We start from the raw sequence: 49,891 nt of genomic DNA, 5'->3' as shown, positions 1-49,891 counted from the left end.
TCAAAATCAGAATACAAAAAAGAGGTCCAATTCGAAAGTGAATTGAACCTCTGAAAATCCCTTCATCAACACCGGTTGACAAAGAGCCCTTTTTATATTGCCTCTGTTTAAATGACGCACTATTTGTATTAATCTACCAAACAGTCTCACCAGCATCAGTTGGCGCTAAGTTCAAACCAATGCTAAGCAACCTGCTAAGTAACTTTAAGCTGACATTTCTTTTGAAACCGATAATCATCTTAGCCAATAGGTCGCAGCAACTGGACTGCGACCGGCAAGGCGGCCAAATCAAAGACTATTTCAAAAGAAATTCCAACCCAGCGGCGAGCAACCCACCGATGAGCGGACCAAACATTGGGACCCAAGCGTAATTCCACTCAGTCGCCCCCCGATTAGGCACGGGTAAGATGGAGTAAGCCAACCGTGGTCCCCAGTCCCGGGCGGGGTTGATGGCGAACCCAGTGGTCGTCCCTAGTCCCATCCCAATAACCATGATCAGGGCGCCAACAATAAACGGTTTCAGCCCTTGGGTGAAGTCCCCCAGGTTCAGGAGAATAAAGATAAACGCCCAAGTGGCCACAATTTCAGAAATGAAGTTGAACAACGGATTCTTGATGGCTGGCCGGGTCGCAAAGATACCGACCTGATTACCAGACGCCTCATCCGGTGTTGCTTTAAAGTGGGGATAGAATTGAAGGATAACCAAGGCAGCACCCAGAAAGGCCCCTAAGAACTGACCTAATAAATAAGGTAATACATCGGCCCACGGGAAGAACCCAAATACGGCGAAACCAATCGTAACGGCCGGGTTCAAATGACCTTGCGAACCCAACATGCCGGCCACGTATACACCCATGGTCACGGCCATTCCCCAGGCAATCGTTACAAAGGTCCAGTCGCTCCCCTTCGCGTACGTCTTGTTGAGGTTGATACTAGCACCAGTCCCAGCACCTAACAAAATCAGAATCAGGGTACCGAAGAACTCGCCAATAAAACCACTCATAAAATACACCTACCTCATAATATTATGTAACCTAGACTAACGATTGAAAGCTGGTTTGATGTTTGACGCCTCCGGTTGTCAGGGGCGGTGGCCTGCTGCGGGGAACGCCTACGACCTAAAACCGGTCCTCCGGCTTGACTTGAAACCTCAGAAAACCACTGAGTTTCCAAGCTCATCCCGTGCTTAGTCAGCCTTTGACATCAGTCAGTCAAGCAAACAACTCAAACTTAACTTTCAACCCTTAATCTTAAATCAGCGCCATTAACAGTCTACCATAGCTGACTCTTACTGGCGCGATTATTTGTTTGCGCTTTCAAAGAACCCGCTAACCGCGAGTTATTCCAACCCTTGTAATATTACGGAGCCGCCACAAAAGTTAACGCCAATGATGTTCACCCGTAACTATCCTGTAAAAGAAAACGGCTATCTTAGTAAGTGTACCAGCGACATGAACTTACATATGAGGGATGGATATAAAGATGAAGACACTTAAAAAAGTCAGCTTAGCCGTGGCCTTTGCCGCAGCTTTAGTACCAGCATTTGGCCTGGGCACCACCGCTCATGCCAATGCCACGAATACCATTGTCCGCACCAACAATATGACCGATACCGCCTACACTCGCAAAGGCGCTACTGGCTGGACCTACAACCTGGGCGGTACTGCAACCAATATGACCTTTGGGAAAAAAACGCACTACTTAAAAAATTATCCAAACACGACTTGGCACGCCACTAAAAAGCGCTACATCGTGAAGAAAAACGGCGTGAAGTACCTTTACTACTATGTGACTAATGGTAGAAATACGGCCTCTGGTTGGATCTGGCACGGCTACCTGCAAAAGAAGAGCTACGCCCACACTTCGACCAGTACTGCTACGACCGGTACCGGTACTTACAGCGACATCTACAAGGCGGCTAAGGCCCAACTAGGCAAGCCTTACGTATATGGTGCCAACGGTCCCAGTTCCTTTGACTGCTCCGGCTTTACCAAGTATGTCTTTAATAAAGCCATTGGACAAACTCTGCCGCGGACCGCACAGCAACAATACAACAGTTATGACCACGTGAGCGCCAAGAATGCTAAAGCCGGGGACCTGATTTTCTTCGGTACTAGTAAGAATAATATCTCCCACGTGGGTATCTATAAGGGAAGCAATAAGATGATTGACGCTCAATTACGAGGTGTCGTCAACGAAGCCACGAACGTATCCTGGTGGCACACGGTCGGTTATTCACGACCAGCTACGTTAGATTAAGGCATCAGAGTGTGCCACTAGGCGGTTAGCTAGTGAGCATTAACGTCGAGCACCGAAAAATCCCGGGTTTGAATTATCTGGTGCTCGGAGTTAAGCGGAGCTAGCTGCCTAGTGGCACACGTTTCAGCAAGGTAGGATTAGAGATAAGAAAGAGTCTGGGCTTCCAGGCTCTTTTGTTTTACCCAAACAATTGAAAGACAAATCATCTGTGCCACCCCATTATTAACCAGCATCGGTAGCCAAAATTAGTCTAAATTGTGCGTACTCTGTCAGTCAGGGATTTTACCTGTTGTGATTATGTTTGCACGATCAGAACTGAGATTGTAACATGCGCCCATCTTTACGGCCTGGTAACGGCTTGGTTGAATGGCTTGCAGAACCACTGTGTAAGCCGAGAGGCCGCCAGATATGGGCTCAGGTGCATCGTTCTGCTTAGTTAGTAGGTGATTTTCCTACTGACTTAGCAGAAGACCAAGCTTGTAGACTCGGTCCCTTCGAGGCTTCAAGTTGCGTCCGCCCCGTTCCAGCCCATATCTGGCGGCCGGTAAGGCGCAAGGAAACAAAAAAAGCTACAACCGAATTGGTCATAGCTTGTTAAGTCTTCTATTAAGCTGGTGATACACCCAAGCCTTTGCCGTTTAAAATCTTGAAGAAACTAGCCAGTTCCTTCTTCCGGTAGGCAGCGGGAACGAATTCCCGAATGGTTTCCAAATCGAAACCAGTGGCTAACTTGTTACGATCAACGACAATTGGGTTCTTTAAGATACCCGGGTTCTTTTGTAAGAGATCAACCAGTTCGTTCATCCCCATATCCTGAACGGATGCAGGTAAGGCCTTGTAAGCCTTAGAACGGGTTGAAATCAAGTCGTCAGTACCTTCTTCAGTCAAAGATAACATGTAAAGAATCTCTTCCCGAGTTAAAGGTTGTTTTTTAATGTCACGTGCCGTAAAGATGGCGTCGTGGTTAGCTAACCATTTCATAGCCTTGGTTACCGCAGTCGTTTTCGCATGAAAGTACATTTTAATCATAGAATCGCCCTCCAATAATCTGTCTTCGATGAGGTGCAGAATTTTTTAGCACTCGGATGTTTGAGTGCTAATTTATGATTCTCATTGTACACCACAATGAGAAAGGATGAAACCCAAATCTCTCGGTCTAGCCCACCTTTTAACAATTTCTTCAGTTTCTCGTTAATTTGGGGGTTAAATCGACCCTTTTCATCGGCTTACAATACACTCTACCACGGGAATGCAACCGTTTTAAGGCGGAAAAATGAAGATTTTTTGAAGATGTTCATTGAAGCTTGGAAACAGCTTACCACTTTTCATGACAAACCGTCTTTGATTTGAATCAACTTTGAAGAGAAACTTAAGAAAACGTTCTCACTATCAAAAAAAGTAGTGTCGTCGAAATTTCGGCCACACTACTTGTCTTAAATCTCAATTTACTTAATCATTTGGACCATGTTAAAGAATCTTGTCCATCTTTTCTCAATTTTACTGTACCAGATACGAATTTCCCGTCTAATTCGTTGGATCGTCAGACACCGGTGACCAAATGTCGGCGCCATCACTCGTATCCTCCCATTCCAGAACCCCGGTACTGGACACCCGGAACTTCCCAATGGTCGGGGCAATCTCATCGCGTCCCATATCCCGGACCGTCACGACCACCCGGCCCTTACTATCCTTCTCCGGTGTCGAAATACCAGATTGTTTGTAGGTGTGGGTGGTTCCGCCAAAGTCCGAAAGGTGACGGGTGATCCAATCATCTAGCTGCTTTTCCGTCAGCTGTTTAGCTGGATTATTGCCAAAGCCAAAGGCCATCCCCGGCTTATTGGCCACCTTCGTCATGTCCTTCATCTCCGTACCATCCCCCGGCACGGTCAGCTTGTTACCACTCAGGGTCACTTTATAAACGCTGCCTAAGTACTTATCTGAATACGTCTTCAATAGATAAGTCCCTTGCCCGAGACTTTGATAGTAAACGGCGTTGTTGGCACCCCAGCCGTTCCCCGTTTGATAAACGGTATAGTTTTTCGTAAAGCTATCGATCTGGCCATCAATGCTCTGATCACTAATAAAGAACCGGGTTCGATCATAAGCAATCTTTTTATCATCGGTTCTGGTCGATGGGACAAAACCAGTGGACCAGGTCCCTACTAACTCGCTCGGCGCCCCAGTCTTCCAAACACCAGTGGTGTCACCGATAATATAGACCCCCTTGATGTGTTGGTAACTCGTCTTCACGGTGTAATCAGAGCTTTTGTTCGTGTACGTTAGTTCCAGCATATACGCCTCACCCTTAGGACTCTTCATGGCCAATTTATATTCACCATCTTGGCTACTTTGAATCGAATCAACCGTGCCACTCGCAATGGTCCCCCGGTTCTGGGAGGTCACCTGCCAGTGCCAATTGCCCTGCCGGTAGTAAAACTGTGAGTAGGTCAATTCCCCGTTACTTTGGGTGCTCCGGTCCTCAGCATTTTTCTGCGTGAGGCCATTCAGCAAGGTCGTCAACGCGGATGGCTTGGGAGTTTCCGTCTTAGTTGAAGAAGCTCCCGCCTTGGTGGCTGCCTGCTTCTTCACTACCGACTGACGACTACTGGCCTTATCCGCCGACTTCGTTTGATGGTGACCACAGCCCGTTAAGCCAACCGCCAGCAAGGCCAATACACTGATGCCAATTACTTTGATCTTCATTTCGTTCTCCTCAATTTTAAAACAACCGTCATTCAACCAGGTTAGTGAGCCTCATCATTGGTATATCTACCATCAATATTTTGATAGCTGGTCCATAAGTGGTAGGTATTGGAAGACCAATCATAGGAAACGTTTACGGTGAAGTCCTTTTGTTTCTCCATGTCTGACATCTCAAATGACGTCGGGTTCCCGGCGTAGTCCACCTTCACACTGCCGATCATGGCATGGATGATTGGTCCCCGTTTCTTTGAAGAAAAGTCCCAGTACCAATGGGCATAGCGACCATTTCTACTAGGATTCATACCATAAAATTCGCTGGTCGTTTGGTCACCGCCGTTGGTCTGTGTGCTGGCATCTTCGTAGCCCAGCCCACGACCGACCGTCGACTCGATAACATCTTGGAGGTTCACATCTTTGGCCGGCGTCACGTCGTCCTCAGTATCGCCCAACGTATAATCGCCGTTGATCTGTTTAAAGTCCGTGTTCAAATTATACTGGGTGTTTGATCCCGCCAACCAGTGAAAGGTCAGCGTGTAATTGGTTCCCTGATCATAGTACTCGCTCTTCATCTTCAGCTGCGCGGTCTGACCATCCTTTGCCACGCTGCGTACTTCGCCAACTTCAATCGTCCCCCGTTTACTGGAAGTCAACCACCAGTACCAGGTCCCGTTCTGTTGTTTGAATTGTGAATAAGTCTTTTCGTTGTCATTTGTCCGGGTACTAGCATTCTCACCCGCCTTCTCCGTCAAATCTGACAGAACGTCGACATCACCTGTTGAATCGGGGCGCCGACTGCTAGCTACCTTATGGCTGGACTGAACTTTGACCTTACTACTGGTAGCTGCACTGGGTTCAGGTGTCGCCGACTGGTGGCCCGCTATCGACAAGCCTAGGAAGAAGGCGAACCCTATAATGACAATGATGCCGACGCCCGCCCAAAGCTTGCGAGTAGGTGTCCATTTTGGCGACGATTGTTTATGACGCATAAATTTTCCTCTTTTCTCTATGTATAATTAAAATATTTTATCGGATTAATTCTTTTACGTATAACGTTATTCTACCAGTTTACCGAACGCTTGACAGCCGTGGATTTGGGCAAATTAGTTTGACTGGATATATTTGATAGGCTGGACTAGTTGGTGACCGGGATAAAAGTCTTTTTAAAAAACAAAAAGAGCCGAGGGAAATTAATCCTTCGGCTCTACGTATTTACTTTGGCTGAAACGTGCTATCGACAGGCAACTGGCTCCGCTTGACCCCGTAAGGCCAAGAATCCAGGTTCGGGATTCTCAACCTTACGACGTTAATTCTCACCAGTTAACCGCCTGTTATAGCACTCTTGTCACTCTCCTATGAATCTAAATCAAACGCCAACGCCCGCGTCCACAAGCCGTTGCTCATTTGGTAGTAGGTCGTGACCTTGCCACTTGAGTCCGTTCGCTTGGCCCGGTGCGTAATTGTAACGCGCCGTTTCGCTAAATCAGCCGTGGTGCCTTTTTGCTTGGCTAACAGTGGGTCGTTGAATGGCCGCGTGTAGACTGGGTAGATCTTCATCAACGTTAAGTCGCGGTCGTATTCTTCAACGTTAAAAGTATCGAACTGCAAGGCGCCTGAACGAATCCAGTAGGTCGTCTTGTCGTTCTTGCCAAACCGAATCCGGTACCACTTGCCAGTGTCGGCCGTGGCACGCATGTCAACGTAGACCCGCTTGCTCTTGAGCTTCTTCCAGTCGAACTTCATGATGTTCCAATTCTTGTGGCCACGAATGTGATTGTACACGGCGTAAGTCTTGTAGTTTTTCTTCAACTGCGCGTGCTGCGTAGCCAAGCCGCCCACGTACTTTTCGCTCTTGTTGGTCTGCTTGCGCTTCTTCAGCTTTTGTGAGGAAGTACTGCTAGAACTGTTGGAGCTGGAAGTTGGTTTGTGCACCGTCGTGTTCGTAATCGTCTGTTGCGCCGTCACATTGGTGATGACCGCTTTTTGCTTCTTCACCGTGTTGTTGGCGATATCGATATCCGACCCGGTCAGATCAAAGTTGCCCTTCACGAAGGCCGCCTTGGTTCCGGATTGCGTGGTGGCCTGGTTATCCGTAATCGTAACCCCCGTCATAGGGTTGCTAGCTGATTTGCTATCCAAGTAGACGTACTGCTTGGTTGGGTTGACGTTGGTGAACGTATTATCGGAAATATTCAGGTTCGTCATATTGTATTCAGGTTCGGAATTGTACAAGTAAATGTAATTCCCAGATCCTAGCACGTGTTGGTTGATAAATTTGTTACCAGTGATCCACAGGTTAGAAACGCCTTTAAAGTGAATCGTGGCAACCCCATCTGACATCAATGGCTTAGGATCGACCACTGTGTTGTTGGTGAAGAAGACATCGTGAATGATGCCGGCCTTACCATGACCATAGATGGCATGTTCACCAATTGGGTTCGGTGCGTACGAAGACACCTGGCCGGAAGACTTGGAGACTGGTAAGAACTGGTTCTTATCGACCTTCACGTCGTAGCTTGGCAAGTTATCGTACTGATCACCCTTGTTCTTGTAGGACATGGCCTTCGCGTTGGAATAATCCACTTGGATGGCTTCCTTGTAGTCCATGGAACCGTTGAACCCAGTGAAAACAGAATTCTTAACCGTCACATCGTGGCTCCCATCGATATCGATGTAGTGACCAGTTGGTGATTCGGCGTTATCAAAGACACACTTGTTAAACGTCACGTTGCTAGCGTGGTGAATACTTTGGGTGAAGACGCTCTGCCCGGCAGCGGTGTTATCCCCTTGGAAGGTTGCGCCCGTCCAAGTGACATTGCTGATACCACCGTCGTAACCCGCTTGGGGACTCGGATAAACGAAGTTGACCCGCTTACCAGAGGTTACCCGGAATACGGCACCCTTATCAAATTTAAAGTTGATGTTCGAGTGAAGCTTGATGGCCCCCGCACTGAAAACGTACGTCCCCTTGGGCACGTGGATCGTCACAGAACCGCTCCACTTATCGATCATGTTCTGCAAGGCGGCATTGTTGCTCGTCTTAGCATCACCAACCATCCCCTGGTGCTTGGCATTAATTGTCGTGGCCGCGTACGCCACCGATTCATTGGCCGACCGTGGTGTTACTGATACTGGATTTAGTCCCAATAACGTTGCTCCCGCAGCAACCACAGCGAATAAGCCTAATTTTGCTCGCAAATTCAAAAAATCCCCTCCACTTCCAAATTATTCCTTCATAATTCATTATAAACTAAGACATGCAAGCGTTGCGGTGTCTTAACCAAAATGTCATACGAATGAAAGATTCCGGACTTAAAGGGGACCAATTTTTCAATTATAAAATTAATTTAGTGGTTACATTAATTTGGCGATATCGTCGTGTAAGTTGTTGAGACGTTCAACGACTTGGCCGCGAACTTGCGTGTAAACCTTCACGCCATCTGGCGTCAACTTCAAATTATGTTGGCGACGGTCGACTTGTGAGGCGATACTTTCGATTAAACCAGCCCGCAATAACCGTGAAATCTGACCAGAGATCATCGACTTGGAAACGCCGATTTGACCAGCAAATTTCGTTGGTGTAAATTCTTCGCGTTGGTCAGTGATGGCGTGCAACAAGTTAAATTGTTCCAAGGAGATCGTGATATCCTCCGTTTTGATGGTCGTTACTGGCCGCATGATCTTTTGGAGTTGAGAAAACCATTCCAAGGATTGGTTTAAATCGTTCGTTTGCGTCATTAATCTTTCTTCCTTTCTGCATAGCTCTAGCAGGGATGACTCTTACTATCTTACCCGCTAATCATTTATTATAACCCTTATTTCTACTCTATATGTTACCGATTCATTAATAGTTTATAGCATAGTGCTCAATAAAACTAGTAATTGCAATCATTTTGTTATATTTCTTCCCCAGCGTCCCATTGAATTCCCAACATCAAGCCATTATGATTAAGGTTAAGAAATTCTAAACACAGAGGGAGAACTGTATGACTCAAATTAAACTGATTGCAACCGACGTCGATGGAACCTTTTTAAACTCACAACGACAGTACAATCACGATCGTTTCGATGACCAACTCACCCGCTTAGCAGCGGTCGGTATTCGCTTCGTCGTGGCTAGTGGTAACCATTTAGGCCACCTGCACCGTGTCTTTGCGCCCACCCCTGCCGTTCAAACGTTCGTTGCCGAAAACGGTAGTCTGATTGTGAACCAAGGCGAAACCTTATTTGAAACTGTGATTCCCAACCCCATCGTCAATCAAGTCGTCACCGCTATTCTAGCCGACGACCATTTACGACCACAAGTACTCCGGTTATCCGGTGCTCATGGAACCTACATCAACCGACGGGACCATCCCACAGACGAAGCATCCCAAGATTACTTCTTCAATAACATCGTCCGTGTTGACGACCTCACGCAGGTTCACGACACCATCTACAAAATCAACGGTGAGTGGCCCAACGAGACGATTCAAGCCCTAGCCGCCAAGCTTAACGCCCGGTTCCCTGGTCAAATTCACGCCACCGCCAGTGGTTTTGGCAGTATCGATATCGTTGCACCCCACATGAACAAAGCCATTGGTTTGATGCAGCTGGCTAAGTCCTGGGGCTTGCGCAAGGAACAGGTCGCAGCCTTTGGAGACAATGACAATGACCGAGAGATGTTGGAACACGTTGGGCTCGGCGTTGCCATGCAAAACGGCACCAAATCCGTCCGCGACGTAGCCGACTTGATTACACCTACTGACAACGATCACGATGGCGTGTTAAACGTCATTGATGCCATTTTAGCCGGTGAAGTTTAAAACTAGCTAAACGGTTCAGTGGCTCGTTAACTCACCTGGTGACCAGAGCAGCTGTGCAATCAACCGCCACATAGCAGGGCTCGCGTGCAGTTGACCATGACTAACGCCGGAAACGTGGTGTTCTCGATAGGTAACTGGACTGCCGACCACCACTTGCCGGAGCGCCTGCACTTGCGTCACAGGAACTGAGCCATCCGTCTGCCGCCCTAAGAGCGTGCCATAGACGTTGTAAATGGTTAATGGGCCCATGACCTGCAAATTATCCCGGTGGGCCCGTAGCTGCTCAAAGGCCTCATCAACGGGTCGGGTCGGCTGACTCTCGTCAATCGGTGTTCCCAATAGAATCAACCGGTTAGGCTGGGGCAGATCCGCACCAGCCCCATGCAGGACCAAACTGCCGATTGCCGTGCTACCGCCCCACGAGTGAGCGACCACGTTGTAGCTCGTCATGCCATAACGTTGCTTGAGCTGCCGCAGAATCTCGGTTATCCAGCGAATCTGCTGCTGGTAGTCCGTCGTGAAACTGTGCGTAAACAGGACTTGAATCAGGGGATTGGTGGCCTGGTCAGTCCACGTGCCAGTGAAATGAAGCACACCGGTTCGTGAGACAGTCACGGTCAACACCTTATGACCATAGCCACGGCGGACTAGCCACCGTAACAGGCCATTATAAGTCCACGCGTTGCCACCCCATCCCGGTATAAATAGGGTGGGCACAGCTGTGTATTCGGTATCCGACCGATGACTGCTCAAAGGAACTGCTGGTGTGACGACCTGAGTCGCCCACCGGTAGCCCAACCAACTGCCACCAAGGAGAACCGCTAACCATCGCCATTTGCTTGCCATGTCACAGCCCCCTTAAACTAACCTATTATGCCAGTTTCATCGATTGCGTACAAGTGAAATTTTGTTCACTAAATATTTATACCAGTTACTGGCTCGCTTTACAAATTTGTCCGTACAAGCGTAAATGGTGCAAAATTAAATTGTTCAGAGACAAACTAATGGCCGTTAAAGACTTCACCAATTAAACGTTTATGCCCAAACTTCATTTGACAATTGTCCGGATAAAAAATACTATAAGGATAAATGAAAACGCTTTACCACTCTTAGAAACGAGGAATTTATCTATGAAAACTGCTGCGAACCATTGGGATACATACCAGGCGCAAGCCGTTACGGAATACGCCATTGAAAATAAAAACGGGGTTAAGCTCTCCATCTTAAGCTGGGGAGCCACACTCCACAAGCTGACCGTTCCAAGTGCCAACGGGGACAAGAATTTGGTGCTATCTTACCATAAGATGGCCGACTATCTCGACAATCCGTTCTACGTTTGCATGGGAATTGGCCGAACCGGTGGCCGAATTGGTGGTAGTTCATTTGAACTCGGCGGCAAAACCGTCCACGTTGCTACCAATGAAGGCGATGACACTAACCTCCACGGCGGGCCCAACGGCTTTAACACGGTCAACTGGGACGGTGAAATTGACGACAGTGATCCAGCTGAAACTAAAATTATTTTGTCCCACACATTTAAGTCCAGCGAAGACTCCTTCCCTGGTGATATGCAGGCCAAAATGATCTACTCTCTGGATGACCACGACCACGTTAACTTGAAGTTCGAAGCCAGTTCAACCGAACTGACTCTCTTCAACCCAACGTTGCACGTCTACTTTAACCTGAGTGACGACCAACTGATCTCTGGTCAAACGCTACAGATCAACGCACAGGAGCATTTGGAAGTCACTGACAAGAAGATTCCTACGGGCAATATGATTGCCAACGCCGACACGCCTTACGACTTCGCCAATGGGCAAAACCTGGGGCAAGCTATCCGGGGTCTGCAAGGCATCCCGGAAAAAGGCTTCGATGACCTCTTTCACGTGGAACCCGCAGCTGACGGGACGATTGCCAAGTTGAGCGACCCACAATCTAACCGGGCCGTCACCATCAAGTCCAAGCGTAACGGTCTGGTCGTCTTCACGGCCAACTCCTTCACGTCCGATATGAAATTAACGACTGGCCCCGGCCAACCGTACATGGGCGTTGCGTTGGAAGCCCAAACGCTTTCCGACACGCCGCATCACCCTAACTTTGGCGATGTCAGCTTACCAGCTGGTGAAACGCAGAGTTACGAGATTTCTTACGACGTTACCTATTAATGTTACTAGAAACGACCCGTCACGGCTAGTGATGGGTCGTTTTTTTGACGAAATTATAATGTTTAATTAGGTATAAAGTTCACTGAATTCTAAAGTCAGTGTGCTATTGGCCGCCTGCGGCTGCCAGGGACCACGCTGTGGGGCAACCCCTGAAGCCTCAAAGACCATGAGTCTTCAGGGCGCCTAGAAACCTCGTGGCAGACCACCCCGAGTTTCCAAGGTCGGCCCATGTTCTAGGTGGCATAGCCCCCGCCACCAAGAACATCGACACAGCGCGGTCCCTGGCCTCCTCCGGCTTAGGGTTGGTGTGAATTGAAAATTGATCAAATTGAATATTCACTATTCGGCAGCAAATATGCCGAGCTACCTCTTCAACCGCTGTTTATATATAGTATCTTTTATTGCATCGCAAACTCTCGCCCAGTCATTAACTTTAGCCTACGCGGTTCTCAAATTTCCCGCTAAAGTTTGGCATTTCCACCATCAAAAACGTTGCCCCCGACTATGAGTCACATTCGTTGACAGGCTATTTGCCCTATGATAGATTGGTAAAGCGTAATTATTATCATTTAATAGTAAAGGAGCCTCATCTATTCATGGCAAAGAAATCCAAAATTGCAAAAGCAAAACGCATTGAAGCCACTGTCGAACGCTATGCTGAACGGCGAGCCAAACTCAAGGCCGCTGGCGACTACGCAGCATTAGCTCTGCTTCCTCGAGATGCTTCCCCCACTCGGATGCACCACCGTGACCATTTAGATGGTCGGCCTCACGCCTACATGCGTAAGTTTGGGCTCTCACGGCTAAACTTCCGGCAACTCGCCCACGAGGGTAAGATTCCTGGCGTTCAGAAGGCTAGCTGGTAAGCACCCGCTTTTCTAATTTAACTCAAAGCAACCCACGTCAAACGCTGTCCGCGGCTCCGTTTGACGTGGGTTTTTCTATGCCGTACACTGAATTTATGACGTTTAACAAAAAGGAGTACACCTCAAATGGCAGAAGTTTTAACAGTTATCCGGGCTTTCGATGTCTTCGGCAATGGCGCCCAGACACCTTATGGTATTGATACACCTAAAATCAACGCCCAATTCGTTGGCATCAGTCCAGCAATGGCCTTCGACGTAAACAATCAACCAAAATTAGCACGTCAGATTGAGCGCCAACTGCGTCAAATCGAAGAGGAAATCCGTGACCAATTCCGTGATGACCTCACTAACTTGGGTGGCACTGATTTGGCCCAGAACTTACAGGTGACCCAACAACTGATCACCACTTTTAAGGACCGGCTGGAGCAGGACCTCCTGGTTAAAAATCAACTGGAGTTGGAAAGCCTGACGACCAGTGGCGAGTGGCTTACCTACTGGCAGGATGATGCGCCCCTAGTTAAGACCAAATCACAGCAACAACAGAATTTGCCGCAAGATTTCTAACAAATACTTAGTTAGATTGCCGCCTCCGGCTGTCGGGAATGGGGGGCCGCTGTGGGGGCCGGAGAAAGCCAAAGAGCGGTCTTTCTCCTCGACTTGAAACCGGGCCCAACCCGCCCGTTTCCAAGCTCGCCCCACAACGTAAGCTGGCCAACCAGCTTACGTTGTCGACACTGCGGCCACCATTCCCATCAACCTACAGCTACATTTGCGTTTAACTCAAATGCGACGAAATTTCCATCAGTGTTAGTTGTCGTATCACCTCAGCTAACTTCGAATTTCCAAACAAAAAACGACCACCCAACATCTCAGCTGGGTGGTCGTTTTCGTTTATCTACACTTTTACATACAGTTTAGTTGCAGTGTCAGTGCTGAACGCACCCACAGGCAATTCAGTGAGTAACGCTTAGTCGGAGGACGCCAGGGGCTGCGCTGTGTCGATGTTCTTAGCGGAATGATTCTTTCCGCTTAGAACATGGGCCGTCCTGGGAAACTCGCGGATTGGGCGAGGTTCTCAGGCGCCTTGGGAGACCGCACTTTGGCTCCCAAGAGCGCCCCACAGCGTAATCCCTGGCGGCCGCAGAGGGTTAAACACAAAAAGCAGCCACCCGACTAACAAGTCAGGCGACCACTTCATTTAGATACAGTTTAATTGCAGTGTCAGTGCTGAACGCCCTCACAGCAATTCAGTGAGCAACACTTAGCCGGAGGACGCCAGGGACTGCGCTGTGTCGATGTTCTTAGCGGAGTGATTCTTTCCGCTTAGAACATGGGCCGACCTGGGAAACTCGCGGATTGGGCGAGGTTTTCAGGCGCCTGGGGAGACCGCACTTTGGCTCCCGAGGGCCGCCCCACAGCGTAATCCCTGGCGGCCGCAGAGGGTTAAACACAAAAAGCAGCCACCCAACTAACAAGTCAGATGACCACTTCATTTACATACAGTTTAATTGCAGTGTCAGTGCTGAACGCACCCACCAGTAACCCGGTGTGCAACGCTTAGCCGGAGGTCGCCAGGGACTGCGCTGTGTCGATGTTCTTAGCGGAATGATTCTTTCCGCTTAGAACATGGGCCGCCCCACAGCGTAATCCCTGGCGGCCGCAGAGGGTTAAACACAAAAAGCAGCCACCCAACTAACAAGTCAGGCGACCACTTCATTTAGATACAGTTTAATTGCAGTGTCAGTGCTGAACGCCCTCACAGCAATTCAGTGAGCAACACTTAGCCGGAGGACGCCAGGGACTGCGCTGTGTCGATGTTCTTAGCGGAGTGATTCTTTCCCGCTTAGAACATGGGCCGACCTGGGAAACTCGCGGATTGGGCGAGGTTTTCAGGCGCCTGGGGAGACCGCACTTTGGCTCCCCAGGGTCGCCCCACAGCGCAGTCCCTGGCGGCCGCAGGCGGCCAAGCTTCACCACAGCTCAAAACCAGCTTACTTCAGTTCAACACTTTCACCAGCGACATCGATGGTCAGAGGATCACCGCTAATCAGCTTGAAGTGTGGCCCGTCAGCGTGCACGCTGACTTCGACCAGCCGGCCATGGAAGACCTGACGGAACGTGTAACTCGTCCAAGTCTTTGGCAGGAATGGTGCGTAGTGCAGCTGACCATTGCGAACCCGCATACCAGCGAACCCTTGAACCACAGCAATCCAACCACCGGTCATGGCCGTGATGTGCAGCCCATCCGTGGTGTCATTGTTGTAGTTGTCCAAGTCCAGCCGCGCCGTCCGTGAATAAAGCTCTACGGCCTTGTCCTTGTAACCTAGGTCGGAAGCCAAGACGGAGTGAATGGCTGGTGACAGACTGGATTCGTGAACCGTCAGTGGTTCGTAGAAATCAAAGTTAGACTTCTTTTGTTCTGGCGTGTAATCGTCAATGAAGTCCCAGATTCCTTGCAGCACATCCCCTTGCTTGATGTAAGGCGAACGCAGAATCTTATCCCATGACCAGTGTTGGTTAATTGGCCGTTGGTCGGCTGGAATTGAGCTAACTGGTTCAATATCCTTGTCCAAGAAGCCGTCGTGTTGGACGAAAATGTTCAAATCCTTGTCGTACGGCAGGTACATCCGCTTAACAATGTCTTGCCACTTAGCCTTTTCTTCATCAGAAATGGCCAACTTCTTAGCCGTTTCCTGGTCGACCTTGCCCAAGATTTCCAACGTGTATTTCAACGTCCACTGAGCCAACATGTTCGTGTCCCAGTTGTTATCAACGTTGTTTTCATACTCGTCGGCACCGGTAACCCCGTGGATCATGTACTTCTGATTCCGCTTGCTGAAGTGGACCCGGTCAGCCCAGAAGCGAGAAATTTCGCTGAGGACCTTAGCACCTTCATGCAGCACGTAGCTAGTATCGCCGGTGTAACGCGTGTAATTGTAAATGGCAAAAGCAATGTCGCCATTCCGGTGAATTTCTTCAAAGGTAATTTCCCATTCGTTATGGCATTCGATCCCGTCGAACGTCACCATTGGGAAGAGTGCCCCATTCAAGCCCTGTTCCTTGGCGTTGACGTAGGCCCCATCAAGTTGCTTGTAGCGGTACATCAACAAGTTGCGCGTTACTTCGGGGTTCGTGATTCCCAAGTAAACGGGAACAGCGAAGGCTTCGGTATCCCAGTAAGTGGCACCACCGTATTTCTCGCCGGTGAACCCTTTTGGCCCAATGTTCAGGCGAGAATCCTTGCCATAGTAAGTGGAGAAGAGTTGGAACAGGTTGAAACGAATTCCTTGTTGCGACTCGTCGTCACCCTTGATGACCACGTCAGACTTTTCCCAACGGTCAGCCCAGATAGCGGTGTGAGCGTTGAGCAATTCTGCGTAGCTTTCCTTAGCGACTTTGTCACTGAGGTCATGCATGGCAGCGGTCAGTTTTTCTTGCGTGTCATAATCACGTGAGGTGACCACGATGACCCGCTTTTCCAGCGTCGTTTCAGCTTGAGGAGCCAGCTTACCGTTGAAGGCCGTGACAACTTCCTTGTCATTAGGCTGCGCAACGTTTACGGCGTTCAGCTCAGTGACCATCCGCATTTCCATGCCGGAAGTGAACTGTGGCGTCCCAAATGGATTAGGCGTCGTCTTAGCAACGATACTGCCGCTTTCGACCTGTTGGTCGGCATCCAGCACATCCCAGAACCGTTCGTCATAGTTGGCTTCTTCGTTCTTCACGTCGGCGTCGATACTTGGCTTGATGGTCACGTCCACGCTGTCCGCGCTCAAGTTCTTAACGCTTACCCGTTGAACGGAAAGTTCTTGTTGGCTGACACTCAGGAAGCGTTCAAATTTAAAGGCTACCCGCACATCACCCCGTTCAACAACGAAGGACCGGTTTAAGACGGCCTGCTTCATGTCCAGGTCCAAGACGAAGTCGCTGATCTTATCCTTGGCCAAGTCGATAGCTTCACCATTAATTTCGATTGGTAACTTGATGAAATTGACAGCGTTCACAACTTTCCCAAAGTACTTAGGATAGCCGTTCTTCCACCAACCAACTCGGGTCTTGTCAGGGTACCAGACACCGCCCAGATAGATTCCTTGCAGGGAGTCACCACTGTAACCTTCTTCAAAGTCACCACGCATCCCCATGTATTCATTCCCTAAACTGGTCATGGATTCCTGGAGGCGCTTGTCTTTGGGGTCAAATGTATGGGTAATGACGTTCCATGGCTGTACCTCAAAAATTCGTTTCATGGTCAACATTTCTCCTTTATCTACATTGGACTAGATGGTCTGACGTTGGTTCGCCTGCGGATGACAAGTACTGCGCTGTGGGGCAAACCTGAAGCCTCTAAAACCGAGTCTTCAGGGCGACTTGAAACCTCACCTAACCCGTGAGTTTCCAAGCTCGGCCGTGTTGTAAGCCAGGACAAAACCCTGACTAACAACACCGACACAGGCTCCATACTTGTCCTCCTCCGACTAAACTGAACGTCATGACAACTAGTCAACGAAATGATTTTTAAAACTCAGTAATTAACTCTGATATAGCCAAACGTTAACCCCAACTAATTAACCTTGAGCTAGTTGACGTTAACGTTGGTTTTCTTTTAATCAAGCATAACAATGATGGCTGCCCATCACCAATGACTGGACTTGGAATTTGGAAATCGCTGATCAATCTACCTCTCAGGGCGTAATTTCCACTCATTTCTAGCCGTCATTTTCTAGCGGTTATGCGCGGTAGGTTTCCTTGATACTCATGACTGAGAATGCACCGATTGCCATGATGACCCCACCCAACAAGAACATGTTGGCTTGGGCACCACCAAGCAGTGGGAACAGTGCGAAGCTGGCCAGAGAAGCCACGATTTGTGGCAAGCAGATGGAACCGTTGAACAAGCCCAGGTAAGTCCCCATGTGGGCACCGGACAAAGCGTTGGTAACCATGGTCAGTGGGTAAGTGTTCATCGCAGCCCAAGCAATCCCAACTAAGACGAATGAAGCAATCAAAGCGTATTGGTTGTGGATGAAGAAGACAGATAAGAATCCGAGAGCGCCTAATCCCAAACTGCCGGCGTAACCTAACTTGTGAATGCTGTTAGGCAACTTAGCCAAAACGTATGACCAAACAACAGCGGCAATGGACTGCACAGCGGCTAACACCCCGTACCAGTTACCAGCAGCCTGGTAGCCAGCAGATGCGGCGTTCGTAGTGTGCCAAACGTTGGAAGCAATGGCCCCAGCGGAGTAAGTCCACAAGTATTGGAAGGCGACCCAGCAGAAGAATTGAACTAAGGTAACGGTCCAGAAAACCTTGGGTGCGGACTTCAGTAATGCAAACCAGTTCCCACCTTTTTCGTTATCTTCCTTTTGGATACCATGGTACTTGGCATAGGTATCTGGATCGTATTCGTGGACCCGGAAGATGGTGAACAAACTGGTGATGACTAACAGAATCGCCCCAACGTAGAAGGCAACCTTAACCGTAGCTGGCACAACCCCTTTGGAAGCCGTGTTAGCGATTCCAATTGCGGCAAACAAGAATGGCAAGATGGCGGCTAAAACGGCACCCGTGTTGGACAGGAAACTTTGAATCCCGTAAGCGTAACTCTTCTGATCATCGTTGACCATATCCCCAACCATCATCTTGAACGGTTGCATCGCAACGTTAGATGACAAGTCTAGGAAGGCCACGGTAATGGCCCCAAACAGCAAGGCCGCCAGTGATGCGTAACCAAAGCCCATACTTCCTGAGTTTGGCAGCAGACACATCACAATGACCGCAACAATCGTTCCTAACAACAGATAAGGTAACCGCCGACCACCAAATTTAGGTGCCCAGGTTCTATCGGAATAATATCCGACAATCGGTTGCACAATTAAGCCGGCCAATGGTGGCAAAATGAAGAACCACCCTAAACTGTTGGGGTCCGCCCCAATGGTTTGGAAAATCCGACTCATTTGAGAACTTTGTAACGTAAAGGCTGTTTGCACCCCTAAGAAACCAAAGTTGATCATCCAAATGGTACTAGCAGGCAACGTCGGCAAGCCGTTTTTCTTTTTCGCAGCGGCCGCTGACGTGTCTTCTGAAGCTGCAACGTCTGACATAACGAAAACCTCCTCAAACTAACTTTAAATAATAGCTAAATGACTTTACGAGATACATTATGGCACCGCTTTCATTTTAATGCAACCGTTTGCGCAAAACTTTTTTTGACTTTTGTTCGCTCACTTTGAAAACGTTGACAGTTAAAAAGGCTCGCCAACTGGATTTAGCACCAGTTGTGCGAGCCCTCACAATTTATTTAATTTCGTACGGAATTTTTATTTGACCAGGGGTCGGTGACTCCAATGGTTCACGGTCACTAAACAACAAGGCCACCGTGGCGGACCCCATCTTTTCTGGGAATAGATCCACCGAATGAAGGTCGGCATCCGTCAGGCCATCCGGTAGCGAGTGGTTAAAACTGACGACGGGGAACCGACTGATATCGTACTGTTCACGCAATAAGCGGTAGAACTCAATGGCGTTGTAGTCATCGGTGGCCATGATGCCGTCGATTTCAGGGTGCTGTTTGATAAAGAGCCGCACCCGGTTCAACTCACCCAACTTGCACGTCAAGGGTTCCACGTTAAACTCAGCGGTCACGCGTTCGTAGCCTTCCCGACGTTGCTGCTCGTAGCCCCAATCATGTTCGGATTCCACGAAGACTGGGTGCTTGACGGCCAACTGGTCGAGCAGGTAGGTCGCCCCACCGATACCGGCCTGTAGGTTATCGTTGTCCACGAAAAAGTCCTCGGCGTGATCGGCGGGATGGCCAATCGTCACGAACCGCAGCTTGTGTTGCCGTAGAAAGTTCGTGATGGGGTCATCGGCTTGCGCGTAGAACAAAATGAACCGTTTAATTTTTCCCTGCGCGACCATCGACTTCACGTTCTTCAGCAGGTCCTCTGGGGTCTTACTGATGGCAACAGATAACACGTATTGACGCTGAACCAACTGGGCGTTAATGCCCCGCAATAGGTCAATGTAGAACGGGTTCTCGGGCAACGTGTGATTGGCGGTTGGAAAAACCACGCCCACCGCGTTAGCTTCCCCCGCCGTTAGATTTTTAGCGTTATAGTTTGGCAAATACCCTTCCGCATCGGCCAAAGCTTGAATACGCTCCCGGGTCGCTTGACTGATCCGGGGATTATTATTTAATGCACGTGAGGCTGTCGATACCGACACACCAGCCTTAGCGGCAATATCACGGATAGTTAACATCTCTAAAGGCTCCTTATACGCAGACACTTCTCATAAGTCAAATCTTACCATACATGTTCGGGTATTGAAACTTTTTCCAGTGCCTTAACGACAGGCTTCACGGCACGCAAAAAGGGGGGGCACCAAGGAACCCCTCTTTGCGTTTATTCCTAACTAATGGTTGAAAGGACTGAAACACCCACTGTTCCTGATACAACCAGGATTGGGTATTGGTGTTTAGTCAGACATAGTGGAAAATTGCTGCCTTACCGTTCGCCAACTTTGGACTGGAACGCGGTGGGAAGGACGGGACAAGCCAAAAAGCGGTCTTGTCCCTCGCTTGAAGCCGCAAAACACGTCTTCAAGTCGCCATTTTCAAGAAAATCACTTAAAAATCCCACGGCTGAGTCCAAATTTGGCTCACTCTCGGCTACCTAGTGGCGTGCCAATAATATTGCGTAAGTGCTGTCATTCAGGTATCTAAGCTAGCTGAGTTTCCAGAAACTCGTTTAACCGGAGGCAGTCAGAGGTGGAGACAGCTGTGGCGACGGTGTTAGCCGATTTTCGGCTTACAGCGTGGGACGTGTTTGGAGACTGGTGGTTTTCCAGGCTTCAAACCGAGCCGAAGGACCGCTTCTCAGGCCGGAGGCGTTCCCCACAGCAGGCGGAATCTCTGACAGCCGCAGGTGGCTGGGTGAGACTAGTTTTAAGTCTATAACGCTTAGGTGCAACTGATAGTTAACCAGTTGCCATTACCAGTCCTTACTTGTACCGGTAATAATAGGCACCTGATGTTTTAACCAAAGCACCCGGATAAGTGGCGTGGAGCGCCGTCTTACCGTGGTGTTTGACCCGGGTCCAAACTGCCCAGTCTTTGGGGTACAGGTCACCTTTTGGTGAAACGCGGTAACCCTTACCGACTTTTTGAAGCTGTAACGGACTTTGCGTCGACGTCGTCTTATTTGACTTACCCGACATGGTAAACCAATGAATTTTAAACCCAGCGGTTGTGTTCTTGGATTCCCATTTCGTGAAAATTTGCATTTCATAATGACGGAACCCTTTGTCGTAAAGTCGCCAGTGACCGCGCAGTGACTTGGGAATCTCCGTACGTTGCGTAGCGGCTTGAGCGGTGACGGGTGCCGCAGTAATCAGCGAGAAACCGCCGATCACCGTGAGACCCAACGCTAAAGTTAACCAAAGCTTTTTCATCCGAACTGTTTCCTACTTTCTGTTAATGATAGTATCTCGTGACTAGTCTTGGTTCCGGCGACGACGCATGAGCGCGAAGAACCCGGCAAAGGCCGCAGCAATCAACACAACCACACCGGCAATCGTGGTGACTTGCTTACTGTTGTCCTGCTTGCTGGAGGATTGGTCAGCCTTGGGTGAAGCCGTCTGCTTGCTGGTACTGGTTGACGTGTTCGATGAGGTCTTCGCCTTCTTTTCAGGCTTAGCCTTAGTCGTGTCAGCCTTCTTAGCAGTCTGCTTGTCAATTGCCGACTTCTTAGTAGTGGTCGTGTCTGGCTTAGTTGCCGCGTGGGCCACCGTTTCACCAGTCAGTTGGTCTGCTGCACGGGTAACTGCTGGAATAATCACGTTCAGGGCGTGACCACCAGCGTTCCCAGCAAATGCCAAGACGGAGGTTCCGCCGTTGGCAGCAGAATGCGACGTCGTCAACGTAGCCTTCTTGCCAGTCTGGCCACTAAGACCGTATTGGGCTAATTGCCGTGAAGTAGTCGTCCCGGCCTTCTTAGCGCTGGTCTTGGCTGGCGTCTTAGTTGCCGTCTTCTTAGTAGACTTCTTCGTGGTCTTGACCGTCTTCTTAGGCGTTGTCTTAGGTGTCGTCGTTGGCGTTGCTGGAGTCGTTGCTGGAGTCGTCGTGCCAGTCGTTTGGCCAGGGTTAACTGGTTGAACTGGTTGAACTGGCGTGGTTGGTGTCGTCGTCCCGGTTTGACCACCGTTATCCTGACCAGCGGCAATCAGTTTATCTAAGACAGACTGACGGACGGCCACAAGGTTATCCTCAGCGGCCTTTTGAGCTGTCTGAGCTTTGGCAAGAACAGCTTCAGCAGCTGGTAACTTAGCCTGAGTGTCAGACAAAGTCTTTTGAGCTGCATCCAAAACTTTACCAGCATCGGTAACAGCTTGGTTAGCGTCATTAAGTGCAGCGGTGGCAGCGTCTGCCTTAGACTGTGCATCCTTAACTGCCTGGTTAGCAGCATCCAAGCTAGGTTGATCCTTAGCTAATTGTGCCTTCGCATCAGCTAACGCCTGTGCCAGTGGTTCTTGCGCCGTATTGGCCGCAGTCAGTTTCTCTTGGGCAGGGGCAACGGCAGCAGTAGCGTCGTCTGCGGCTTTCTGGGCATCAGCAACGATTGACGCTGCTGAATTGTAATCCTTCAAGGTTGAGTTGAGGCCATCCAGAACAGCTTGATCATTTGTGACTGTCTTAGTTTGATCAGCTAAATCACTTTGTAGGTTGGTTAAGGCTGTCTTCTCAGCTGCTTCAGCAGTTTGGGCAGCAGTCAATGCTTCGGCTGAATTCTTGGCATTATCTTGTGCAGTTGACAAGTTGGTGTTAGCAGTCGCTAAGTTGGCCTGCATTGACTGTGCGTTGACCTGGGCATCTTTGATACTCTGAGTTACTTGGTCTACCATGTCTTGTGCATCGGATACTGCTGCAGTGGCATCAGTCACGGATTTATTAGCAGCTGTTACATCCGCCTGCTTAGCAATAACGTCGGCATTAGCTTTGTCGATTGCAGCTTCAACGCTAGCTGCATCTGCAACAGCGGCATCCTCAGTAGCTTGTGCAGTTGCTGTGGCGGCCACAGCTTTAGCTAATCCTGCTTGTTGATTATTAAGTGTCGTCCGCATTTCTTCGGAGTATGATGTCCTGATACTCGTGTCTGGGTTGGCAATGACTGCACTAGCTGACGTATCAAACTTGGTTGCGTCCCTAATGTAAGAAGGACTATCCGTAACCGTTTCAAAGTGGACTTGTCCCATACCATCTAAGGCCATCCCAAAGTATTGCGTTGTGTACTCATTTAGAGAATCATAGCCTGCTAACCCTATCAAATGGCCAAATCCAGAACTAGCATCATCAAACAGCATATGGGTAATTGTAAAGTAAATACCACTTCTGATATCGTCCAAAGTTTTAGCGGTACTTAAAGTTGTGTTTGCACCAATATTTTCATAATAGTTATCAGTTGCCGCCAAACCATATTCCCCAGCAACTGCTTCAATAGCTGGCACATCGTGACCATTCTCATTATAAATATTCCAGTTATCCGTATCGTACTTTGCGGCAATTTCCTTAGCAAAGGACATCATCGTCGTCGTAATCGTTACCTTTGGTTCACCAATTAATTCCCGAACCTGATTGATCAGGGTTGCCGTGTACTTTGCTAGATCCTGATACTGAGCATCCGTCAGCGAAGCAGCATTAGTATAGGTCACATCGGCAGCACTAGCATTCGTCTGATATTGATTGCCATCAAGGCCTAACCCAGCACTGGCAATTGCATCCAAAGTGGCCGCTGCTGAAGCTGCAGCTTCACTCGTTGCATCACCACTTGTAGCAGCAACATATTCCTTGAGGGCGTCCAACGTCAACCCGGCTGGTAATGTAATCGCGTTACCGGTCATACTAGTCAGTGAAGCCGCCGTCTGGTTTACCGTATCTTTAAGAGTCTGTTGATCAGCTGCTGCCTTGTCTACTGCCGTCTTGGCAACAGAAACCGCAGCTTCTTTATCGACTGCAGCGGTAGAAGCATCAGCTGCTGCACTGGACGCATTCGAAAGAGCTGTACTTGCTGCAGCAGATGTAACATTAGCAGCGGCAAGCGATGCATTTGCAGCCGCTAAACTTTTGTTGTAATCAGACAATGCCGATTGCTTATCTGTCACTACTTGGGCAGCGGAATCCGCCGAAGTAGCAGCTTCGGTTTGGGCATCTTGCGCCGTTTTAACCGCAGCAGCTGAGCTAGCAGCGGCGGTACTAGCAGCCGCGGTACTAGCAGTTGCCGTGGTAACCTTAGCCTGTTGAGCTGGGATGTCAACATCCGACGTATTCTTAGCGGTGGCAGTATCAGTGGCCAATTTAGTTTCTTGAGCTGAAATCTGTGTGTTTAGGTCTGCGATACTCCCGGCAGTTGCATTCCCAGCCGTCGTCTTAGCATCAGCCAAAGATTGTTGTGCAGCGGCAGCAGCACTCGTTGCATCAGTAACCCCTTGTTGCGCAGCGTCAACAGTGTCTTGGCCTGCCTGGCTGTTTTGGATTGCAGTATTAACAGCAGTTTGGTCGTCATTAACCGTACTCTGTGGTCCAGTAACGCCCGCCGTCGCAGTATCAACGGCCCCATTCGCTGCTTCTTGATCCTTAGTTGCTTGATCAACCTTAGAATTTGCATCAGTAACGGCTTGGTTAGCCTTATCGACAGCATCCTTATCAGTCGTAATTTGACTGTTGGTATCGTCAACCGTCTTTTGCGCGCCGGCAGTTGCGTTTTGGGCTGTTGTAACGGCAGTTTTAGCATCCTGGACCTCTTGAGAAGCCTCGACTTGTTGATTCAAGTTCATCTGAAACTGCTTGTGATTGCGTAGCACCACTACTGACAGGTGCTGTTGAATCCGCATGAGCAACTAATCCGCTGCTTAAAGCGGTTCCTGCTAAAATAGCAGCTGTCCCAGCAGCGATTTGAATGGTTTTTTTCATCTAAATTATCTCCTTAGATTATAGAAATATTTATTTCTCAATGATTGATGCTTGGTCTTGTCGAACTGACCGAAAAGTCCCAGCCGATTCATAGCCGTATTGACGGTTACACAAATTGCCCAGAATGCTGGGCAGTGTCTATCTGATTCTTCTCTTTATGTACATACACCCGAAAAAGCTTAGCAACGTGTCAAAATAAGAAAGCAGTTCATTCATTAGTCAATTTGTGATCGAACATCTATCAAGCATCCGGTACCGCCAACTTTCTAGGCCGATGAACCGCCTAGAAAGCAACCCGCTCTAAATCACCACCTAAATTTTTAAAATGAAAATATTTTTGTTATGTATTTGTTTGTGGCATAACCAGTTACTGCCACCCTAGTTTACGCCTTTATTCCGTTAATATAAATAACATTTTTGGGGTTTCATAAAGGCCATAAAAAGGCTCAGTGACGGTCATCACCTCCCGATTGACATCTAGAACGAGGGATAACCATCACTGAGCCTAATAACATCAACGAATTCGTAAAAATTCGCAGAAACCTCTATTCAATTTTCAAGTGATTCTACCCGGATAAATCCGCTAAAAAAATTTGTTGAATTTATTCACTAATCTGGCGAGTCACTGAATCGACCACCGATGAAAAGCTCTGTCCAGCGTCTACGACTTCCAAAGCACCATCACAACCATCATGGCAGTTAAAACCACCTTCACTAACAATCGCAACGGTAGCCTTCGGTTGCCAGGGAGGGGCTCGCCGTGTCGGTGGTGTTAGTCACGGGTGATTTGGCCCGGGGCTTACAGCACGGGACGAGTTTGGAAACTTGCGGGTTGGGCAAGGTTTCAAATCGAGCCGGAGGACCGCTTCTCAGGCCGCAGGCGGTTCCCACAGCGTGCCCCTCCCTGGCGGCCGAAGCCGGCCAGGCTAGTCTTTAGATTTATCATGACGGTTGAGCCCAGTTGAGGCATTCAGCGGCAGGGTCGTCACAAACTGGCTTCCCTGCGGACTGTTAGCCTTAACCGCAATATTCCCGTGATGCAGGCTGACAATCCAGTTTGCAATCGACAATCCCAACCCGTTACCACCAGTTTGGCGGCTCCGAGAAGAATCGACCCGGTAGAACCGGTCAAAGATACGTTGCCGTTCGTTCGCTTTAATCCCGATACCCTGATCAGTGACCACGAGTTGCCACTTCCGGCCGGTCAATTTCGCCGATACCGTAATCGTGCTGCCCTGCGGTGAGTACTTCATCGCGTTATCGATCAAAATATTCATTAACTGGTGAATCAAATTTTGATCCATCGTCGCGGTAAAGTCCTCGACCGGTGCCAGTTCTAGCTGCTTACCTTGGCTAGCCGCAATTTCCGTATACGGTTCGACCGTGTACGCCAAAAAGTTTGCGACTTGGGTGCTCTCAAAGTTTGTCTGGACCGTATTGGAATCAGACCGTGCCAACGCCAGTAAGTCCTGCGTCAGCTTTTGAAGGCGTTGACTTTCACTGTTAGCCACCGCAATGCTCTCTGCCTGATCAATAATTTTATCGTTTGGCTTCGTCAGCAGTAGTTCCAATTTATTTTGAATAATCGTGAGTGGCGTCCGCAACTCATGGGCAGCATTGCCCACAAACTCGGTCTGCCGGCCCCACGACTTGAGAATTGGCCGCATAGTCAGCCGTGACATCCAAATACTCATGGCAATCGACAGGAGCCAGAATACCCCCATCGTAATCAACATGACCTTAGTAAAGCTATGCATAGCGGCCTTCTGGGGGTCAATGTTTTCCATGATCAACAGGTAGCGTCCGGCCACGGACTTATCCACGTTACTCTTGGGCACCTTGACCAAGAGCGTCCGAAAATTATACTTGCCCTTAACCAAAATTGACCGAATTTTGCCCACTGCAGTCGTGTCTAACGTAATGTTTTTGAGCGTATCGTACCGCGACCCCAGTTGTGACTTGTTCATCACTTGCCCCTCATTGTTAAAAATCAGGGTGGTCGTCATGAACGGGTGAATCGAATGATGTGGCCGCGCTAGTTCTTTGTCTTGTGATTCGTCCTGCCCAAAGGGTTGCGTCACATTTTGCCGTGGCGGACCAGCCAGCCGAGCACTTCGCTCGACCCGCAGCGCTTGGTCGGTACTGGTCAAGATAGTCTGCCGAAACAGCACAAACACAATGATACCCAGCAACAGAAAGATAATGGAAAAGCCAATGAAATTGCTCCAAAATAACCGCCACTGTTGAGCGCGATTAACTTTATTGCTCATCGGGGGCCTCCACAATATACCCCGCGTTCCGGATAGTCCGCAACGACAGGTCACTGCCGGCGTGCTTGAGTTCCTTACGTAAATTACTCATATAAACTTCAACCACGGACAGACTAGTCTCAGAGTCAAAGCCCCACAGTCGGTTAAAAATCTGTTCTTTCGTGATAATGGTCCCGGGATTGGCTACCAAATAGGCCAACAGATCAAATTCCCGACCCTTTAAGGTCAATGGTTCACCATCAAAGGTTGCCAGGTGCTTGCTAGTATTGATTTCCAGCTGTCCCAGGCTAATGACATCACTACTGTTTAAGTGGCCCGTTCGTTTCAACAGCGCCTTCATCCGAGCTAATAGTTCCTCCCGGTGAAATGGCTTGGTCACGTAATCATCTGCGCCGTCGTTGAAGCCCCGCAACTTATCGGCAATCGTGTCCTTGGCCGTTAAAATCAGAACCGGCGTGCTCACCCCTTTGTTGCGGATGTGCAGCAGCAGGTCCAAGCCACTTTCGCCGGGCAACATCAGGTCCAGAATAATGGCGTCAAATACACCCTGACTGGCTAAAAATTCTCCCTGTTCACCATCAAATGCGGTGGTTGTTTCACAAATCGGTTTAATTAATTCAACAATGTCCGCGGACAGTTCTTTCTCATCTTCTACAACTAATACCTTGGCTGTGCTACTCAACGGGCATTCCTCCTTTAAAATTCTGATATTGTCGTTGTTTGGCCGCCTGCGGTTAGTAGGACCCGCACTGTGGGGCCACCACTGAAGCCTCGAAACCCACGAGTCTTCAGTGGCGACTTGAAACCTCACCCAAACCGTGAGTTTCCAAGCTCGACCCAGACTCTAAGCGGAGAAAATCCCTCCACTAAGACTCTCGACACTGCACAGTTCCTGCTAACCTCCGGCTCAAAATGGCCAATTTAATCTCCTCGTATCTTTTAGCTTGATGAACCAAATTTATAACTCGGTGAAATGATAAAATCCGTCAGCAAATTACCTAGCTGAAGGTTGAAAGTATCTAAACGCCGCCTGAGCCATGTCCGCCAACTTCTCGGCCTACACAGTGTTCTTAGACGACCGAGCGTAACGATTGAAACAGTCGTTGTCAATTCGACCGAAAACTCTAGGTATTCACATTTCCAGACTATTGTCGTGGAAAAACACAATCAGAGCCGGAGGCGGCCAGGGATGGAGCCGGCCGTGAAAGTGGTGTTAGCTGGCGATTTTTTCAGCCAGCTTACAGCACGGGCGACTTTGGAGACACGTGTTCTTCGTGGCTTCAAAGCGAGCGAGAAGACTGGTGTTCTTCCAGTCTGAAGCGTCCCCACAGCAGGCGGAATCCCTGGCCGCCGGAGCGCGGTCAATTTAACTGCACGAATTCTTACCAACATTGGGACGAGGTACGTATTTCATCTTTCACCCTTCAGTTACTTAGCAAAAAAACTTTCTGATAGTATTCATTCCTAACGATACGTCAATTAGGGGACTCACGCAATCATTGCATCACGCGGAATAGTTAGACTTTAATTAGATACATTGGCAGCCTTTCAACCCAGCTGCTCACCGCACCCCATCCCCTGACATCCCAGAGACTCAGTGGCTACAATCTACTACTTGGCAGTCTGAAGTTATAGTGTACCTGCTTAACAATAACGCAACCTTAAGTTGTTTGCTTTACCAAACGCTAAATTTTTTCGAAGATTCGGTCATCGACTACGGAACTTACCTTAAAGTGAGGTAGACTTTTAACAAAGTAGTCTGCATGGTATCCTATTAAGGTCAGACATTTTGTTCGTCATCAACGGAGGGGTTTTCATGAAGCAACAACGTCACACTCTAGCTGAACTACGCGTTAGCCGCTGGGTGTATGGGGGAGCATTTTTACTGCCGCTGATCATCATGTGCGTGGTTTTCTTTGAACTAAAAATCACACCGTTTGGTCACCGGAACCTATTATTTAGCGATATGGGCGCACAATACATCCCCATTCTCGAGAATTTACGACACACGATTTTAACCGGACAATTCCACCTATTTTCATTTTCACTGGGAACCGGTAGCGGCATCTTGCCGTTGCTGACCTATTACGTCATCAGTCCGTTCAACCTATTGATCTTCCTATTTTCGGCGGTGCACCTACCGACCGCCATCACTTGGATCATCATTTTAAAAATTAGTACGATTGGCCTCAGTATGGCCGTCTTCCTCCGCCACGCCTTCTTGCGCAGCGGCTGGTCCATGCTGCTATTCTCCACGGCCTTCAGTCTCTGTGGCTTCGTGGCGATGTATTTCTACGACATGATGTGGCTCGACGCCTTAATCTGGTTACCACTGGTTGCATTGGGCCTTCACCGGATCGTTAGCCGTCACCGCTACGGCCTTTACACCATCAGCCTAACCGCCACTATCATCTGTAACTATTACTTAGGCTACATGACCTGTCTCTTCTCCGTCATGTACTTTATCTATTTAATTATTGAACATCAACCCAACCCAACCCCGTTTAAAGACGTTTGGCACATGCACTTAGCTGCTATTCGGCAATTCTTGATTGGCTCGTTGTTAGCCGGCGGGATGTCCATGATTGTCCTGATTCCAACGGCAATGGGCATGTTATTAACTGGGAAAAACGCCATGTTCGTGGCCAATTACCTGCCAACACCACTCTTCGGGCCGGAAGTCATGGCCCAGTTCGGTCCCCTGACTGGCAACTACCAATCCCACCTGTACCACGCACCGTCCGTCTTTATGGGAACGCTGATGTTCCTGTTGCTCATCGTCTACTTCGTGTCCCCACGCATTCGTGCGGTGGAAAAACGCCGGACCATGTGGCTGTTGATTGCCATGGGATTGAGCCTATTTGTGACCCTCTTCAATACCATCTGGCACATGTTCCAGCAACCAGCCGGCTTTCCGTTCAGAAACGTCTTCTTCTTCACATTTCTGGCGTTAACGACGGCCTACCGTGCTTGGCAGACGCGGCCAGCTCAGACTATGAACGACCCTCAAAAGGTGCTCGCTTTAGTCTGGGGCATGGGCCTGTTGACGATTGGCTTTCTATCGGCGCAAGTCATTCCCCGCATCTGGGCACGCTTCTTACCTAGTTACAACAACGACCTCTACCTACACAGTCAACCACAATTTCATTTGCTCTGGTTGGCGCTGGGGCTCTTGCTTCTAAATACCATGTTGCTGTTCATCAGTGAGTGGCGACCAATTCGAATCGGCCTACTGGGACTACTCCTATCGGTCGAACTTGGTAGTAATTTCTACGCGGGCACGCAGGGCATCAACTTTGGCTCACAAACGAAATTCGAAAAAGCATTTAAACAGGACGCGGCCATTTTAAATAAAGTCCACGCCAACCGTGCCAAGGCCAATCTTCACCGCATCGACTATCAACATTCCGAAATTGGCCAAGCTTACAGTGGTGCTTACAACCACTACAACGATGCCATCATGTTCGACTATCCCGGCGTGAGCCTGTACAGTTCAACGTTGATGGAACAATCGCGGGTTTTCCAACACGATTTAGGCTACTTTAGCGCCAACGTTCGCCGAATCAGCACTCAGGGGTATACGCATTTGACAGATACGCTGTTGGGCGTGAAGTACCGGTTAAATGCCGGTAACCCCCATCCCGTCACCAAGTTGAGTGCCTATGCTGGCATCGGTTTTGCCGTCCCTAAAGCACTGACCGACCTCCAGCTGAATGACCAATCCGCCTTCTATAACCAGCAACGCGTGTTAAACGCCCTGGGTGCGAAACGCGACACGCTCGACCCCGTGACGGTTAAGAGTGTCGCCACCCGGCGAGCCAAGGTAGCCGAGGTCAATAGCATTCCCGATAAGACCTACATTCCGGGTCCGCGCTACCTGCAGACGTTCACGGTTCGGGTCAATGCGACCGGTCTATTACACGGTTATTCACCGTCTAACACGCTGGTTTACTCCAGCTTGAAGGTCAACGGCAAGAGTGCCAAACCGATGATCAACGCCGATGGTTACCGTTACATCTTCCGACTTGGTCAGTTCACCAAAGGCCAAACTTTGAAGATCAGCTACATTACGCAGGAACCCGCGGCGGGCTACAGTAACCAGTTCGTTTCACTAAGCCAGTCGCGTTACGCCTCACTAGTCACCCAGCTGAAGCAGAACCGCTTCAAGCTCCGTAAAAATAGTGGGGTCTCCTGGTTGTCTGGTGACGTGACCGGTACCAAGCAAAAATCCATGCTGTACCTCGCCATCCCCAAGACGCCAGGCTGGTCAGCTACCGTGAATGGTCAACCGGTCAAGGTACAGTCGGCCATGCATGCGCGATCGGTGTCCCTATCATTCGCAATTACGATGGAATGATTGCCTTGCCGTTGCAACCAGGCAAGAATCACGTGACGTTGACGTACCGAACACCGGGCTTAAAGGTCGGTGCGCTCATCAGTGCGGCCAGCTTCATCATCTTCGCCTTCCTGTGGGTCACCGTCGAGTGGCGACGCCCATTGGCAAAGCGGACGGCTGATCAGAAGAAGGAACGGCATTTCTAAATGAATTTTCTGGTGTCCAGGCTTGATTACCTGGGCACTTTTTTTATTATCCTAAGGATAGATAGGATGGATTGCCGCCTCCAGAGGTCGGAGGCAACCCTCGCTGTGGGGACCGGGGGAAGCCACAGCGCGGTCTTCCCCCTCGACTTGAAACTTTGCCCAACCCGCAAGTTTCCAAGCTCGTCCCGTGGCCTAAGAACGAGCAACCCACTCGCCCTAACGCCACCGTCACAGCGAGCATTGTCCCCAACCTCTTCCGGCTACTTGACCTGTCTATCCGATACATTATGTGTATTCTATTCAGCAATTTGTCCGCTATCGTTGGCAGAAAAGCCCTGAGGTCGAAATGTCACATACATTCATCTTTCCAGTTCAAGTGAAAGGCCGACTCAAGTAAGTCATTCTCACCAGTCTTACGAAACCAATCTCAGCCATGTGTCACCCAACTAATATTCGTGCCGTAATCGCCATGTAACGTCGATGGACTACCGTAGCCAGTCAGTGCCAGTGAGGGTTCCCGCAGTGTCGATGGTGTTAATTCGGGCGGACTTTCCCGAATCTACAGCATGGGATGTGTTTGAAGACTTATTTGGGCTTTAATAAGGCTTCAAACCAAGTCGAAGGACCGTTCCTCAGGCCGCAGACGGTCCCCACAGCGGGGGCCCTCACTGGCACTGGCTGGCGGAATCCCCGAATCTACACCATGGGATGTGTTTGGAGACTTGTTCGGGTTTTGAAGAAGGCTTCAAACCAAGTCGGAGGACCGCTCCTCAGGCCGCAGACGTGCCCCACAGCGGGAGGCCCTCACTGGCACTGGCTGGCGGCACCCCCGCTTCCATAAAGCTAGCGGTGTTCATTTCAAGACGAAGGGTGTATCCTGAACGCAGGAGGGGATTTTTATGACTGGATTACATAAATGGGGATTGGCTTTAGCCGTCACATTGCTCGCTGTTGGCGGTAGCGTCACCGGAGCTTCTGCGGCAACCAAGACCAAGGATTTACCGTTCACGACGTACGTTCGGACCAAGAAGGCCATGACCATCGGGGCTAAGTTAAAGACCAAGGCCGGTTACCGAACCGTCTACGTTAAAAAGAATCAATTGTTGGCCATTAGCACGGTCGATACCAAGCAAGTTGGCAAGAACTTTAAGGAATACGCGACCTTCACTCTGGGCGCAGTTCATTATGCTAAGATCAAGAACTTAAAATACAGTCCAAAAAAGATTCGGCTCAGTACTGCCAATTTCAAACGCGTCAAGACATTGAAGGCCCCCGTTCGCACACAGCTGTTACTCAAGGGAACGGGCTATAAGATAGGCCGCACCCGTGTTTACCAACCAGGCCTCGTGCTGACGCTGGATAATTATTTACAAACTTATAGCAAGTCCCAGCTTAAAAAATACGATGCCAACTGGCTCAATCCATCGACCGATGTCAGTAACCTCACGTTCATGAATAAGAAGCCACTCGACAGCGTTAAAGTGACGAAGCTGACCAAAAAGGGTAAGACCTACACCCTCGATTACAAGACGCCACTCAAGGGCTTCGCCGACAAAAAAATCAGTAAGCACCACTACCGTTTAACGATTAAGCAATTAGGCACTAGCAAGCAAAACTACCTGCCAATCGACGATACCTACGATGCCGCGGCTTCTTGGACCAATTACCAACTCAACAACAAGCCCTATTTCTCTGGACAAATGGAATGGGGTCTCGACTAGTCCCTACCCTTACTAACGAAATTGGAACCGAATTTGTCACCCATTTTCACGAAAAAAATCAGTTTTACAAAGAAACGGTCCTCACCAACGGCTATGTGCCGGGGTGAGGACCGTTTTTAGATTTAAGCCTATCATTACTACTCACTGACCACACAAGTCAAAGAATAGGTTGCGACAAACCATAGCCGGAGGATGCCAGGATGGTGGCTGGCCGTGTCGACGGTGTTAGCTAGCGTCTCACAGCTAGCTTACAGCGTGGGACGAGCTGGGAGCCTCAGCGGTTTACCGAGGCTTCCAGTCGAGGCGTGAGACCGCACTATGGTTCACGCCGGTCCCCACAGCGGGCCATCACCCTGGCAACCATAGGTGAACACTAAGCCTATTCTGCAGGTCGAACCTTGGAACGGTCGACTTGGCCGCGCCGCACGTGGTCCATCGCCCACCGCAACAGGAACGGGGCCAACAAGGTTGCGACAATGATAGCCGCGACGATAGCGGAATACCGGACTGGTGACATCAGTTTGGCCTGATACCCAATTTGCGCGATAATCAACGCCATTTCGCCTCGGGAAACCATTCCGGCACCAACTGCTGTGGAACTTCCTAATGAGAAGCCGGCGATTTTGGCGCCTGCCCCGGCACCAACCAGTTTGGTCAGAACCGCCACGATGGTCAGGACGGCGATAAACCCGATTTGTTTGCCCAGACCGTGGAAGTCCATGTTTAACCCAATGCTGACGAAGAAGACCGGGATAAAGAGGGCGTACCCCACCGGTTCGATGTGCCGGTCAACCGTCGACCGCGCTGTGGTCTGTGAAATGGCGATACCGGCGAAGAACGCCCCCACCACGTCACTCAACCCAACCAGTTCGGCAACGTAGGCCATCCCAAAACATAAAATAATGGCCATCAACGTGGCGCCCATCGGAATCATCAATCGATCACCAATTTTAGCCATGTAAGGCGCTAGCCAACGAACGACAAAGTATATGGCCGCGAAGTAAATGATTTGTTCAATCGTCGTCAATAAGAGGCTGCTGGATTGAGCGGCACTTTCACCAACGGCGGTTCCAGTCGTACTGACCAACACACTCAAAATCACAACGGCCAACACATCATCCACCACCGCCGCGCCCAGAATGGTGGTTCCTTCACGACTGTTGAGGGCGTTCATTTCCTTCAGCACTTCGACAGAAATTGAGACGGAGGTTGCAGCAAAAATCACGCTGATAAACAAACTCTCCGTGGTCCCCAGGTTATAGAACATCCCCACCAAATAAGTGCCCACGACGGGAATCAATACGCCCATCAACGCGACCAGCACACTGGGTTTCAAATACCGTTTCAGCAGTTGGAGGTCACTTTCCAACCCGGCAATGAACATCAGGATAATGACCCCGATTTCCGCAAAGCTTTCCAATGAATGCGACAAGGTAATCCAGCCTAACATCGCTGGCCCCACCAGAACCCCCACTAGTAATTGCCCGATAACGGCGGGAATGCCAATCCGCGTACAGTAGTGGCCCACCACGGTCGTTGCCAATAGAATCAAAGTTAAATCTTTTAATAGTTCCACGAGTAGCCTCCTTTAATTTAATCAGTCAGTTTAGTCAATAATTGCTGAATCCTTCACTCAGCATAGTCTTCCAACGCTTAAATAGCGACCTGGTAGCCTGTCGACCAGGTGAGTAAACTTAGTCCGTTTGCCCGTAAGCAAACAAAAAGCGACCGCCAAAAACGGTCCCCCCAACCCAAGGAGGACGCCGTTCTTGAAAGCAGTCGCTTCAACCATCTCTAATTCAATTAAGATTTATTATACGGGAACCCCTGATAATCCGCAACCCAGACGCCTCTGGCTAAAAAGTTCCAATCAAAACATCAAGTTATTTACCCGCTGAACCCTGAATCGTGGTAGAATTGTATCGATTGTGAGGTGACGCGTGTGAAGTGGCTTGAATCTAATTTAGTCGTAATTTTCTGGGCGGTTATCTTCGGTGAAGTTGTTGGTTACATTGGCGGAACTCTGGAACAAATGACCTGGAAGCCTTTACAAATTGGGGTTTCAATGGCAGTTGTTGCTTTGATTGCGGTCAACGGAATCACGCTGCTCAGCCGTGATGACCAAGCTTCGAGCGAAAAATAACGCTCTGAATAAGCATGATCGTAAACTTTAGTCTTAGCATTTATGCTAAGGCTTTTTTTGACTGGTCAGGCGCCCATCGTTACGGTGGTCAGGTACGCCGCCTGTGGGACCGTCTAAAGCCTATGGTGCGGTCTTTAGACTCGGCTTTAAGCCTCCAAGGACGAGTCTTAAAGCTCGTCCTAGTCTTGTAGAATCAAGCAGCCTACTTGGTCTAACAAGACCACCATGGGCGCCACACCTGACCACTTCCACTAGCAACTAACCAGTAAATACAGATAGGCCTTCTCTACTAAAATTAAGTTACCCAGCAACTACTTCTGTACATCTAACATCATCAAAGCCGTACATAAAGAGCCTAGTTTGCTTGACGTAGTATCTACTGTCAACCAGACTAGGCTCATTTTAATTTAACGATTTATTAACACTGTCAGTATGCCAACTGATTGGAACATGAAGCCAATATCACCTTCGAAGCCAGTGGCTGCCAGGGAGGACCAGCCGTGTCGACGCTGTAGGCTAGTGCTCTTCAGCTAGCCTACAGCGTGGGACGAGCTTGGAGCTTCGGCGATTTCCCGAAGCTTCAAGTCGAGGAGAGAGACCGCTCTTTGGCTCGCTCCGGTCCCCACAGCGGGCCCTCCCTGGCAGCCGCAGGCGGCCCAGACACGTTAAGACCGCTTTTCCTCCGCCCGAATCTGGTTCTTGATGGCGTTCATATCCTGGTCGAGCTGATGAACCAATTCAGCCTTCACCACCAGTTCATGTCGCAGTTCATCCTGATGCTGGACGTTTTTCTTATAACTTAATTCATGTTCCAGCGAAGCCCAGAAGTTCATGGCAATCGTGCGGATCTGTACTTCAACCGTTACTTCTTCGACGCCCGCTGCTAGAAAGACCGGGACTGCCAGAATTAAATGCAAGCTCCGATAGCCGTTCGGTTTGGGCTTCGACACATAGTCCTTACGGTTCAAAATCTTAATATCCGGCTGCTTTTCTAACCGCCGTTCCATAGACAAAATATCATCCTCAAACCGGACAATGATGCGGATACCCGCGATGTCATGCATTTGTTGTGGCAACGTCTCAAAGTCAAAGTTCAAATGTTTACGTTGTACCTTTTCCAAAATGCTTTCTGGTGACTTGATACGAGACTGAAGACTATCTACCAACGTGTGCCCATTTTGAATTTGATACTCCTGATCCAAGTAGTGAATCTTAGTCTCCACGACCTGCACAGCACTCCGATAATTCAACATCCACGAGCGGAACCGATCGATGGCTTCCAAGGATGTTGGGTCGTTGACAAACTGAGCGGGTAAATTATTTGTCGTATCTGTCATTCGTTTACACTCCTCTTAGTGGGTTTACTGTGCCACTGCCGAATTTCTGGGACCAACCACCACAATAGTAGAAAGTTTAGCAGCAAGGTAAATGCCGTAAACGTGAATACACCACTGTAGTTAAACCAATTGGCTACTAAGCCGCCAACTAACGCTCCCAACATACTACCGAGCGCCTGGAAGGATTGATTCCAACTGAAGACTGTCCCTACTAATGAATGCGGCGCGTTTTTGGTTAACATCGTTTGAACGGCCGGGAACAATGCCCCGTCGGAGACCCCAATCATGAATCGAAATACCCCGAGTAGCCAGACACTGGACACGAAGCCTTGCGGAAAGTACATTAAGACGGCAAAGACGTATCCGAAGACCAACACGCGCTGTGTCCCGTGGCGGTCACCGTACTCACCTAGCTTAGGCGCCGCTAACAGCGTTGAGATTCCCGGCAATGCCGCAATGATACCGGCAACCAACGTAATCGGTCCCGTACCACTCATGAGTTGTTTGACGTACAGACTGATAATTGGTGTGATGGAGTTGTTCCCCATTTGAATAAACATGGTTGAAACTAACAATACCAAAATGAGTTTGGGGTTTTTAACCTGTTTGAGCCAACTACCCGCTTGCGCCTGTTTCTCGCGGCTGATGGGTGTGAAATGCTCATGAACCAACGTGGCACTTAGAATAAAGACCACAATCAAGAAGAAACCAGTCAACAGAAAAGTCCAGCGAATCGTGAAGACCTGGGCCAGAATACCACCCAAAACTGGGCCAATCAAGTTTCCACTCACGTACCCCGTTGTCAGCACGCCCAACGCGTTACCACTCTTTTCCTTGGGCGTTTCGGCAGCAATCAACGCACTGGCGTTAGGAATATAACCGGCGAAAAAGCCCTGCAAAAAACGCAAGCCAATCAACTGCCAAACGTTCGTCACAAAGCCCATAAGGCCAATCACGATGGCCATCCCAATTGATGACCGGAGTAACATCAACTTCCGACCCTTGCAATCGGCCAACTTGCCCCACAGCGGTGAGACCGCTGCGATGACGAAGAAGGTGGCCGCATAGGTCAACCCACTATAGATGGTGACTTGGCCCTTCGTAAAGTGACCCAAGCCTTCAACGTACAACGATAAAAATGGCATAATTTCACTGAAACCCATACCAGCGATAAACGTTCCTAGCCACAACACGGCTAAATTCCGCCGCCACTGTTCAGTTTTACCTTTGCGTGCTCCCACGACTTCTTCGCCTCTTCAACTGTTGATTTACACAATGACTTTCCGCAAGATTATCCAGGTCATCTAAAATTCAAATTGCCTTTTAATTTAGAAATCCAAAATAAACGACCATGCCGATGATCATCACCAGCAAGCTCACCGCCGCCAATCGCTTACGCTTTAAAAATGAACCAACCGTAAAGACCAACGCAAAAATGGTGGTAATTCCCCACACCCAATTATTGAGTGGCTGAGCGGCTTGAGCTGAGATTGCCTCTTCATTTATCAGATAACCCAAAATACAAAATGCACTAACGACTAACCCAACCAATCCCAATAACCACATTGGTACTTGATGCTTAGACATCTAACCTCTCCCCATCCTAAACAAGCTCATAACAAAACTTAACTGGATACAATTACTTAAATTTTTAAGCTCACTAAATCCATTCCTAACTAGTGTAGCATAACTTGAGCAGCCTACTACAAATAAGCACAACGTCCCAATCGAAAGAAATTACTTCACAAATTAACGGTTTTCAGGCATAATGAATTCCGGCATGTGATTAGAGTAACAGAAAATTGATAATGGAGGAGATTTTATGTCAAATCGTTTAGATGGTAAAGTTGCAATCGTTACGGGTGGCTCATTAGGTATCGGTTTAGCAGTTGCCCAAAAGTTTGTTGAAGAAGGTGCAAAGGTGATGATCACTGGTCGTCACGCCGACGTCGGTGAAAAGGCTGCTAAGTCCATTGGCACCCCTGACGTCATCCAATTCTTCAAGCACGACGCAACTGACGAAGAAGGCTGGAACGACTTGTTCGATGCCACTGAAAAGGCCTTTGGCCCCGTTACCACGGTCGTTAACAACGCCGGGATGGCCATTGCTAAGAGCATCGAAAACACCACGACTGCCGAATGGCGTCAACAATTGGGCGTTAACTTAGATGGTGTCTTCTTCGGTACGCGTTTGGGTATCCAACGCATGAAGAACAAGAACCTCGGCGCCTCCATCATCAACATGTCTTCCATTGAAGGCTTGGTTGGTGACCCTAACTTGGGTGCCTACAACGCCTCCAAGGGTGCTGTGCGGTTGATGTCCAAGTCTGCTGCTTTGGATTGCTCCTTGAAGGACTACGATGTACGGGTCAACACCGTTCACCCTGGTTACATCAAGACGCCACTAGTTGACGCACAACCTGGTTTCGAAACGAACATGTCTCAACGTACCAAGACGCCAATGGGTCACATCGGTGAACCTAACGACATCGCCTACATCTGTGTTTACTTGGCTTCCAACGAATCCAAGTTCGCTACGGGTGCAGAATTCACTGTCGATGGTGGTTACACTGCCCAATAATCTCTGATTTTTCTGACAAAGCAACCGTCCCGCTTGGGGTTGGTTGCTTTTTAATTTTCTATTGATAAAATACTTAACAAACTCAGCAAGTTGTAGCATAATAGTATTTAACTTGTATGTGAAATTAATCACGTAAATACTTTATGGAGGTCATAATTATGGCAAATCGTTTGGATGGAAAAGTTGCAATCGTTACTGGCGGAACGCTTGGCATTGGCTTATCCGTTGCGCATAAGTTTGTTGAAGAAGGCGCAAAGGTCATGATTACTGGCCGTCACGCTGACGTTGGTGAAAAGGCCGCCAAATCTATTGGAGCCCCTGACGTGATTCAATTTTTCCAACAAGATGTTTCGGAAGAAGCCAGCTGGAACGCCGTTTTCGATGCAACTGAAAAAGCCTTCGGTCAAGTTACCACGGTGGTTAACAACGCCGGTATCGGCTTAACTGGCCCCATTGAAAGCACGACAACGGAAGACTGGCACAAGTTACTCTCCGTTAACTTGGACGGGGTCTTCTTCGGTACCCGGTTAGGGATTCAACGGATGAAGAACAAGCACCTGGGTGCCTCCATCATTAACATTTCTTCCATTGAAGGGCTAGTTGGGGACGCTAACGCCGGCTCCTATAACGCTTCTAAGGGTGCTGTGCGGATTATGTCCAAGTCAGCCGCTCTGGATTGTGCCATGAACGATTACGACGTGCGGGTCAACACGGTTCACCCAGGCTACATCAAGACGCCAATGGTCGAAGCCGTTCCTGAAATCGAAGCCGCTATGTCTGACCGTTCCAAGACACCAATGGGCCACTTAGGTGAACCCGACGACATCGCCTACATCTGTATCTACCTGGCTTCCAACGAATCCAAGTTTGCTACGGGTGCCGAATTCGTTGTCGACGGTGGTTACACCGCCCAATAAACAGTACTCCTTGCGGCATTGCCTGCCGCCACTCAACTCGTTCACGTTCATTAATACCGCAACAGCAAAAAAGCTCCGGCCAAATTGGTCGAAGCTTTTTTGTCTCTTCTATTCTCTTTGCTGGTTGTTTTCCTTGTGTTTCCGCCTTCGGTTGTCAGGGTGGTAGCTGCTGTGGGGGCCAAGAAAAGCCACAAAACGGTCTTTTCTCTTGGCTTGAAGCCTCGTACAACCCAACGAGTCTTCAAGCCACCCCACGCTGTAGAGCGGTAAAGAACACCACTCAACACCGTCGACACAGCTGCCCCCACCCTAACAACCTTCGGCTACCTTAACTCGAGCTACCGACACACTATCACTACAACTTTACGTCACATTCATGCTGCCAAGTAAGTCATTAATCCAAGTTCACGGCATACGATTGATTCTACCAAATTTTCTGTTAAAACAATGTCTGACTATTTTATCTAATACTAGCCTGACCAACCAGTGTCAGTCGCAGGTTCTCGGGCAGGTTGGTGGCTGTGTCGCTGGTGTTAGTTCGGACGAACCTTGCCGAACTTACAGCAGGGGACGAGCTTGGAAACTTGCGATTTGGGCAAGATTTCAAGTCGAGGGGAAAGACCGTACTTTGGCTTTCCCCGGTCCCCACAGCCACCAGCCTGCCCGGGAACCGGAGACGGCGTTTAGCCGTGCACCCCAATTAAGAGGGCGGCAATTAAAATGAATAAGACTAACGTGGTGATGGCCACGTACAGGTGATCTCGCTCCTTATAGAACGCGTAGATGGACACGACGACCCGTAAAACGGGCGTTAAGATCAGGCAGTACACGCCTAACATCATGATGGCGTATGGCCGTAATTGCCAGGTTCCCGTTAAAATCGTGGCCATGCGCCGGGGAACGAATTCCCCTTCATAGCCAGAATAACCAGTTGTCAAAAACATGCCTAACCCAATCAACATAATAATAGCTGAAACAATCACGCCGACCTGTAGAATTCGACCAATAACGGTTTCAACTTGGGCCATTTCATTAGCCGTTGCTTTCTTTGATTCCATTAGAAGTGAACCCCCAATCCTTTAAACAACATTTGAAACCCGATGTACAAAATAATGGGAATAAACACGATACGAATCCAGCGAGCTGGCAAAACCTGCATGATCCGGGACCCAACCACGGCACCAACTAAAATCCCCAAAGCCATTGGCACGGCAATTCCTGGTAAAATAGCGCCATTGAAGAAGTACACGGTCGCACTAGCCGCCGCCGTAACCCCCATCATCAAGTTGGATGTTGAACTGGAGGGCTTTAACGGCATTTTCATAAAGGTATCCATGGCCATGACTTTGAACGCCCCGGAACCAATTCCAAGAAGTCCACTAGCCACGCCGGCGCCAAACATAACGGAAAAGCCAGCCGGCACATTTTCAACTTGGTAATCAATGCTCTTCTGTTCGGCCTTGTCGTAGTAGCTACCGTTCAGCTTAAGCTTAGCGGCAATTTTATCCGGTTCTACACGTTGTAGAACCTCTTGCCCCCGCCGGAGCTTCCGGTACATGTTCCACCCAGAGAAGACCAGTAGGCACCCGAATAACAGGTACAAGTACTTGGGGTCCAAGACCCCAGTCAACAAAGCACCCACGATGGCACCCGTGGTGGTCGCAATTTCCAAAAACATGGCCACCCGTAAGTTCAACACGTTGTCCCGTAAGTAAGCGATGGTTGAGCCCGAACTCGTCGCAATCACCGCGATGATGCTGGCCCCAATTGCATATTTAATATTTAACCCCATCCCAAGGGTTAAGATCGGCGTGATAATCATCCCCCCACCAATTCCCAGGATTGACCCTGCGATACCGGCAAAGATACCCACGCCTAACATGATTAATGCTGTATTAATCATAATTTTTTACCTCCTAACCAATTCCCAATGTCGTCTTTGATTATCAACTTTTACGAGGCTCGTGGCAAGTTGGTCAGCCCTCGCAATGAGTTAAAAATGAACTTAATTCACAAATGCAGTTCCTATAATTCTGGTATTTAATCCCGAAAATCCGACCTTTGTTTGATTATCCACAAAGTAACGCGTTCCTGCCACGGCCCACCCTTCCAAATTGATTGGCTGCTTATTCCCGCTATAACGGCATTTGTGACTAAAAATAAACGGCGGCTCTGCCATATAAAAAATATATGGCAGAGCCGCCTAATTTGTATTTACAATATGCCTAATAGCTATCAATAAAACGTTGTAATAGTGGACTCGGCGCAATCTCTGCTGGCCACACCAGCTTTAACGTGGTCCGCCACGGCTGATACCGAATCGGCCGAACACTAGTCTGTGGTCCGCTGACCTGCTCGGCTACTGAGTGCGGCACGATGGCCACCCCCATTCGCGCTTCAGCCCACTGAACAGCCGTCCGCGCATCATCACAGGTACAGGCGATAAACGGTGCCATTCCCTTTTGACTAAAAGTCGTTTCAAATAGTTGTTCAAACCGCCGATAGATAATCAGTGGCACACTCTCGAGATCTTCCACCTTCAAGGTAGCTGCCGCAAAGTGATCGTACTTTTGTGGGACGACAGCCACCATCGATTCCGTAGCCAACTCTTTGCTGGTCAGGCCTGGTGCTGTGAATGGCGTCCGCACAATGGCTACATCAATCAGATGCTTCGCCAGTCGGTCAATCAGACCGTAAGTGTTGTCCTCAAACAACCGAATCTGAATTTTGGGGTAATGCCGCGTCAGCGTCCGCAATTTAGCATTTGGCGTTGCGCCGATCGACGACGAAATAACACCAACGGACAACGTACCCGCTAGGCCTTGGCCCAGTGAACGGACCTGTGCGTCAGCCCGATCCCGTAAATCAACCAATTGTTGCGCATAGTCTCGTAACAGCTGGCCGGCGGGGGTCAACGTGGTACCCGTTGCCGAACGATTCAACAGCGTGACCCCCAATTCACTTTCCAGCTGTTTCAGCTGATAACTCAACGGCGGCTGTGCCATATGCAACTGTTGAGCAGCCGCCGTGATTTGGCCCGCATTAGCAACTGCCAAAAAGTATTCAAGTTGGCGAAAATTCACAAACAAGACCTCCCACCGTTTCCACCAATTATAGCAGAAATGATCTCACGGTTGCGTCGCTTCTCCGTTCAAAGCTCGCCGTTTAGCCTGCTGATTTTGCTGTCGTTGGTCTGCCGGTAAATTTTCTTGCAGGAGGTACTGACGAATCAACAAAACAATTTGCTTATTCTGCGGCAAGTCGGAGTGACTGGTTTCATCCCCAGTTACCGTAATTTGGGTGTAGTGGGCCACTTGATTTTGGAACACATACTTTCCCTGGTTTACGCTATTAGCTGGAACCGTTCCGTCACTCGAATAGTTTTCAGTCCCCGCAACGGAATAAACCGTCAGTTTTTTCGGTAACTTTTGCCGCCCCGCAATCAACTCTTTCAACATGGTCGTCTGTTGCGTTGTGCTATCGGATTCCATATTGTATGGCGTCGCAATCGTCATCAACCGGTCGATACTGACGTGCTGAGTCTCCCCGAAGTATTTTTCTAAAAATAGGCTCAGAATCAACCCACCATTAGAGTGACCCATCGCTGAGAAATGATTGAAATGATACGTCTTTACTAGTTCCTTAAAGGCAATATTCAACCACTTAGCCTGCTTATTAATGTTCGTGACCCCGTCCTGATTATTATCAAAGGCAATCACAATAAAGGGGTGATTATCTCCCTGTCGAATCGATCCCGTGTAAGTAACGTGACCATTCGTTTCCACCTGAACCTTCAAAACACTATGCCGTACCTTGGTCTCTTTACGTAACTCCTTAATCAACGCATCGAACCGGTCCTGACTGGCACTAGAACCTGGTACCATAATGGTCGGATTCAGGGCCGTCTTATACTGCGTACGATAATGCGTCGTTCGTTGCCGCATCCAAGCTGTGCTGGGGACAAAGATGGCCAGAATGACCAGGACACCCAGCACCCAATACCACCATTTATGCCCCATGGTTCGCACCCCCTTGGTCGTTTAACAAGCGAACAAATGGCAAATAAACTAGCACAGATATGCCCAAACAAATCAGACTTAAGGCCAGTGCCCGCCAGTCACCACCAGTCCCCACGTAAGCAATTAGAGGACCTGGTGTGGTACTCGGGACCGGATAGACGATCGGTGGTACCAGCTTGAGCGTAATTGCTGACCAGGCCACCACCACGTTAACCGCTGGAGCCACAACAAATGGAATCAACAAAACTGGATTATAAAGTAACGGCAATCCTAGCAGAGTTGGCTCATTCAAATTCACTAAATTGGGTAGAAAAGTCTGGTTGGCGATTCGCCGGTAACTGACTTGTTTAGACCCAATCCAAATAGCAATCAGTAGCGCCAGCGTCATGCCCGCGCCCCCAAAGTTGGCGTAGGCGTCGCCCAAAGTATGTAGCGTTACTGGATTAGGTGCACCCCACCCGGAACCGTGTTGGACTGCGTAGGCTAAGTTTTGCAGCGACGTCACCGCGCTGTTACCGGTCAACGAGACGGGCCCAATTAAACCCAGCCACCACAACAGGTTGTTTAAAACCGTCACGCCCAGAATGACGAAGCCCCGATGACCTGGATTGGCCACCAGTTCACTCAGGCCCTGGTAAACCAAGCCGTTTAACCCGCCAGCAGTTAGCCAGCTCAACCCATAACCAATGCCGATGGTAACGATCAACACCACGGTCAACGGCCAGGCAACCCGACCAGTCCATGATAGCTGGTAGCGCGGATGTTTCAATTGCCAACGCGTCAACCACTGCATGAGGTGCGTGGCAAACCAGCCAACGCACAGTCCAACTACGATACCTAAGAAAATCCCTTGTGGTCCCAAGTTGGGCTCCATAAATTTAGACATGCCCTCACCGGTAGTACGATTGACCTGTTCTAATGCATCATAATTCACGTTCAACGTTAAAAACGCCAGTGCACTCATGACACCGATGGCCTGTCCATCACCACGATAAGTCTTGGCCAAATACCGACCGGTAGTGAAGGCAATAATCACGGCCACTACACCGTTGATCACGGTGCTGGCAACCTGAATTAATTGTTGCCACAATTCTAATCCAGGCAACCAGTCACCCACGTGATAGATTTGAAAAAAGAACCCATTACTGGCTAAAAAGCTCTGACCGATAACGTCGATTGCTGTCATGACTAAGACAAACGGATATGCGATGCGTAGGGCTTCTTTGATTGCCCGTGCCGCCCGCCATCGGCTCACCCGTTGATTGAATCGCCATAATCTTCCTAAAGGTCGCCATTGTTCCATGGTGCCACCTCTCCCCGACTTCACATATTTATTCCCATTATACGAGTTTCCGAGGCAAGATTAGCCCTGACGTCTTATAAATTATTCTTTAGATTGGTCAAGTAGTCCGTTAAGCTACCTCCCCCACTAGTCACGAAAAGTGCGTACAAATACCCGTTCTCCCGGCGTATACTAAAGGCGTGTCAAAATACATAGTAATTGGAGATGGAGTCATGCAACTCAGACAGCGCCTACTAATTGCCACCCTGTTGGCCCTCGGCTTACTCATTGGCCCAGGATCATCGGTGACCGCCCACGCCAAATACAAGGGGCATTCACAAACCCCAACGGAATTACGGGGCACGTGGTACCAATATCAAGGTCATCATAAATGGACAAAGATCAAAATTACGAAGTATAAAGTTATATATAACGGAAAAGCGTTGTATTCCACGAAGAAAAAGGGATCACAACGACTTTTTGTTAAAAAATACAAGAAAGGTAATGGTGGCGTCAACTACCTTCTAAATGGTAAGTATAAGTATGGCTACCAGACCATGGGAAACTTTTGGCTGTCTAAGAAAAAGGTTCACGGTAAACGAATTATGAAGTCTTATTACAACATGGGCTATTTCCAAGCTTATACCCGTACCAAGCTTGCTCACAACTACTCCTATCAATATGATGGGGCCGACTATATGAATAAGATTGGCCGTTAGCCTAAAAATACCTCACCAACGCAAAGAAGTTGGTGAGGTATTTCTTAATTCTAGACATTGAATTTCCTACGCCGCGTGGTCTCGGCAGGAAAGCACGATGACCGTTTGCCCTTCGACACGGTAAATCAAGCGATGACGCGCATCGATTCGTCGTGTCCAGCATCCCCCAAAGACGCCATGCAGGGCTTCCGGTTGTCCCGGCCCCTTAGTTGGGTTCTCCATGATAGCGGTCAGTAAGTCGTTGACCCGTAGCAACAATCCCAAGTCAGCCCGTTGTAAGGCTACATAGTCGGACCACGCATTCGTGGTGAACAAACTATTCATCCTGTTCAGCCACCTCCTGCTCAGTCAGTAAGGTATGCGTTGCCACCTTACCGGCGTTGACCTGAATCAAAGATTCTTGTAGCCAGGCCAGATTTTCTGGCTTATTCAGGACGTAACGACTTTCCAACAGATTGTTGTACTCTTCGACCGAAATCAAGACGGCGTTACTCTTATTTTTTCGCGTGATAATAATGGCTTCGTAGTCGTTTGTCGCTTGGTCCATGAACCGTTTCATTTCCTTACGAAAACGTGCAAAAGTTGTTGCGTTCACTTAAGCTCCTCCTCTAGTCAAACCTTACCAGATACCCGTTCTTCGGTGCCAGGCCATGCTTTCGACCACAGCGAGTTGCGTGAGTATCAGCCAAATTGAACGTGACCCTTGGCGATACATTTTTGGTTTCTTCAAGTCCGTTTCTTCCCCCCACAAAAGAGATTAGACACAGCATAGCGTAATTTTAGTGAATAGGCAACAATAAATATAGTGTTATCTACATTGCTGAATTTATGGCAGCGGTTTCATCGCCAATTTGACGGTATCAAAAAGGCCGTGAACGCCAGCGAATTCACGGTCAATTTATTTTTCAATCAATTTCTACCCTTTGGAAAGCCTAATTCCCTTTTTCCAGAACGACATCATCAAAACCACCAAAAAAACATTGCCAGCAGTCCGCCATCAAATGGCCACCACTAGCAACGCCTCTTTAATCTTCTACCAATTTAACGAATTACCAACCAAAATTTCCGGCTGGTGGTTACTCATCAGATAAGCCTGACCATCATTTCCGAAGGTCAATCCCTCAAACTCCCGGCGTGAAGCGAAACCAGTCCACTTAACATCCCCACTGCTGAGGTGTTCGATCTTTTTAGCCGGCAAACTGGCAATTGAGTCATCCGCCACCAGATATAGCCGCCCATTGTTGGGATTGTACGCCATACTCTGGACACAGGTTCCAGGACCGTGCGCCAAAATCTGCTTCGTCAGCCGGAAGCTAACGTGATCTCGGTGAATGTTCCCTTGATAAATATAAACTTCATTTGCCCGGGGACGCGTCCAAAAGTAGGCATAGCCCGCCTTGTCAAAGGCTAACACGTGGCCACCAGGGACCGCAAAGTGCTTTGCCTTCAACCGAAATTGAATCCGGTGAACTGGCTGTAAGGACGTCGCACTAATTTGTTGTAAGACCCCGTACTGACTCATGTTGATACGAGGAGCAGACTCACGGTCACACCACATATAGAATTGATGGTTGTGCCAGTCGTAGGCTAACGATTGGCCGTGACCGGTCGTAAAGGCTGGCCCCACCTTGATAGCAGAACGAATCATCATCTCTTGCGCCGACTGTGCCGCAGCGTTCGTGTACACCATCTGTAACTGTCGCGGAGTTACTTTCAGGTCAGCCAATGTCTGTAAATTAAACCGGACGATGCGCCCACGGTTGTGCCAAGCCGTCGGACAGTACACGACATAGAGGTAGTGTCCCACGACCGCCGAGCTCTGGGGATCGCCCCAGGCCTGATGTTGATAGCCCGGAATCGGCAACAAGTATTTCGTCTTAAACGTCACCGCGCTACCCCGGTCACTGGCAATGGTATTCACGCCTTGTGGGTGAGCTGCGTCGGCATAACTATTGGGCACGGGTACGTAATGTACTTGACGATCATTCAACGTGGTCATGCGCTTAGACGTGACTAAGGCTGCCGAAGTTTGTTTGACGGTCGTGGCCGCGTGGACTGGCACCGTCGCAGCTAGGCCGAGGCCCAGACTAAGGATTAGTGCCTCAGCTAAATGAATTGTTCTCATAATCCCTCATCCCCCAATCTTTTGCGCAAGTATAAGACCTGTGCGAAAGATTGGGGGACTTCAGAACTCTTTTAACGATTTAAACTTACCAACTGGTGCGGTTACTCGTCAGCACCTCAGGATTATGGTTACTCAAGAGGTAAGCTCGGCCGTTGCGCGCGAAGGTTAAGCCTTCCAGTTCACGACGGGGCGAGAACTTATTCCATTTAACGTTGCGTTTCGTCAGATGGCCGTGCCCATTCAGCTTCTTAGCTGGCAGGTTGGCAATCGACCCATCAGATACCAGATAGAGTTTGCCCGTGTGGGGGTTGTACCCCATGCTCTGTACCCGCGTGCCGGGACCGTGCGATAAGACCTGATGCGTCAGGCGGAAATGAACCTTATTCCGTGAGATTCGGCCCTTGTAAATATAAGCACGATACGTGGATGGCCGAGACCAGAAGTAGGCGTTCCCATACTTGTCAAACGTCAGAACATGCCCACCAGGGACGGAGAACTTGTGGCTCCGCAAGCGGAAACGAATCTTGTGCAGCACCTTCATCTTACTGGTACTGATTTCACTGATATAGCCATACTGATTCATAGGCTGGCGTGGTGCCGATTCCTTGTCACACCACATGTACAAGTGGTGGTTCTTCCAGTTGTACGCCAGGGATTGACCGTGGCCGGTCGTGAAGACGGGACCCACTTTAATGGCCTTCCGGATGGCCCGCTCCTTCTTAGCATTGGAAGAATAGGCCTTCTGAACTTGACGTGGTGTGGCCCGCAAGCCATCCAACTTTGTCATATCATACCGAACGATTCGCCCCTTGTTTTTCCAAGCGGTTGGGCAATAAACCACGTACAAATAGCGCCCACTAGTGGCGATACTCTGAGGATTGCCCCAGGCTTGATGCTTGTAGCCCGGGTATGGCAGCAGGTATTTCGTCTTAAATTTAACGGAAGCCCCCTTGATACTCTTAATTAAGTTACTGCTATGTAAATGCTTGGCATGGCTATACCGGCGGGGCACCCCCGTATAGTGGACGGCACTATCATTAACACGCCGTAAACGACCAACACTCAAAGCGGACGACCGCTGACGGACGATTTTATACGCATGAGCTGGCACGCTGGTCGCCAGACTAAACCCCAGCCCGACCAGTAACACCAACCAAATATATCTAAACTTCATGGATGCGTTCCTTTCCTTCTAATAACTTGTTCTCGAAATTATTCAACATATAAAGTGTATCGCAGAAGATTCCGACCATCAATTGGAATATTATTTTTTTAATAAGAATGGTAGCGGTTCCAAGTAAGCTGACATTGATTTTGCGGTCAGGCATGTCGGCAAATGTTAAATTAATTTCATGAAAACAATTGTAAAAAACGAATCGGCGCAGCCCAAAAAAGGGTTCTATGATATTTGGTGTTGATAGAGAAATCTATCAACACCAATTTTTTGTATAATAAAAGGGGCACACTGCCCC

39 protein-coding genes are annotated in these 49,891 nt (G+C 49.1%); 12 read left to right on the top strand and 27 right to left on the bottom strand.

The window, feature by feature from the left end; all coding sequences use genetic code 11:
- Nucleotides 1–295 precede the first annotated feature (295 nt).
- On the bottom strand, nt 296–1,003 hold the full coding sequence (locus tag EKM75_RS10715; RefSeq protein WP_125694492.1) for an MIP/aquaporin family protein: 708 nt from the start codon (nt 1,001–1,003) through the stop codon (nt 296–298).
- 479 nt (nt 1,004–1,482) lie between these two features.
- On the opposite strand from EKM75_RS10715, the gene EKM75_RS10710 reads away from it, so the two are divergent.
- On the top strand, nt 1,483–2,259 hold the full coding sequence (locus EKM75_RS10710) for a C40 family peptidase (RefSeq protein ID WP_125694491.1): 777 nt from the start codon (nt 1,483–1,485) through the stop codon (nt 2,257–2,259).
- A 606-nt stretch (nt 2,260–2,865) separates the two neighbouring features.
- Here EKM75_RS10710 and EKM75_RS10705 read toward each other — a convergent pair.
- From EKM75_RS10705 to EKM75_RS10685, 5 genes are all read right to left on the bottom strand, one after another.
- The gene (locus EKM75_RS10705) at nt 2,866–3,288 is read right to left on the bottom strand and encodes a Spx/MgsR family RNA polymerase-binding regulatory protein (protein WP_125681434.1); all 423 of its coding nucleotides are present in this window, start codon (nt 3,286–3,288) and stop codon (nt 2,866–2,868) included.
- Nucleotides 3,289–3,783: 495 nt separating this feature from the next.
- Entirely contained in the window at nt 3,784–4,962 is a 1,179-nt protein-coding gene (locus tag EKM75_RS10700; protein ID WP_125694489.1) for a hypothetical protein, read from the bottom strand.
- A gap of 41 nt (nt 4,963–5,003) precedes the next feature.
- Entirely contained in the window at nt 5,004–5,948 is a 945-nt protein-coding gene (locus tag EKM75_RS10695; RefSeq protein WP_125694487.1) for a hypothetical protein, read from the bottom strand.
- A gap of 364 nt (nt 5,949–6,312) precedes the next feature.
- A complete protein-coding gene (locus EKM75_RS10690) occupies nt 6,313–8,163 on the bottom strand; it encodes a glycoside hydrolase family protein (protein ID WP_125694485.1) in 1,851 nt (616 codons plus the stop codon).
- Between the two features lie 150 nt (nt 8,164–8,313).
- Nucleotides 8,314–8,697, bottom strand: a complete 384-nt coding sequence (locus EKM75_RS10685; RefSeq protein WP_125694483.1) for a MarR family winged helix-turn-helix transcriptional regulator — start codon at nt 8,695–8,697, stop codon at nt 8,314–8,316.
- A 248-nt stretch (nt 8,698–8,945) separates the two neighbouring features.
- On the opposite strand from EKM75_RS10685, the gene EKM75_RS10680 reads away from it, so the two are divergent.
- On the top strand, nt 8,946–9,764 hold the full coding sequence (locus EKM75_RS10680) for a Cof-type HAD-IIB family hydrolase (RefSeq protein ID WP_125694481.1): 819 nt from the start codon (nt 8,946–8,948) through the stop codon (nt 9,762–9,764).
- A gap of 15 nt (nt 9,765–9,779) precedes the next feature.
- On the opposite strand, the gene EKM75_RS10675 is transcribed toward EKM75_RS10680, so the two are convergent.
- Nucleotides 9,780–10,610 carry an alpha/beta hydrolase gene (locus EKM75_RS10675; RefSeq protein WP_125694479.1) on the bottom strand — a complete coding sequence of 277 codons (831 nt, stop codon included), beginning with the start codon at nt 10,608–10,610 and terminating at the stop codon, nt 9,780–9,782.
- 284 nt (nt 10,611–10,894) lie between these two features.
- On the opposite strand from EKM75_RS10675, the gene EKM75_RS10670 reads away from it, so the two are divergent.
- The 3 genes from EKM75_RS10670 to EKM75_RS10660 all read left to right on the top strand — a co-directional run bounded on the left by EKM75_RS10670 (nt 10,895) and on the right by EKM75_RS10660 (nt 13,359).
- Complete coding sequence (locus EKM75_RS10670) at nt 10,895–11,929, top strand: aldose epimerase family protein (RefSeq protein WP_125694477.1); 1,035 nt, start codon at nt 10,895–10,897, stop codon at nt 11,927–11,929.
- Between the two features lie 596 nt (nt 11,930–12,525).
- The gene (rpsN, locus tag EKM75_RS10665) at nt 12,526–12,795 is read left to right on the top strand and encodes a 30S ribosomal protein S14 (RefSeq protein ID WP_125694475.1); all 270 of its coding nucleotides are present in this window, start codon (nt 12,526–12,528) and stop codon (nt 12,793–12,795) included.
- A gap of 126 nt (nt 12,796–12,921) precedes the next feature.
- On the top strand, nt 12,922–13,359 hold the full coding sequence (locus EKM75_RS10660) for a hypothetical protein (protein WP_125681454.1): 438 nt from the start codon (nt 12,922–12,924) through the stop codon (nt 13,357–13,359).
- A gap of 1,427 nt (nt 13,360–14,786) precedes the next feature.
- On the opposite strand, the gene EKM75_RS10655 is transcribed toward EKM75_RS10660, so the two are convergent.
- The 7 genes from EKM75_RS10655 to EKM75_RS10625 form a co-directional block, all read right to left on the bottom strand.
- Entirely contained in the window at nt 14,787–17,042 is a 2,256-nt protein-coding gene (locus EKM75_RS10655) for a glycoside hydrolase family 65 protein (protein WP_125694473.1), read from the bottom strand.
- A gap of 480 nt (nt 17,043–17,522) precedes the next feature.
- Entirely contained in the window at nt 17,523–18,899 is a 1,377-nt protein-coding gene (locus tag EKM75_RS10650) for an SLC45 family MFS transporter (protein ID WP_125694471.1), read from the bottom strand.
- Between the two features lie 193 nt (nt 18,900–19,092).
- A complete protein-coding gene (locus EKM75_RS10645; RefSeq protein WP_125694469.1) occupies nt 19,093–20,058 on the bottom strand; it encodes a LacI family DNA-binding transcriptional regulator in 966 nt (321 codons plus the stop codon).
- A gap of 741 nt (nt 20,059–20,799) precedes the next feature.
- Nucleotides 20,800–21,249 (bottom strand): hypothetical protein, encoded by a 450-nt coding sequence (locus tag EKM75_RS10640; RefSeq protein WP_125694467.1) that lies wholly within the window; start codon nt 21,247–21,249, stop codon nt 20,800–20,802.
- Between the two features lie 42 nt (nt 21,250–21,291).
- Nucleotides 21,292–24,684, bottom strand: coding sequence for an SEC10/PgrA surface exclusion domain-containing protein (locus EKM75_RS10635; RefSeq protein ID WP_125694465.1), 3,393 nt, complete (start codon nt 24,682–24,684; stop codon nt 21,292–21,294).
- 1,005 nt (nt 24,685–25,689) lie between these two features.
- Nucleotides 25,690–27,033 carry a sensor histidine kinase gene (locus EKM75_RS10630; protein ID WP_125694463.1) on the bottom strand — a complete coding sequence of 448 codons (1,344 nt, stop codon included), beginning with the start codon at nt 27,031–27,033 and terminating at the stop codon, nt 25,690–25,692.
- Nucleotides 27,023–27,715: a response regulator transcription factor gene (locus EKM75_RS10625; RefSeq protein WP_125694461.1), complete on the bottom strand. Its 693-nt coding sequence runs from the start codon at nt 27,713–27,715 to the stop codon at nt 27,023–27,025. The genes EKM75_RS10630 and EKM75_RS10625 overlap by 11 nt, the downstream gene beginning before the upstream one ends.
- Nucleotides 27,716–28,849: 1,134 nt before the next feature.
- Here EKM75_RS10625 and EKM75_RS10620 point away from each other — a divergent pair.
- From EKM75_RS10620 to EKM75_RS10615, 3 genes are all read left to right on the top strand, one after another.
- Nucleotides 28,850–31,390: a YfhO family protein gene (locus tag EKM75_RS10620; RefSeq protein ID WP_263853498.1), complete on the top strand. Its 2,541-nt coding sequence runs from the start codon at nt 28,850–28,852 to the stop codon at nt 31,388–31,390.
- 5 nt (nt 31,391–31,395) lie between these two features.
- The gene (locus EKM75_RS13025; protein WP_263853497.1) at nt 31,396–31,575 is read left to right on the top strand and encodes a YfhO family protein; all 180 of its coding nucleotides are present in this window, start codon (nt 31,396–31,398) and stop codon (nt 31,573–31,575) included.
- 899 nt (nt 31,576–32,474) lie between these two features.
- A complete protein-coding gene (locus EKM75_RS10615) occupies nt 32,475–33,296 on the top strand; it encodes a hypothetical protein (protein WP_225426710.1) in 822 nt (273 codons plus the stop codon).
- 379 nt (nt 33,297–33,675) lie between these two features.
- Here EKM75_RS10615 and EKM75_RS10610 read toward each other — a convergent pair whose 3' ends face one another.
- Complete coding sequence (locus EKM75_RS10610; protein WP_125694459.1) at nt 33,676–34,872, bottom strand: cation:proton antiporter; 1,197 nt, start codon at nt 34,870–34,872, stop codon at nt 33,676–33,678.
- A 366-nt stretch (nt 34,873–35,238) separates the two neighbouring features.
- Between EKM75_RS10610 and EKM75_RS10605 the strand changes: the two genes are divergently transcribed.
- Nucleotides 35,239–35,439: a YjzD family protein gene (locus EKM75_RS10605; protein ID WP_125694457.1), complete on the top strand. Its 201-nt coding sequence runs from the start codon at nt 35,239–35,241 to the stop codon at nt 35,437–35,439.
- Between the two features lie 665 nt (nt 35,440–36,104).
- On the opposite strand, the gene EKM75_RS10600 is transcribed toward EKM75_RS10605, so the two are convergent.
- The 3 genes from EKM75_RS10600 to EKM75_RS10590 form a co-directional block, all read right to left on the bottom strand.
- A complete protein-coding gene (locus tag EKM75_RS10600; protein WP_125694455.1) occupies nt 36,105–36,776 on the bottom strand; it encodes a GTP pyrophosphokinase in 672 nt (223 codons plus the stop codon).
- On the bottom strand, nt 36,773–38,017 hold the full coding sequence (locus EKM75_RS10595) for a multidrug efflux MFS transporter (RefSeq protein ID WP_125694453.1): 1,245 nt from the start codon (nt 38,015–38,017) through the stop codon (nt 36,773–36,775). The genes EKM75_RS10600 and EKM75_RS10595 overlap by 4 nt, the downstream gene beginning before the upstream one ends.
- Nucleotides 38,018–38,099: 82 nt before the next feature.
- Entirely contained in the window at nt 38,100–38,363 is a 264-nt protein-coding gene (locus EKM75_RS10590) for a hypothetical protein (RefSeq protein WP_125694451.1), read from the bottom strand.
- Nucleotides 38,364–38,598: 235 nt separating this feature from the next.
- Between EKM75_RS10590 and EKM75_RS10585 the strand changes: the two genes are divergently transcribed.
- Nucleotides 38,599–39,357 carry an SDR family oxidoreductase gene (locus tag EKM75_RS10585; RefSeq protein WP_125694449.1) on the top strand — a complete coding sequence of 253 codons (759 nt, stop codon included), beginning with the start codon at nt 38,599–38,601 and terminating at the stop codon, nt 39,355–39,357.
- Nucleotides 39,358–39,515: 158 nt separating this feature from the next.
- Entirely contained in the window at nt 39,516–40,274 is a 759-nt protein-coding gene (locus EKM75_RS10580; protein WP_125694447.1) for an SDR family oxidoreductase, read from the top strand.
- Between the two features lie 683 nt (nt 40,275–40,957).
- Here EKM75_RS10580 and EKM75_RS10575 read toward each other — a convergent pair.
- From EKM75_RS10575 to EKM75_RS10555, 5 genes are all read right to left on the bottom strand, one after another.
- A complete protein-coding gene (locus EKM75_RS10575; RefSeq protein WP_125694445.1) occupies nt 40,958–41,332 on the bottom strand; it encodes a DUF1634 domain-containing protein in 375 nt (124 codons plus the stop codon).
- Nucleotides 41,332–42,177, bottom strand: coding sequence for a sulfite exporter TauE/SafE family protein (locus tag EKM75_RS10570; protein ID WP_125681487.1), 846 nt, complete (start codon nt 42,175–42,177; stop codon nt 41,332–41,334). The genes EKM75_RS10575 and EKM75_RS10570 overlap by 1 nt, the downstream gene beginning before the upstream one ends.
- Before the next feature lie 322 nt (nt 42,178–42,499).
- On the bottom strand, nt 42,500–43,357 hold the full coding sequence (locus EKM75_RS10565; protein ID WP_125694443.1) for a LysR family transcriptional regulator: 858 nt from the start codon (nt 43,355–43,357) through the stop codon (nt 42,500–42,502).
- Nucleotides 43,358–43,402: 45 nt separating this feature from the next.
- A complete protein-coding gene (locus EKM75_RS10560) occupies nt 43,403–44,293 on the bottom strand; it encodes an alpha/beta hydrolase (protein WP_125694441.1) in 891 nt (296 codons plus the stop codon).
- On the bottom strand, nt 44,283–45,596 hold the full coding sequence (locus EKM75_RS10555) for a PTS transporter subunit EIIC (RefSeq protein WP_125694439.1): 1,314 nt from the start codon (nt 45,594–45,596) through the stop codon (nt 44,283–44,285). The genes EKM75_RS10560 and EKM75_RS10555 overlap by 11 nt, the downstream gene beginning before the upstream one ends.
- Before the next feature lie 212 nt (nt 45,597–45,808).
- Between EKM75_RS10555 and EKM75_RS10550 the strand changes: the two genes are divergently transcribed.
- Nucleotides 45,809–46,294: a hypothetical protein gene (locus tag EKM75_RS10550; RefSeq protein ID WP_125694437.1), complete on the top strand. Its 486-nt coding sequence runs from the start codon at nt 45,809–45,811 to the stop codon at nt 46,292–46,294.
- 66 nt (nt 46,295–46,360) lie between these two features.
- Here EKM75_RS10550 and EKM75_RS10545 read toward each other — a convergent pair whose 3' ends face one another.
- The 4 genes from EKM75_RS10545 to EKM75_RS10530 form a co-directional block, all read right to left on the bottom strand.
- Nucleotides 46,361–46,618, bottom strand: coding sequence for a Txe/YoeB family addiction module toxin (locus EKM75_RS10545; protein ID WP_125694435.1), 258 nt, complete (start codon nt 46,616–46,618; stop codon nt 46,361–46,363).
- Entirely contained in the window at nt 46,611–46,889 is a 279-nt protein-coding gene (locus EKM75_RS10540; RefSeq protein WP_225426709.1) for a type II toxin-antitoxin system Phd/YefM family antitoxin, read from the bottom strand. Before EKM75_RS10540 ends, EKM75_RS10545 begins: the two co-directional genes overlap by 8 nt.
- 438 nt (nt 46,890–47,327) lie before the next feature.
- On the bottom strand, nt 47,328–48,419 hold the full coding sequence (locus EKM75_RS10535; RefSeq protein ID WP_125694433.1) for a hypothetical protein: 1,092 nt from the start codon (nt 48,417–48,419) through the stop codon (nt 47,328–47,330).
- An 85-nt stretch (nt 48,420–48,504) separates the two neighbouring features.
- Nucleotides 48,505–49,593 carry a hypothetical protein gene (locus EKM75_RS10530; RefSeq protein ID WP_125694431.1) on the bottom strand — a complete coding sequence of 363 codons (1,089 nt, stop codon included), beginning with the start codon at nt 49,591–49,593 and terminating at the stop codon, nt 48,505–48,507.
- Nucleotides 49,594–49,891 lie beyond the last annotated feature (298 nt).

The sequence above is a fragment of the Levilactobacillus tongjiangensis genome (assembly GCF_003946345.1).
Classification (GTDB): Bacteria; Bacillota; Bacilli; order Lactobacillales; family Lactobacillaceae; genus Levilactobacillus; species Levilactobacillus tongjiangensis.
Note: the sequence above shows the minus strand (reverse complement) of the source record. Positions and strands in the feature narration are given on the sequence as shown.

What these genes read in the sequence shown, in the direction of transcription:
- EKM75_RS10715 (WP_125694492.1), bottom strand. Translation starts at nt 1,003, where the DNA reads ATGAGTGGTTTTATTGGCGAGTTCTTCGGTACCCTGATTCTGATTTTG.
- EKM75_RS10710 (WP_125694491.1), top strand. Translation starts at nt 1,483, where the DNA reads ATGAAGACACTTAAAAAAGTCAGCTTAGCCGTGGCCTTTGCCGCAGCT.
- EKM75_RS10705 (WP_125681434.1), bottom strand. Translation starts at nt 3,288, where the DNA reads ATGATTAAAATGTACTTTCATGCGAAAACGACTGCGGTAACCAAGGCT.
- EKM75_RS10700 (WP_125694489.1), bottom strand. Translation starts at nt 4,962, where the DNA reads ATGAAGATCAAAGTAATTGGCATCAGTGTATTGGCCTTGCTGGCGGTT.
- EKM75_RS10695 (WP_125694487.1), bottom strand. Translation starts at nt 5,948, where the DNA reads ATGCGTCATAAACAATCGTCGCCAAAATGGACACCTACTCGCAAGCTT.
- EKM75_RS10685 (WP_125694483.1), bottom strand. Translation starts at nt 8,697, where the DNA reads ATGACGCAAACGAACGATTTAAACCAATCCTTGGAATGGTTTTCTCAA.
- EKM75_RS10680 (WP_125694481.1), top strand. Translation starts at nt 8,946, where the DNA reads ATGACTCAAATTAAACTGATTGCAACCGACGTCGATGGAACCTTTTTA.
- EKM75_RS10675 (WP_125694479.1), bottom strand. Translation starts at nt 10,610, where the DNA reads ATGGCAAGCAAATGGCGATGGTTAGCGGTTCTCCTTGGTGGCAGTTGG.
- EKM75_RS10670 (WP_125694477.1), top strand. Translation starts at nt 10,895, where the DNA reads ATGAAAACTGCTGCGAACCATTGGGATACATACCAGGCGCAAGCCGTT.
- rpsN (WP_125694475.1), top strand. Translation starts at nt 12,526, where the DNA reads ATGGCAAAGAAATCCAAAATTGCAAAAGCAAAACGCATTGAAGCCACT.
- EKM75_RS10660 (WP_125681454.1), top strand. Translation starts at nt 12,922, where the DNA reads ATGGCAGAAGTTTTAACAGTTATCCGGGCTTTCGATGTCTTCGGCAAT.
- EKM75_RS10655 (WP_125694473.1), bottom strand. Translation starts at nt 17,042, where the DNA reads ATGAAACGAATTTTTGAGGTACAGCCATGGAACGTCATTACCCATACA.
- EKM75_RS10650 (WP_125694471.1), bottom strand. Translation starts at nt 18,899, where the DNA reads ATGTCAGACGTTGCAGCTTCAGAAGACACGTCAGCGGCCGCTGCGAAA.
- EKM75_RS10645 (WP_125694469.1), bottom strand. Translation starts at nt 20,058, where the DNA reads ATGTTAACTATCCGTGATATTGCCGCTAAGGCTGGTGTGTCGGTATCG.
- EKM75_RS10640 (WP_125694467.1), bottom strand. Translation starts at nt 21,249, where the DNA reads ATGAAAAAGCTTTGGTTAACTTTAGCGTTGGGTCTCACGGTGATCGGC.
- EKM75_RS10635 (WP_125694465.1), bottom strand. Translation starts at nt 24,684, where the DNA reads ATGCGGATTCAACAGCACCTGTCAGTAGTGGTGCTACGCAATCACAAG.
- EKM75_RS10630 (WP_125694463.1), bottom strand. Translation starts at nt 27,033, where the DNA reads ATGAGCAATAAAGTTAATCGCGCTCAACAGTGGCGGTTATTTTGGAGC.
- EKM75_RS10620 (WP_263853498.1), top strand. Translation starts at nt 28,850, where the DNA reads ATGAAGCAACAACGTCACACTCTAGCTGAACTACGCGTTAGCCGCTGG.
- EKM75_RS10615 (WP_225426710.1), top strand. Translation starts at nt 32,475, where the DNA reads ATGACTGGATTACATAAATGGGGATTGGCTTTAGCCGTCACATTGCTC.
- EKM75_RS10600 (WP_125694455.1), bottom strand. Translation starts at nt 36,776, where the DNA reads ATGACAGATACGACAAATAATTTACCCGCTCAGTTTGTCAACGACCCA.
- EKM75_RS10590 (WP_125694451.1), bottom strand. Translation starts at nt 38,363, where the DNA reads ATGTCTAAGCATCAAGTACCAATGTGGTTATTGGGATTGGTTGGGTTA.
- EKM75_RS10585 (WP_125694449.1), top strand. Translation starts at nt 38,599, where the DNA reads ATGTCAAATCGTTTAGATGGTAAAGTTGCAATCGTTACGGGTGGCTCA.
- EKM75_RS10580 (WP_125694447.1), top strand. Translation starts at nt 39,516, where the DNA reads ATGGCAAATCGTTTGGATGGAAAAGTTGCAATCGTTACTGGCGGAACG.
- EKM75_RS10575 (WP_125694445.1), bottom strand. Translation starts at nt 41,332, where the DNA reads ATGGAATCAAAGAAAGCAACGGCTAATGAAATGGCCCAAGTTGAAACC.
- EKM75_RS10570 (WP_125681487.1), bottom strand. Translation starts at nt 42,177, where the DNA reads ATGATTAATACAGCATTAATCATGTTAGGCGTGGGTATCTTTGCCGGT.
- EKM75_RS10560 (WP_125694441.1), bottom strand. Translation starts at nt 44,293, where the DNA reads ATGGGGCATAAATGGTGGTATTGGGTGCTGGGTGTCCTGGTCATTCTG.
- EKM75_RS10555 (WP_125694439.1), bottom strand. Translation starts at nt 45,596, where the DNA reads ATGGAACAATGGCGACCTTTAGGAAGATTATGGCGATTCAATCAACGG.
- EKM75_RS10550 (WP_125694437.1), top strand. Translation starts at nt 45,809, where the DNA reads ATGCAACTCAGACAGCGCCTACTAATTGCCACCCTGTTGGCCCTCGGC.
- EKM75_RS10545 (WP_125694435.1), bottom strand. Translation starts at nt 46,618, where the DNA reads ATGAATAGTTTGTTCACCACGAATGCGTGGTCCGACTATGTAGCCTTA.
- EKM75_RS10535 (WP_125694433.1), bottom strand. Translation starts at nt 48,419, where the DNA reads ATGAGAACAATTCATTTAGCTGAGGCACTAATCCTTAGTCTGGGCCTC.
- EKM75_RS10530 (WP_125694431.1), bottom strand. Translation starts at nt 49,593, where the DNA reads ATGAAGTTTAGATATATTTGGTTGGTGTTACTGGTCGGGCTGGGGTTT.